This is a genomic window from Cytobacillus sp. S13-E01, assembly GCF_029193815.1.
In the GTDB taxonomy this organism is placed as follows: domain Bacteria; phylum Bacillota; class Bacilli; order Bacillales; family Bacillaceae_L; genus Bacillus_BV.
The window spans coordinates 346,027-403,697 of record NZ_JARFVC010000001.1; the positions used below are offsets into that span (position 1 = coordinate 346,027).

At 36.4% G+C, this 57,671-nt stretch carries 53 protein-coding genes and 1 pseudogene (2 of these 54 only partly in view); 11 read left to right on the forward strand and 43 right to left on the reverse strand.

Going from position 1 to position 57,671, the window contains the following annotated elements; genetic code table 11:
- The 18 genes from PY093_RS01675 to PY093_RS01760 all read right to left on the reverse strand — a co-directional run.
- Positions 1 to 714, reverse strand: the 5' portion of a protein-coding gene (locus tag PY093_RS01675; protein WP_275644118.1) for an SDR family NAD(P)-dependent oxidoreductase. Its footprint begins 72 nt before the window's first position; the window shows 714 of its 786 coding nt (coding positions 1-714); it begins with the start codon at positions 712 to 714; the stop codon falls past the left edge of the window.
- Positions 715 to 754: 40 nt separating this feature from the next.
- Positions 755 to 2,527 carry an acyl-CoA dehydrogenase family protein gene (locus PY093_RS01680; RefSeq protein ID WP_275644119.1) on the reverse strand — a complete coding sequence of 591 codons (1,773 nt, stop codon included), beginning with the start codon at positions 2,525 to 2,527 and terminating at the stop codon, positions 755 to 757.
- 13 nt (positions 2,528 to 2,540) lie between these two features.
- Positions 2,541 to 3,266 carry a 2-phosphosulfolactate phosphatase gene (locus PY093_RS01685; RefSeq protein WP_275644120.1) on the reverse strand — a complete coding sequence of 242 codons (726 nt, stop codon included), beginning with the start codon at positions 3,264 to 3,266 and terminating at the stop codon, positions 2,541 to 2,543.
- A 48-nt stretch (positions 3,267 to 3,314) separates the two neighbouring features.
- A complete protein-coding gene (locus tag PY093_RS01690) occupies positions 3,315 to 4,376 on the reverse strand; it encodes a phosphotransferase family protein (protein WP_275644121.1) in 1,062 nt (353 codons plus the stop codon).
- Positions 4,377 to 4,411: 35 nt separating this feature from the next.
- Entirely contained in the window at positions 4,412 to 4,816 is a 405-nt protein-coding gene (locus PY093_RS01695) for an acyl-CoA thioesterase (RefSeq protein WP_275644122.1), read from the reverse strand.
- A 25-nt stretch (positions 4,817 to 4,841) separates the two neighbouring features.
- A complete protein-coding gene (locus PY093_RS01700; RefSeq protein WP_275644123.1) occupies positions 4,842 to 5,621 on the reverse strand; it encodes an enoyl-CoA hydratase in 780 nt (259 codons plus the stop codon).
- Positions 5,621 to 6,505: a 3-hydroxyacyl-CoA dehydrogenase family protein gene (locus PY093_RS01705; protein ID WP_275644124.1), complete on the reverse strand. Its 885-nt coding sequence runs from the start codon at positions 6,503 to 6,505 to the stop codon at positions 5,621 to 5,623. Before PY093_RS01705 ends, PY093_RS01700 begins: the two co-directional genes overlap by 1 nt.
- Before the next feature lie 210 nt (positions 6,506 to 6,715).
- Positions 6,716 to 7,279: a TetR/AcrR family transcriptional regulator gene (locus tag PY093_RS01710; RefSeq protein WP_275644125.1), complete on the reverse strand. Its 564-nt coding sequence runs from the start codon at positions 7,277 to 7,279 to the stop codon at positions 6,716 to 6,718.
- Between the two features lie 137 nt (positions 7,280 to 7,416).
- Entirely contained in the window at positions 7,417 to 9,036 is a 1,620-nt protein-coding gene (locus tag PY093_RS01715) for a long-chain-fatty-acid--CoA ligase (protein WP_275644126.1), read from the reverse strand.
- Between the two features lie 102 nt (positions 9,037 to 9,138).
- Entirely contained in the window at positions 9,139 to 9,891 is a 753-nt protein-coding gene (locus PY093_RS01720) for an SDR family NAD(P)-dependent oxidoreductase (RefSeq protein ID WP_275644127.1), read from the reverse strand.
- Positions 9,892 to 9,895: 4 nt separating this feature from the next.
- Positions 9,896 to 11,065, reverse strand: a complete 1,170-nt coding sequence (locus PY093_RS01725) for a thiolase family protein (protein ID WP_275644128.1) — start codon at positions 11,063 to 11,065, stop codon at positions 9,896 to 9,898.
- A 34-nt stretch (positions 11,066 to 11,099) separates the two neighbouring features.
- Complete coding sequence (locus PY093_RS01730; protein WP_275644129.1) at positions 11,100 to 11,873, reverse strand: SDR family oxidoreductase; 774 nt, start codon at positions 11,871 to 11,873, stop codon at positions 11,100 to 11,102.
- A 40-nt stretch (positions 11,874 to 11,913) separates the two neighbouring features.
- Entirely contained in the window at positions 11,914 to 13,125 is a 1,212-nt protein-coding gene (locus tag PY093_RS01735; RefSeq protein WP_275644130.1) for an acyl-CoA dehydrogenase, read from the reverse strand.
- 195 nt (positions 13,126 to 13,320) lie between these two features.
- Positions 13,321 to 13,503 (reverse strand): hypothetical protein, encoded by a 183-nt coding sequence (locus PY093_RS01740; protein WP_275644131.1) that lies wholly within the window; start codon positions 13,501 to 13,503, stop codon positions 13,321 to 13,323.
- A gap of 66 nt (positions 13,504 to 13,569) precedes the next feature.
- A complete protein-coding gene (locus tag PY093_RS01745; RefSeq protein WP_275644132.1) occupies positions 13,570 to 14,445 on the reverse strand; it encodes an NAD(P)-dependent oxidoreductase in 876 nt (291 codons plus the stop codon).
- 63 nt (positions 14,446 to 14,508) lie between these two features.
- Positions 14,509 to 15,294 carry an SDR family oxidoreductase gene (locus tag PY093_RS01750; RefSeq protein WP_275644133.1) on the reverse strand — a complete coding sequence of 262 codons (786 nt, stop codon included), beginning with the start codon at positions 15,292 to 15,294 and terminating at the stop codon, positions 14,509 to 14,511.
- Between the two features lie 112 nt (positions 15,295 to 15,406).
- Positions 15,407 to 15,634: a hypothetical protein gene (locus tag PY093_RS01755; protein WP_275644134.1), complete on the reverse strand. Its 228-nt coding sequence runs from the start codon at positions 15,632 to 15,634 to the stop codon at positions 15,407 to 15,409.
- A 545-nt stretch (positions 15,635 to 16,179) separates the two neighbouring features.
- The gene (locus tag PY093_RS01760; RefSeq protein ID WP_275644135.1) at positions 16,180 to 17,226 is read right to left on the reverse strand and encodes a class I SAM-dependent methyltransferase; all 1,047 of its coding nucleotides are present in this window, start codon (positions 17,224 to 17,226) and stop codon (positions 16,180 to 16,182) included.
- A 161-nt stretch (positions 17,227 to 17,387) separates the two neighbouring features.
- Here PY093_RS01760 and PY093_RS01765 point away from each other — a divergent pair, with 161 nt between their 5' ends.
- Positions 17,388 to 17,570, forward strand: coding sequence for a DUF5370 family protein (locus tag PY093_RS01765; protein WP_275644136.1), 183 nt, complete (start codon positions 17,388 to 17,390; stop codon positions 17,568 to 17,570).
- 114 nt (positions 17,571 to 17,684) lie between these two features.
- Here PY093_RS01765 and PY093_RS01770 read toward each other — a convergent pair whose 3' ends face one another.
- Positions 17,685 to 18,485, reverse strand: coding sequence for a S1C family serine protease (locus PY093_RS01770; RefSeq protein WP_275644137.1), 801 nt, complete (start codon positions 18,483 to 18,485; stop codon positions 17,685 to 17,687).
- 634 nt (positions 18,486 to 19,119) lie between these two features.
- Here PY093_RS01770 and PY093_RS21335 point away from each other — a divergent pair.
- Positions 19,120 to 19,469, forward strand: a pseudogene (locus PY093_RS21335) (IS4 family transposase); the annotation flags it as partial.
- A gap of 305 nt (positions 19,470 to 19,774) precedes the next feature.
- On the opposite strand, the gene ptsP reads toward PY093_RS21335, so the two are convergent.
- The 4 genes from ptsP to glcT all read right to left on the reverse strand — a co-directional run bounded on the left by ptsP (position 19,775) and on the right by glcT (position 24,881).
- Complete coding sequence (gene ptsP, locus PY093_RS01775) at positions 19,775 to 21,487, reverse strand: phosphoenolpyruvate--protein phosphotransferase (protein WP_275644138.1); 1,713 nt, start codon at positions 21,485 to 21,487, stop codon at positions 19,775 to 19,777.
- On the reverse strand, positions 21,487 to 21,753 hold the full coding sequence (locus PY093_RS01780) for a phosphocarrier protein HPr (protein WP_275644139.1): 267 nt from the start codon (positions 21,751 to 21,753) through the stop codon (positions 21,487 to 21,489). The genes ptsP and PY093_RS01780 overlap by 1 nt, the downstream gene beginning before the upstream one ends.
- Before the next feature lie 17 nt (positions 21,754 to 21,770).
- Entirely contained in the window at positions 21,771 to 23,831 is a 2,061-nt protein-coding gene (gene ptsG, locus PY093_RS01785; protein WP_275644140.1) for a glucose-specific PTS transporter subunit IIBC, read from the reverse strand.
- A 207-nt stretch (positions 23,832 to 24,038) separates the two neighbouring features.
- Positions 24,039 to 24,881, reverse strand: coding sequence for a glucose PTS transporter transcription antiterminator GlcT (gene glcT, locus PY093_RS01790; RefSeq protein ID WP_275644141.1), 843 nt, complete (start codon positions 24,879 to 24,881; stop codon positions 24,039 to 24,041).
- A 343-nt stretch (positions 24,882 to 25,224) separates the two neighbouring features.
- On the opposite strand from glcT, the gene PY093_RS01795 reads away from it, so the two are divergent.
- A complete protein-coding gene (locus tag PY093_RS01795; RefSeq protein ID WP_275644142.1) occupies positions 25,225 to 26,025 on the forward strand; it encodes an HAD family hydrolase in 801 nt (266 codons plus the stop codon).
- A 236-nt stretch (positions 26,026 to 26,261) separates the two neighbouring features.
- Positions 26,262 to 26,390: a hypothetical protein gene (locus PY093_RS01800; protein ID WP_275644143.1), complete on the forward strand. Its 129-nt coding sequence runs from the start codon at positions 26,262 to 26,264 to the stop codon at positions 26,388 to 26,390.
- 55 nt (positions 26,391 to 26,445) lie between these two features.
- Here PY093_RS01800 and PY093_RS01805 read toward each other — a convergent pair whose 3' ends face one another.
- The 7 genes from PY093_RS01805 to PY093_RS01835 all read right to left on the reverse strand — a co-directional run bounded on the left by PY093_RS01805 (position 26,446) and on the right by PY093_RS01835 (position 35,433).
- Positions 26,446 to 27,669: a DUF4129 domain-containing protein gene (locus tag PY093_RS01805; RefSeq protein ID WP_275644144.1), complete on the reverse strand. Its 1,224-nt coding sequence runs from the start codon at positions 27,667 to 27,669 to the stop codon at positions 26,446 to 26,448.
- On the reverse strand, positions 27,659 to 28,852 hold the full coding sequence (locus PY093_RS01810; protein WP_275644145.1) for a DUF58 domain-containing protein: 1,194 nt from the start codon (positions 28,850 to 28,852) through the stop codon (positions 27,659 to 27,661). The genes PY093_RS01805 and PY093_RS01810 overlap by 11 nt, the downstream gene beginning before the upstream one ends.
- Complete coding sequence (locus PY093_RS01815) at positions 28,852 to 29,802, reverse strand: AAA family ATPase (protein ID WP_275644146.1); 951 nt, start codon at positions 29,800 to 29,802, stop codon at positions 28,852 to 28,854. Before PY093_RS01815 ends, PY093_RS01810 begins: the two co-directional genes overlap by 1 nt.
- A 293-nt stretch (positions 29,803 to 30,095) precedes the next feature.
- Positions 30,096 to 31,397: a M20 family metallo-hydrolase gene (locus PY093_RS01820; RefSeq protein ID WP_275644147.1), complete on the reverse strand. Its 1,302-nt coding sequence runs from the start codon at positions 31,395 to 31,397 to the stop codon at positions 30,096 to 30,098.
- Between the two features lie 153 nt (positions 31,398 to 31,550).
- Entirely contained in the window at positions 31,551 to 32,822 is a 1,272-nt protein-coding gene (locus tag PY093_RS01825) for an ATP-binding protein (RefSeq protein WP_275644148.1), read from the reverse strand.
- Positions 32,823 to 33,552: 730 nt separating this feature from the next.
- The gene (locus tag PY093_RS01830; RefSeq protein ID WP_275644149.1) at positions 33,553 to 33,753 is read right to left on the reverse strand and encodes a hypothetical protein; all 201 of its coding nucleotides are present in this window, start codon (positions 33,751 to 33,753) and stop codon (positions 33,553 to 33,555) included.
- A 159-nt stretch (positions 33,754 to 33,912) separates the two neighbouring features.
- Positions 33,913 to 35,433, reverse strand: a complete 1,521-nt coding sequence (locus tag PY093_RS01835; RefSeq protein WP_275644150.1) for a sensor domain-containing diguanylate cyclase — start codon at positions 35,431 to 35,433, stop codon at positions 33,913 to 33,915.
- A 421-nt stretch (positions 35,434 to 35,854) separates the two neighbouring features.
- Here PY093_RS01835 and PY093_RS01840 point away from each other — a divergent pair, with 421 nt between their 5' ends.
- Positions 35,855 to 36,160, forward strand: coding sequence for a hypothetical protein (locus PY093_RS01840; protein WP_275644151.1), 306 nt, complete (start codon positions 35,855 to 35,857; stop codon positions 36,158 to 36,160).
- A 114-nt stretch (positions 36,161 to 36,274) separates the two neighbouring features.
- Here the strand turns inward: PY093_RS01840 and ligD are convergent, their stop codons facing one another.
- From ligD to PY093_RS01875, 7 genes are all read right to left on the reverse strand, one after another.
- On the reverse strand, positions 36,275 to 37,225 hold the full coding sequence (gene ligD / locus PY093_RS01845; RefSeq protein ID WP_275644152.1) for a non-homologous end-joining DNA ligase: 951 nt from the start codon (positions 37,223 to 37,225) through the stop codon (positions 36,275 to 36,277).
- Positions 37,226 to 37,487: 262 nt separating this feature from the next.
- A complete protein-coding gene (locus PY093_RS01850) occupies positions 37,488 to 38,042 on the reverse strand; it encodes a glycerol-3-phosphate responsive antiterminator (protein WP_275644153.1) in 555 nt (184 codons plus the stop codon).
- Positions 38,043 to 38,072: 30 nt separating this feature from the next.
- Positions 38,073 to 38,801 (reverse strand): glycerophosphodiester phosphodiesterase, encoded by a 729-nt coding sequence (locus PY093_RS01855; RefSeq protein ID WP_275644154.1) that lies wholly within the window; start codon positions 38,799 to 38,801, stop codon positions 38,073 to 38,075.
- Between the two features lie 83 nt (positions 38,802 to 38,884).
- Positions 38,885 to 40,228, reverse strand: a complete 1,344-nt coding sequence (locus PY093_RS01860; RefSeq protein ID WP_481769262.1) for an ABC transporter substrate-binding protein — start codon at positions 40,226 to 40,228, stop codon at positions 38,885 to 38,887.
- A gap of 64 nt (positions 40,229 to 40,292) precedes the next feature.
- Entirely contained in the window at positions 40,293 to 41,105 is an 813-nt protein-coding gene (locus tag PY093_RS01865) for a carbohydrate ABC transporter permease (protein WP_275644156.1), read from the reverse strand.
- Complete coding sequence (locus tag PY093_RS01870; protein WP_275644157.1) at positions 41,102 to 42,037, reverse strand: carbohydrate ABC transporter permease; 936 nt, start codon at positions 42,035 to 42,037, stop codon at positions 41,102 to 41,104. The genes PY093_RS01865 and PY093_RS01870 overlap by 4 nt, the downstream gene beginning before the upstream one ends.
- A complete protein-coding gene (locus tag PY093_RS01875) occupies positions 42,034 to 43,167 on the reverse strand; it encodes an ABC transporter ATP-binding protein (protein ID WP_275644158.1) in 1,134 nt (377 codons plus the stop codon). The genes PY093_RS01870 and PY093_RS01875 overlap by 4 nt, the downstream gene beginning before the upstream one ends.
- Positions 43,168 to 43,691: 524 nt before the next feature.
- On the opposite strand from PY093_RS01875, the gene PY093_RS01880 reads away from it, so the two are divergent.
- Positions 43,692 to 45,461 (forward strand): methyl-accepting chemotaxis protein, encoded by a 1,770-nt coding sequence (locus tag PY093_RS01880; RefSeq protein ID WP_275644159.1) that lies wholly within the window; start codon positions 43,692 to 43,694, stop codon positions 45,459 to 45,461.
- A 114-nt stretch (positions 45,462 to 45,575) separates the two neighbouring features.
- On the opposite strand, the gene recQ is transcribed toward PY093_RS01880, so the two are convergent.
- Both recQ and PY093_RS01890 read right to left on the reverse strand, forming a co-directional pair.
- Positions 45,576 to 47,714, reverse strand: a complete 2,139-nt coding sequence (recQ, locus tag PY093_RS01885) for a DNA helicase RecQ (RefSeq protein WP_275644160.1) — start codon at positions 47,712 to 47,714, stop codon at positions 45,576 to 45,578.
- A 200-nt stretch (positions 47,715 to 47,914) separates the two neighbouring features.
- Positions 47,915 to 48,748: a DMT family transporter gene (locus PY093_RS01890; RefSeq protein ID WP_275644161.1), complete on the reverse strand. Its 834-nt coding sequence runs from the start codon at positions 48,746 to 48,748 to the stop codon at positions 47,915 to 47,917.
- A 144-nt stretch (positions 48,749 to 48,892) separates the two neighbouring features.
- Between PY093_RS01890 and PY093_RS01895 the strand changes: the two genes are divergently transcribed.
- On the forward strand, positions 48,893 to 49,807 hold the full coding sequence (locus PY093_RS01895; protein WP_275644162.1) for a DMT family transporter: 915 nt from the start codon (positions 48,893 to 48,895) through the stop codon (positions 49,805 to 49,807).
- A gap of 59 nt (positions 49,808 to 49,866) precedes the next feature.
- Positions 49,867 to 50,949, forward strand: coding sequence for an AbrB family transcriptional regulator (locus PY093_RS01900; RefSeq protein ID WP_275644163.1), 1,083 nt, complete (start codon positions 49,867 to 49,869; stop codon positions 50,947 to 50,949).
- A 373-nt stretch (positions 50,950 to 51,322) separates the two neighbouring features.
- Here the strand turns inward: PY093_RS01900 and PY093_RS01905 are convergent, their stop codons facing one another.
- The 3 genes from PY093_RS01905 to PY093_RS01915 form a co-directional block, all read right to left on the reverse strand.
- On the reverse strand, positions 51,323 to 51,904 hold the full coding sequence (locus PY093_RS01905; protein WP_275644164.1) for a class D sortase: 582 nt from the start codon (positions 51,902 to 51,904) through the stop codon (positions 51,323 to 51,325).
- A gap of 3 nt (positions 51,905 to 51,907) precedes the next feature.
- The gene (locus tag PY093_RS01910) at positions 51,908 to 52,873 is read right to left on the reverse strand and encodes a processed acidic surface protein (RefSeq protein WP_275644165.1); all 966 of its coding nucleotides are present in this window, start codon (positions 52,871 to 52,873) and stop codon (positions 51,908 to 51,910) included.
- A gap of 143 nt (positions 52,874 to 53,016) precedes the next feature.
- A complete protein-coding gene (locus PY093_RS01915; protein WP_275644166.1) occupies positions 53,017 to 53,703 on the reverse strand; it encodes a helix-turn-helix domain-containing protein in 687 nt (228 codons plus the stop codon).
- 280 nt (positions 53,704 to 53,983) lie between these two features.
- Between PY093_RS01915 and PY093_RS01920 the strand changes: the two genes are divergently transcribed.
- The 3 genes from PY093_RS01920 to PY093_RS01930 all read left to right on the forward strand — a co-directional run bounded on the left by PY093_RS01920 (position 53,984) and on the right by PY093_RS01930 (position 57,063).
- Positions 53,984 to 54,193, forward strand: a complete 210-nt coding sequence (locus PY093_RS01920) for a hypothetical protein (RefSeq protein ID WP_275644167.1) — start codon at positions 53,984 to 53,986, stop codon at positions 54,191 to 54,193.
- Positions 54,194 to 54,223: 30 nt separating this feature from the next.
- Positions 54,224 to 55,750 carry an aldehyde dehydrogenase family protein gene (locus PY093_RS01925; protein ID WP_275644168.1) on the forward strand — a complete coding sequence of 509 codons (1,527 nt, stop codon included), beginning with the start codon at positions 54,224 to 54,226 and terminating at the stop codon, positions 55,748 to 55,750.
- A gap of 98 nt (positions 55,751 to 55,848) precedes the next feature.
- Complete coding sequence (locus tag PY093_RS01930; RefSeq protein WP_275644169.1) at positions 55,849 to 57,063, forward strand: iron-containing alcohol dehydrogenase; 1,215 nt, start codon at positions 55,849 to 55,851, stop codon at positions 57,061 to 57,063.
- An 80-nt stretch (positions 57,064 to 57,143) separates the two neighbouring features.
- On the opposite strand, the gene PY093_RS01935 is transcribed toward PY093_RS01930, so the two are convergent.
- Positions 57,144 to 57,671 carry part of the coding region annotated (locus tag PY093_RS01935; protein WP_275644170.1) for a group II intron maturase-specific domain-containing protein on the reverse strand (this coding region is incomplete at its 5' end). 69 nt of the annotated region lie beyond the right edge of the window, so 528 of the 597 annotated nt are shown.

The window sequence follows — 57,671 nt, forward strand, 5'->3', positions numbered from 1 at the left end:
GAATGTAATAATATTTGCAATCTCCTCCGGCCTTCCAACACGTCTTAATGCCGTACTTCTCTTAATCGCTTCTACGAAATGCTCATTTTGCAGACCCTGTTCTGTTAAAGGGGTCTCAACAAATCCCGGTGAAACAGAATTCACCCGAATACCATGTGGTGCTAATTCAAGCGCTAAAGCCCTAGTAAAATTGATAACAGCTGCTTTAGCCGAACTATAGTGTGGTATATGGGATCCCGCTTTATGTCCAGATAACGAAGCAATATTTACGATTGAACGGTCTCTTCGCTCATCATCACTTTCTTTATTACTTGCATCGACCATTACCTTTCCAAGTGCCTTAGAAACAAGAAATACGCTTTTCAGATTGGTTTCTTGAACTAAGTCCCAATCTTGAGAGGTTGTTTCAAGTATTTTTGATTGCAAAGACCCACCAGCATTATTAACAACTATGTGTAAATTCCCATAATTGCCTTCTATAAAGGCGGCTAGTTCATTAACATCCTCTTCACTTGTTACATCAGCAACAAATAGGTCAGCCGTTGGTATTTTACTGGTTTCATTAATTTTATTTGCCACTCTTTCAAGCTTTGATCTTGTTCTGCCAACCAAGATTACCTTAGATCCCTCATTCGCAAGACGAATCGCAGTATATTCGCCAATCCCACTACCTGCTCCAGTTACTACAGAAACGGTTTGTGAAAATCTTGTCATTTTACATCCTCCCTTACATTACGAAAGCTTAAGGTGAACACTAATTGGTATATAGTTCTGTCTGGGCTAATACTTCTGCAATCTCTCGGTTATACTTGGCAGCTCCTTCATTTTGGAAGCGACTTAAATTTTTAATAATAAGTCCTATTGTTTGTTGCAGTTTAACTCCTTCTATTGCAGTTGTTACTAGCTTTCTAGCAGACACTTCAACTTCTAATACCACATCATTAATAAATGCAATCGCCAATTTTTCTTTAAAAACTTCTTTTTCCAGTCCATTTTTATTGATTGCCTTTAGAGAACGAAGTACCACAGATTCGGCAGCAAATAGATTAATTGCGATGTCTGCTAACTTCATTAGAGCTTCTTGTTCGTCTTGAAGACTTGCACCATAGGCCTCATATACAACACCTGCACAAAGTAGGAAAATTCGTCTAATCGACGCTACTGCTTCAAGCTCCCTAGCTAGTGGACCATCAAAGTTTGTTTTTGGTTCTTGTAGTTCGAGCACTGCTTTTTGAACCACTTCCTCTAAATGTATTTCTCCTTTTACCGCTTTTCTAAACAAATGTGTAGGAATTAGTAATCGATTGATTTCGTTTGTTCCCTCAAATATACGATTGATTCTAGAATCCCTGTACATTTGTTCAACTCTGTATTCTTTAATAAAACCTGCCCCACCATGCAGCTGAAGAGCCTCATCTGCAACTTGATCTAACGTTTCTGAGCCATACACTTTACAAATCGCACACTCTGTTGCATATTCCATCATTCTTTTACCTACTAATTCCAGATCAGTAGAATCGTATAAATCACCTAAGGCGTCCTCTATCAAATGAGCAGTACGATATTGGATTGATTCTGCCGCATAAATTCGTGACGCCATTTTCGCTATTTTTTCTTTTGTAGCTCCAAATTCTGCGATAGCCTTCCCAAACTGTATCCGCTCATTTGTGAATTTTAATGCTAAATGAAGGCCATATTTACCTGCACCCATACAAGCTGATCCTAAGTTAAACCGACCAAGGTTAAGAACATTTAATGCTATAACATGACCTTTACCTACCTCTCCAAGTAGGTTATCTACTGGTACTATGCAATCTTCAAAGATCACAGATCTAGTTGAAGAGCCTTTAATGCCCATTTTCTTTTCTTCTGGACCTAGTGACAATCCTGGAAAGTCCTTTTCAACAATAAATGCAGTAAATTTAGTTCCATCTACTTTTGCATATACGATAAAAGTGTCTGAAAAAACTGCATTTGTAATATATAACTTTGTTCCGTTTAATAGATAGTGAGTACCCTCTTCATTCAATCTAGCCGTTGTTTTAGCTGCAAGAGCATCTGAACCTGAGCCAGGCTCGGTTAAACAATACGCTCCTAGATATTCACCAGAAGCAAGCTTGGGTAGATATTTCGCTTTTTGCTCTGGTGTACCAAAGTAAGTAATTGGAAGTGTCGCTATACATGTGTGGTTTGAATGTGCAACCCCATATCCGCCTGCTCTTCCAATTACTTCGCCAACTAAACCTTTGCTTATCTTATCTAATCCCAAACCACCATATGCCTCAGGGATACTATGTGCCAGAAGACCAAGGTCTCCTGCTTTATGAAGTAGCCTAACTACTCTATTAAAATCTTGATTTTCAATCGCTTCATTATAGGGATCTACTTCTTTTTCAATAAATTGCTTTGCCGTAGAAGCAATCATTTTATGTTCATCTGTAAAATCCTCAGGAGTAAACAATTGATCTACTTCTAGTTCTGTGAATAAAAAGGTAGCACCTGCAACATTCGTTCTTGTTTTCTCCACTTCTAATCTCCTCCTATACAACAACTTTGCCTTTAGATAAATAAGGTACGATAGGTAAAAATCCGTGTTTTCCAACAAATTGAACTTCTTCTTCAAACCCATATTTTGAAAGCATTTGCCCAACTCGAGAGGTGAGTAATACTTCATCACTTTTCTGATGGTTTCCCCTATAAAAGAGTAAGGCAGACAATGCTGCGTCGGTTAAATTCCACTGGTTATCAGCGTTATTAAGTAAGCAATCAAGGAAATACCCTGCACCATAGAAATCTTCAATACAAAACTCTCCACCTGAACCCGAGCAAATTACAACAAGCGTTTCATCTTTATGTAGTCTATTGATTGTGTCTGCTACTGCACTTCCATTTAGAAGTGAGCAGATATACACCTTTTTTGCTTCGGATGCTTTATTAATCGCAACTGTTCCATTTGTAGTTGATAGTATCATTGTCTTGTCTTTAATATGTTCTTTAAGCTTTAGTGGGTTTGGGTCAAGAAATCCTTCAATTGTTACACCTTCATACTCGCCTACCAAGGCGTAACTATCTCTGATTCTACCTTCCGCCTCTTTTTTCGCAGCTTCACCATTTAAGACTGGAATGACTTCTTTTGCTCCAAAATATAGCCCAGAGGTTATCGTCGATGTAGCTAGAAGTACATCAAATACGACAGCGATTTTATTATCCTTCATTTTTTCTTCATCAATTTCTTCCTTCTTCATGAGAAGATGGAGTTTTGGCATGGTAAGCACCCTTTCAAACTAGCTATGAGATTGATTCACACCACACCCTTAATAAGATGCCTGCAATGCATATTGAATTAAACTTTTAACAGTGTGATTAAAATGAGCAAACCGTTTATCATTTGTTTGGCCTTTTTTATATCGATAGTAAATTTGCTGACAAATTACAGCTAGCTTAAAGTAAGCAAAGGTTAAATAAAAATTTATTGTTGATACATCTCTGCCACTCTTTTTTGCATATTCTTCGATAAATTCAGTTCGTGTGTAAAATCCATCATTTACTGTTACAGGTGGTTTACCTAAACCGCGTTTTAGCAAGTCTGGGTCATCGGCTTGAATCCAGTAACTCATTGTAGCGCCTAAATCAACAAGTGGATCACCTATTGTTGTCATTTCCCAATCAAATAATCCAACCATTTTCGTTAAGTCCTCTGAAAACATTGCATTATTAAGTTTAAAATCATAATGAATGACCGTTGGGGTAGGAGATGCAGGGATATTATTTACCATCCATTTTTTAAGCTTCTCAACTTCAGGTATCTCATCGGTTATCGAACGTTCATATCTAGAAATCCACCCATGAACTTGTCGTTCCATAAAGCCATTTGGCTGACTGATTTCTTTTAATCCTGTCCTAGAATAATCAATATCATGTAGCTGAACAAGCGTATCAACCATTGTCTTTGAAATTTTTCTACACACTTCATGTGTTGGTTCAATGTGTTCTGGAAAACTTGTATCTAACACAATCCCATTCTTACGCTCCATGATAAAAAACGGACTGCCTACTATATTAGTGTCATCGGAAAAAAGAAAAGGTTTTGGAGCTAGTGAAAAAACAGGGTATAGCTCTGAAATAATTCTAAACTCCCTGTTCATATCATGTGCCTTTGGTGCAACAGGCCCAAGTGGCGGGCGTCTAAGAACAGCTGTCCATTCACCAATCGTTAATTGATAGGTTAAATTAGAATGCCCTGCTCCAAATTGTTCGATCGTAAGGTCCCCTGAAGGCAAATCTACTATTTGTTCTCTTAGGAAATTTTCAAGAATTGCTGTATCTAATTCTTCCCCCTTACGAACAGGAATTGTATCTTTTACATTATTTGTCATCAATACCCCTCCCCTTTCTTATGATTTACAAATAGTTAACTAACTGCGAGATGGCGTTCAAGCTCAACTTTTAATAGCTCTGGTATTACTTCACTCTGCTGTTTTTCAAAGTCAAAATAGACAATGATTGCATTTGCTTGAGCTATTAAGCTTCCAGTATGATCGTCCAAAATATCATGATCCAGTTGAAAGCTCTTGTTTCCAATTCTTGAAACATTCGTTGTGACTTTTAATAGTTGATTAAAGTAACCTTGATCAACAAAATCACATTTTGTTGAAGCAAGTATAAAGTTCCATGTTTTTGTATTCATGTTATACCCGATAGATTCAAAAAATCGGATCCGTGCTTCCTCTAAGTAAATAAAATAACTTGAATTATTTATGTGACCAAGTGCATCCGTTTCACCAAATCGAACCGTTATCTTTGATATATGCTTCATGAGATCATCTCCCTAGATTACTATTCTATCTATTCGAGAACGTAGGTCTTCTTTTTTCGATAAATGCCTGCACACCTTCTTTAATGTCTTCTGTTTGAAATACTTCTTCAAACAACTCTGCTTCTCGTTCAATACTTTTCTCAAGTGATAAATCCGCTCCCTCATCCACGGCTCTTTTAATACGAGAAAGAGCTTGTAGTGAGTGTCTACTTATCTTTTTTGCTAAATCTTTTGCTGTTTGTAACCCCTCACCTGTTGGAACGACTGAATTCACTAGGCCAATTTTTTCAGCGGTTTGCGCTGTAATGGCATCCCCAGTGAACATAAGCTCTTTTGCTTTTGACTCACCTACTAGTCTAGGTAGGCGTTGTGTACCACCACCACCAGGGAACAAACCAAGCTTAATTTCAGGTAAACCTAACTGAGCATGCTCTTCAGCAATTCGAATATCACAGGTTAGCGCTAATTCACAGCCACCCCCCAGTGTTAAACCGTTTAAAACGGCAATGGTCGGCTTTGGAAAATTGTCTATTCGATTTAATACTGCATGTGATTCCATAAACGTTGGCTTTAAGTTTGCCTTACCTATTAATTGAGGAAATTCTTTTATGTCAGCACCTGCCATGAAAGCTTTGTTACCATAACCTGTAATAATTACTGCTACAACTTCATCGTCATATTCAAAACCTGAAAAAACTTCATTAAGCTCTTGCACAACTAACGTGTTCATGACATTTAGAGGGGGATTATTTATAGTAACAATGGCTACTTTTTCGGCTTTTTCAACTTGAACAAACAGTGTCATTAACTCTTCACTCCTTCTTTTGGATAATCATAAAAGCCTTTACCCGTTTTACGACCAAGGTGGCCAGCTTTTATTTTTTCCTCGATACACACAGGTGGTTTATCAGCTAAATCACCTGTTTCAGCAAAGCGTTGTTCCATTACATAATATCCAACGTCTATTCCTGACAAATCCATCAGTTCAAAGGGACCAATTGGATGATTTAAAGCCTTCCTACAAATAATATCGATATCTTTATAATCACAGATACCTTGCTCAAATAAACTTACTGCCTCACGCTGTAAAGCTCCTAGAATCCGATTAGCTACAAATCCGGAAATTTCTTTTCGAAGTAAGACTCCCGTGCGATTTAATTGCTTACAAACATCCATTGTAAGCATGGCAGTTTCTTCCGATGTCTTTTCACTCATAACAACCTCAACACAATCCATAACCAGTGGTGGGAAAAAGAAGTGCATATTACAAATTTTATCTGCTCGATTTGTTTTTTCTGCAATCAATGAATTTACAATTGTTGAACTGTTAGATGCTAAAATTGCATGTTTCGGTGTAATTTCATCGAGTTTTTTAAAGACTTCTCTTTTTATATCAAGCTTTTCTACAATAGCTTCAATTACGAAGTCAGCTTGTTTTGCTGCATTCTCTAAACTAGTTGTAAAAGATAAACGGCTGAATGCTGCTAGCTTTTGATCTTCTGAAATTTTTCCTTTTAGGATCCATTTACTCATAATAGATTCTAATTTATCTTTCGCATTTTGCAGGGCTGCTTCATTAAGATCTTGAATGGTTGTTTCATATCCCCCAAGCGCGCTAAGCATTCCAATTTGGTGACCCATTTGTCCTGCACCTAGAACGGTTATATTTTTTATTTCTATAGTGTTCAAATTAATTCCTCCTATCTTTTTACTAACCAGTCAGTATGTTCACTGTAAAAAAAATTTTGACTATAGTAATTTATTCTATATGTAATTAGGAACCCCTTCCTAACATTCGGGATTCCCTACAGTTTATTTTAGCTAATCAGAATTTATTTCCAAAAATTGAATGTAAAAGTGCAACTACGAAACTGTCTTTACCGTACGTTTTCTTTAAGTTTAATCCTCAATTCCATTTAAAATCATCTCAACAAAAATTCTTGCTACTTCTTTGTCTTTGAGTTTTCCTTTCGGGTTAAACCAATTATAACTCCAGTTGGTAATACCGAGTATACCAAACGTTACGATTTCAACTGAGAGGTCACCCCTAAACTCTCCATCTTTCACACCCTGTTCCAGTAAGGTTTGGAGATTCAATCTAAATTGATCACGCTTAGGCAATATTTGCGAAAGGTGCTCTTCATTTAAATTTCTCAGTTCTCGAAAAAATACACGTGCACTCGCACCTTGTTCTTCAATAATATGAATTAACATGTAGACAATTTCATAAAGTTTTGTTTTGCAATCCTTTGATGTATCTGCCAAGATCTTAGCTTGTAAGTGCAATAAGTTTTCGATGTAACGAATATGAATATCCATTAACAGTTCTTCTTTACTAGAAAAATAATAATAAAATGTTCCTTTTGTTACCCCAAGAGAATCAACAATATCTTGTATTGATGTTTCCGTAAATCCCTTTTTTTCAAATAACGCTTTACTTTGCTCTGTAATTCTTTCCTTCATGACATAGCCTCACAATTCTGTATTTTTCCAAACAAAATTATAACATACTTTTCATCTCCTCTTGATTCTTACGAAAACATATTTATTATGAATTTGGCTACCTAAAGGTAGCCATTATTCTATAGAAACCGATTTATTTAATTTGATGCGTTGACATTAACCTCATCTCTTAGAGCCCTACGTAATATTTTCCCAACACTAGTTTTTGGCAGTTGATCTCTGAATTCAACTATAGTCGGTACTCGGTAAGCAGCCATGTTTTCTTTACAAAATGCTTTTACTTCTTCTTCAGTCGCACTCTTTCCAGACTTTAAGACAACAACAGCTTTTACTGTTTCACCACGATATTTGTCTGGTACGCCAATTACTACAGCTTCTTGAACTGCAGGATGCTCATACAAAACTTCTTCAACATCACGAGGGTAAATATTATAACCACCAGCGATAATCATATCCTTTTTCCGATCAACAATATAAAGAAACCCATCTTCATCGACACGTGCAATATCGCCAGTGAATAACCAGCCGTCTCGTAATGTGTTAGCTGTTTCTTCAGGCATATTCCAATAACCCTTCATTACCTGAGGACCCTTAATGACTACCTCTCCTAGTTCACCAACTTCAACTTCGGTAGTACCAGTAGCCAAGTCTACTATTTTATATTCTGTAGAAGGGAATCCGATTCCAACACTTCCTGGTTTTCTTGCAGCAAACATCGGATTACAGTGAGTTGTTGGTGCTGCCTCTGATAATCCATATCCTTCAAGGATTTTCGCTCCTGTTTTGCCTTCAAATTCACGTAATAGTTCCACAGGCATAGGAGCACTGCCACTGTTGCAAACTCTAATACTATCTATCCCATATTCTTCAGCTTTTGGATGGTTTGTAATAGCTACATACATTGTTGGTACTCCTGGGAACGAAGTTGGTTGCTCCCTTTTAATAGTTTGCAACAATTCCTCTAAATCAAAACGTGGCAATAATACGTTACTAGCACCACAATATATTGATAGGTTCATCCCTGAAGTCATTCCAAAAACGTGGAATAAAGGAATAACTGTTAAGCATTTATCCTTACCCGGCTCAAATGACTCTTTAAAAAATTCATAGGATTGTAAAACGTTAGCAACTAAATTACGATGTGTTAGCATTGCTCCTTTTGAACGGCCTGTCGTACCACCTGTATATTGAAGAACTGCAAGATCATGTGCAGGGTCAATATCAACTGGTGTAACGTTACCAGTTGCCGAGCGCATGAACTCCTCAAATGATCTGTCAGGAGCGAACCTAGTTTCTGTCGGCTGTAAACTAACCACAATTACATTTTTCACGTTCGTTTGATCTTGTATTGATTTTAGGCGTGGGTATAGTGCATCAAGAATAACAATTGTTTCTGCTCCTGAATCTTCCAGAATATATTGTAATTCTCTTTCAACAAGCATCGGATTGACTTGAGTAATAATACCACCAGCCATTAAAGTTCCGAAATATGAAATTACATATTGTGGGCAATTAGGTAACATGACAGCGACACGGTCACCTTTTTGGACGCCATTTGCTTGCAATGCTGATGTAAATGCCTGTGATAAGCCAGTTACTTCAGCATATGTCATTCGTTTGTGATAAAAGATGATTGCTTCATTTTGAGGATACTTAGCAGTAGAATCTAGGAGCATTTGTTGTACAGAGATATTTGGAATTTCTAATTCCTTTTGAACAGTTTCAGGATAATGCTCTAGCCAATTTTTTTCAGACATGTAAACGCCTCCATTTTTTAGTTTGTTAAAAGGATGAAAGGTGAATCTACTACTTTATCTATATTACTTTTGCCTCAAGTAAAGAACAATCGTCCATCAATATTAAAAGGTAAGTCCCCCACCGTCCACGTGAATAGTTGTTCCCGTGATAAAAGATGCATCATCAGAGGCTAAAAATAATACAGCAGCTGCAACTTCTTCAGGTAAACCAATTCTTCCTAGCGCATTTGCTTTTGAGATATAAGGCCATTTGCGTTCGTCATTTTTCCACCCGTCGATAATCGCTGTATCGATAATTCCTGGTGCAACTGCATTCACTCTAATATTATTCTTTCCATATTCTAGTGCTGCGTTTTGTGTAAGTAAAACGACACCACCCTTAGAAGCATTGTAAGGAGCCATATATTTTTTCCCTTTGAATCCCAAGAGGCTAGAAGTATTGATAATCGATCCTCCCCCGCGCTTTTCAATATGCGGAATTGCATATTTAATTCCTAGAAATACAGCTTTAAGATTTATATCGATAACACTATCCCATTCTTCAATCGACAGGTCTGCGATACGCACTTCGGAATTACCAATACCAGCATTGTTAAATAATATATCGATTCCACCAAATTCAGAAACAGTAAAGTTTACTAGTTCTTCAACTTCCTTCGGTTGTGCAACATTCGCTTTTATAAATGCGGCCTTACCACCTTCTTCTAAAATCCGATTAACCGTTTCATATCCTTTTTCTTCGTTTATGTCGGAAACTACTATTTGTGCTCCTTCTTTTGCAAATAGGAGTGCGGTGGCACGGCCGATTCCACCGCCACCACCAGTTACAATTGCAACTTTCTCCTTCAGTTTCATGAGTCTACCCCCGCTCAATAATTGTAGCAATTCCTTGGCCTCCGCCAATACAAGCTGTAATTAACGCATACTTACCTTTTCTTCTTTTGAGTTCGTATACAACTTTCGTCATCAGGATCGCACCAGTTGCTCCAAGCGGATGTCCATGGGCAATCGCGCCACCATTAACATTTAGTTTACTAGAATCAAATTTCAACTCACGGTCACAAGCAATTACTTGTGCAGCAAAGGCTTCGTTTAATTCAATTAAATCCATTTGATCAAGGGTCAGTCCTGCTTTTTCTAATACCTTTTTAATCGCTGGTACTGGGCCTATTCCCATGATTGAAGGGTCAACACCTGCAACTGCATAATTTCTGATTGTAGCTAAAGGCTCTAGTCCTAATTCTTCAGCCTTCTCTCTTGACATAATCACGAGAGCAGCTGCCGCATCATTTAAACCTGAACTACTTCCTGCAGTTATCGTTCCATCTTGTAAAAAGGCCGGTCGAAGCTTCGCCAGTCCCTCCAATGTCGTTTCAGGACGAGGATGCTCATCTGTATCAATTATAATTGGATCGCCTTTACGAACAGGTATCGTAACCGGGACAATTTGCTCTTCAAAGAAATTTTCTTTCATTGCATTTGCCATCTTCTGTTGGCTATTAAATGCAAATTCATCTTGTTCTTTGCGTGATATATTGTATTTTTTCACTAGATTTTCTGCTGTAATTCCCATTGGTGGATCACCGATTTCTTTAGGTGAGAGTCTTGATTTTTTAAAAGTAGGTGGCATCACACTGTATGGTTTGCTAGGTTTATCCATTAAATATGGTGCGCGTGACATGCTTTCTGTTCCACCGGCGATGAAGACATCACCATCCCCTGCACGAATAGCCTGGGCCGCTAAATTAACAGCATTAATACCTGACCCACATTGGCGATCAATGGTTATACCAGGTATTTCTATAGAAAGTCCTGTTTGTAATGCTGTTAGACGGGCAATATTGCCTCCACCACTTAACACATTGCCTAGGATTACATCGTCAACCATTTCAGCTGTTACATTTGCGCGTTCCATTGCCTCTTTAATAACAATTGCCCCAAATTGATGAGCTTCTAGTTCAGCTAGCAATCCACCTTGTCTCCCAATTGGTGTTCTAACAGCTGATACAATAACAGCATCTCGTTTCATCAGTAATTCCTCCTTTTTCTAGCAAACTACGAAGTTACATCGCGTGTGTTCCGCCGTCAACAATCAATGTATCACCAGTCACAAAATCTGAAGCCTTCGATGCTAAAAACAACGCCGCACCCTTTAGGTCTGTGTCAGAACCAAATTTGTTTAATGGAGTTGTTGCTAAAATATGATCTTTGCCTCTTTCGATCAGTACCTTTGACATTTTCGTTGGGAAAAACCCTGGGGCAATTGCATTAACATTGATATTATGTTTACCCCACTTAACCGCCAGGTCCTTTGTAAAAGTAATGACTGCCCCTTTACTTGTGTTATAGGCAATTGTATCCATGAATCTAGGATCTGTTCCGCCTAAACCAGCAACAGATGCAATGTTAATGATTTTCCCACTGTTTTGTTCAATCATTACCTTTCCAACCGCTTGACTCATTAAAAACGCCCCCGTTACATTAACCTCCATTACTTTATGCCACGCCTCTAGTGGCATTTCAGTTACTGGTGATGACCACGTTGCACCACTGTTATTTACTAAAACATCTATCCTTCCAAACTCATTTACAGTTTCTTCTACAACCATTTTAACATTTTCTGGATTTGTAACATCACACTTTAAAGCAAGTGATTTTACACCCAATTCCAGTAATCTATTACTTACTTCTTGGCAGGCTTCTAGTTTTCTAGAACAAACAACAACATTTGCACCTGCTTCTGCAAAACCTACTGCGATTTGTTCTCCTAATCCTCTTCCACCACCTGTTACAATTGCGGTTTTCCCTTTTAAACTAAATAACTCAAGTACATGCATATTGAAAGGTCTCCTTTTAATCGTATTTTTAGTAGATTCTCTACTTTCTATATTTACGAAGCTCTAGCTTTGCCACTTGCGCTTTATGAACCTCATCTGGACCATCCGCAATACGTAATGTACGTGCATTCGCCCATTGCGCTGCTAATGTAAAGTCATTGCTTACACCTGCTCCACCAAAAGCTTGAATCGATCTGTCAATAACACGTAAAGCCATGCTCGGAGCAACAACTTTTATCATCGCAATTTCAGCTTTTGCTTCTTTGTTTCCAACTGTATCCATCATATATGCAGCTTTTAATGTTAATAACCGTGCCTGCTCTATTTCTATTCGAGATTCAGCTATCCACTCTTGAATAACACCCTGACTTGCTAACGGCTTTCCAAATGCGACACGCGTCTGGACACGTTCACACATTTCTTCAAGAGCTCGTTCAGCCGCACCGATCAATCTCATGCAATGATGAATTCTTCCCGGACCAAGTCTTCCTTGAGCAATTGCAAAGCCTTTACCTTCTCCCCAAAGAATATTGTCTGCTGGTACTCTAACATTGTCATATGTAATTTCTGCATGACCGTGGGGAGCATGATCATAACCGAACACTGGTAATATGCGTTCAATTTTTACACCTGGTGTGTCAAGTGGAACTAATATCATTGCTTGCTGCTCATGCTTTGGCGCTTCTGGGTCGGTCTTACCCATTACAATCGCGATTTTACAACGAGGATCTCCAGCACCAGATGACCACCATTTGCGTCCGTTTACGACATATTCATCTCCATCCCGGATGATACTTGATTCAATATTTGTTGCATCAGCTGAAGCTACATCAGGCTCAGTCATTGAAAAGCAAGACCTAATCTCACCAGCCAAAAGTGGTTTTAGCCACTTGTCTTTTTGTTGCTCTGTTCCGTAGCGTACAAGCACTTCCATATTCCCAGTGTCAGGTGCATTGCAATTAAATACTTCTGGACCGATTAATGAACGTCCCATGATTTCACATAGCGGAGCATACTCAGTATTAGTCAAACCTGCACCTAGCTCACTTTCAGGTAAAAACAAATTCCATAGACCTTGAGCCTTCGCTTTCTCTTTAAGCTCTTCCATGATTGGTGGAACTTCTGACCACCGATTTTCTTGCTTATTTAATTGTTCTTCATATAATCGTTCATTTGGATAAACGTACTCGTTCATGAAAGCGTTTACTCTTTGTTGTAGCGTGGCAACCTTTTCTGAATATGAAAAGTTCATATCTTCATCCCCCATTCAGTTACGCCAACCTAACTAACCGGTCGGTATGTATCCCTATTACTATAATACAACTGTTAGCAGGATATATTCAAGTTTTATTCTAAAAATTCTTATTAATTAATCAATTACACAGGACTTCTGTTCAATATAAATTTTGATATTATTAAAAGTGAGGATTTCTCCCCACTTTTGGACTTACAATCCGCCTTCGTATTTACCATCATTTTTTGGTGCTTTTTCTTTTTTGGCTTTTTTCTTATGCTTTTGGTTTGCAGCATGACTTCCTAATTCATGACTGAATTCAGAATCAGTTGTTGCCGAATCAAAGCCCTGCTTATTCTTTTGATCTGCGTCATTTTTTTTATTACGTTTTGCCATCTCCAAACACTCCTTTAGATTATCATGCATAAATAGTATCTACAGAGTGAATAGGAAATATTATTATTACTTATAAAGCTTATACAAAGCTTGAGTTCCGCTATTTTCTTCACCTTTTTCAGCTAATTGATCATATAGGCTTTTTGCAAGTTGTAAACCAGGTGTGTCCATACCCATTGCTTCTGCTTCTTCCAAGGCAATACCCATGTCCTTAATAAAATGTTTAATATAAAAGCCAGGTTCAAAATTATCAGCAATCATCCTCGGAGCTAGATTACTTAAAGACCAACTACCAGCTGCGCCTGCAGAGATACTTTTTAAGACATTTTCGGGATCAAGTCCCGCTCTTTTTGCATATGCAATGGCTTCACTGACACCCATCATATTTGATGCAATCGCAATCTGATTACACATTTTAGTATGTTGACCAGCTCCTGCCCCGCCTTGAAGCACTATATTCGCACCCATCATTTCAAAGACTGGTTTACACTCTTCAAAAACAGCCTTATCTCCCCCAACCATAATCGTTAATTTTGCTTCTCTAGCCCCTACATCACCACCAGAAACAGGTGCATCAAGTGCATAAATGCTGCGAGTCTTTGCTTCTTCGTAAATCCTTTGTGCTAAAGAAGGCTTCGATGTAGTCATATCAATTACATAGGTACCTGTTGCTGCATGTGCAAGTATTCCGTTTTTTCCTAAATACACTTCTTCAACATCGTTTGGATAACCAACCATAGTGATGATGACATTTGCTGCCTTTGCTACATCTGTAACAGTATCTTTCCAGCTAGCGCCCTTCTTAATCAATTCCATAGCTTTTTCTTTTGTTCTCGTATATACAACAACAGGGTAGCCTTGACCTAATAGATGACCCGCCATGCTATTCCCCATAACACCAGTACCTATGAAACCAATCACTGTATTTTCTTTTGATATCATAATAATTACACCTCCTGTACTCCTAATTTTTAAAATAAGCTTTTCTATCAGGGTTTTCACTTACTATATCGACTTAACCATACCACCATCTACTAAATATGAGTTACCAGTCATATATGTATTTGCACCAGACAGGAAGAATGTTACCACCTTAGCAAATTCCTCAGGTTCACCATAACGGCCTAGCGGAATATTTTGTTTCATTTTTACTTCTATATCTGCTTTTGTCACACCTTGCTTGTCAGCATTAACTTGATCTAAGAAAGCCACTCTGTCTGTTGCAATGCGTCCCGGTGCAACTGTATTGATCAGAATATTATCTGGTCCAAGTTCAGAGGCTAATGTTTTGGTTAAACCGACAATACCTAAGCGAAATGTATTAGATAATAACAATCCAGGTATTGGTTCTTTTATCGACGAAGATGCTATGTTTACAATCTTGCCACCTTGTTTACGTAAATATGGTAAGGTTTCGCGGATTACTCTTATATAACTTAGCAAGTTCAACTCAAATGCTTGCTGCCATTGTTCATCTGATAATGAATCAAATGTTCCCGCTTGAGGACCACCTGCATTATTTACTAAGACATCAATTCCTCCGAATTCTACTACAGTCTTATCGACTACATTCTTAATATCTTCTAATTTTGTAATATCAGCTTGAAAAAAGGATACCTTTCCTTTTCCAATTTGTAAAAGCTCTTGCTGAACACTTTCTAGCTTTTCAGCATTACGGCTAGTGAGCATGACATTTGTACCCTCTTCTACTAATTGTTTTGCAATTGCTTTACCTAGACCTTGACTAGATGCAATAACAAGTGCAGTCTTACCATTTAATTGTAAGTCCATCTAAATCACCCCATAAATAATAATATAATACCAACTATCATTATACTGATAATTGTGAAATATATCATTAAATTTGAAAAGGGTATCAGATAATTTCCTGACACCCTTTTCCTTATTTTTCTTCCCCTTCAAAAATTTTAATGAATTTGTCCATTTCCTTATTAACTTTCGGCTTTATATGAAAAGGATTTTGTGGTTGAACTAAGTTTTCCGGATTTGCGTCTATTTTGACCCCCATTTCATTACCAGCTGATGCTGTTGTGTCATTAATAATACTTTCATAACGTTCATCAACATTGAAATCATGCTCATGAAAGTTGTTATTACTTCTTCTTGGCATTTCTTTATCCCTCCTTTTTCTTAAATTTTGCTAATTCATTCAGTTGTATGTATGTAAACGTAAGAAGAAAAGATGCTTACACTTTTTGGGTGTAGTTACTATTGTAAGCTTAACTATGGGAATAATAAGGATTATTTGTTCTTACATTAGACTTTATTGTGCTTAGGCAAGTTTTTTGTGGCTTTGATGATTTTTTTTGCTAAAAATAATAATAAAAGCGCAGGGCGCCCGCCTACCTGAGCGTCGATTAAAACCCGCCACGTCCTGTGGCGAACATCGACATCGGCACATCCTGTGCAAGTCAAGCATAAGACGAGCCGGCTGGAAGGTTGTTCTTTGACCTTCCAGACGGATTGGCTTATACCATAGAGCCGATGGCGCCCGGAGCTAGACGTAGATAGACAAAGACACGAAGTTATACACAACCTTACAATTTTATAAATTCCTAAACAACAAAAAAATAGAGTTACTAAATCTTATCAATTTAATACTCTATTTAACATATCCATTCCGAGTTCGACCTTGATAAAAGTGCCCATCATTTTTTATCGAACTTTTGCTATAATCCCATTGTGAACTTTGATATAACCATGCCTCACTATGTCAAAGCCAGCCTCATACACGTACAATCCCATTTGACGAATATCCATTAGCTCACGATAGGTGTGATTCATAACGTCCGCCATTACTTTGTAATAAAGTCGTGATTTTCGTTGGTCACGTGGTGTTGTCATAATTACATATCCACCTGGTTTTACAAATCTACGGTGAAAGTCGAGAATTTCCGGTTTATGCTCATCAGGAACATGCTCCAGTAAACCTACACTAATTACGATGTCAAATTCGCGTCCATATTTAAGATTACGAATATCTTCTACCACATAATTTATGTTCATTTGTTCCTTATACCAAACCTTTGGACTACCGGTTGCCGGATTTTCTCCTAAAAACGGATAGCTTGCTGGAAAATTGCCAAATCGTTCGATTTTACAAAAGGCATCATAGTCAACCATCACCACCTCACCATCTGGGTACATGGCAGATAGCTGCATGGCTTCATACCCTTCGGCTGCACCTAGAAATAGTATCCTCGGCTTTGATACATCTAACCCCTGAAAAAGAGCACGCTTGCCACGTGGATCCCAAATACCATCTTCAATTCTGTGGGCATAGTTCCATAATGATAATCTTGTTAAATCTCCTAAGGCTTCCAACACTTCTGAAAATTTAAAATGCGCCATACTTTTTGTTAACGCTTTCTTTTTATTTGATAACTCAGCTGGCACGTCCTTAACAAACCACTCGTGAAATGATTTATTAAAATATTCCCATGATGTTTTGACTGGCATTGTTGAAGAATGTTCCTTTTCCCACTGGGTCCTCGATTTGGCGACCGTTTTAACCTTGTAAGGAGAACCGACATCCTTCCATGACAGCTGTGACCAATCACTAACAACATTCGCATTAATAAATTTATCTAGTTCATTGTTTGTAGAGTTTCTCAGTTCAACCCTATAGCTAGGTGTTATTAATGTTGTATCAAAATCTTTTTCACTATAAGGATATTGGTTTGGTTCATGTGCAAGAGCCATATACTAACCTCCAAAAAGTTTATTTAGTCATTATACTAATAATGTATTACTTGAAGACTAATAGTCAACAAAAACGATTGATTATTCAGAATATTACTAGTGTATAACCGTTCTACCTTTTGAAAAGACTAGAAGCAGATAATGGTAAAGGAGAGTAAAATATGGGTGCAATTGACCGTGATGGTTACCGATTTGAAACGGAGTATAGTGTCATACATCAAGACGGGGCTTTACATGTTTATAAAGACGGTGATTTTATCAAGGAAATTACATTTAGTTTTCCTGGTGAAAAACCAAGTAGAGAACAAATCGAAAAGCTAGTCGATGAGTTTTTTGAAGAATAATTGAGAATCAAACCGTTCCCTGAAACGAACGGTTTGTTTGATGTTACACTTAACATGATCTTAATTCAACGTAAGAAAAAATCCAATGTGATGAAATACCCAAATGTATTCACTTCACCTTGGCAAATCAGAAATCTGATCTATCGGTACGGCAAGACCAACCGATTCTTCCCCTGATCCGATTGTGGGAATGGTCTTTGCATAAACGACTCCTATCACTTTTCCATCACTATCGATTACAGGACTACCGCTATTGCCTTTATGTATTGGAGCAGATATTCTCATCGTATTGGTAACTCCAAGAATGTTTCCTTCCATTACAATCTGACTATAGGCGAGTGGATTTCCTATAACATAAATATGATCATTTTTGGACCAATTATCATTCTTCTGAAGTTCTAAATAGGGAAGATTAGTACCTTCAATTTCTAGTAAAGCAATATCGATGTCTGGGTATGTTTTTTTAACTTTAGCTGTAAAAAATTCTCCCTTTGGAAAAATAACCAGAATCGATGATAAGTCCTCAATTACATGATGATTTGTGACAATGAACCCGTCAGCGGAAATATTAAAGCCGGTGCCCTTCACATTATTACCTTCAATTGTGACTACTGCTTCTTTATAATTTTGAATGTTCTCAATCTGAGAGAGTTCATTTGATTTTTTAATAAAAGCTAGAGAAGGTAGGTTGAATACTTGAACCCAAACGCCTAATCCACTTAACAAAAGTGCGATAACCAGGCCAAAAACGACCAGTTTGCCAATTGTTGCACGCTGTTTTTTCTTTTTTACTACCTTCTCATCATCTTCTTCAGCAAATAAAAAGTCTTCTAATGAAGGCTCCTCATCCCAAGCATCCACTGGATGTTCAACGAATTCATCTTGATCATTGTGATTCTCCTCATTATCCTTCATACCAATACCCCTTTTTAACAAGAGTTCATATGTATATAGTACCACGGGAAGCGATTTTTGACTCTAAGGATTATTGATATACAAGATGAAGAAAGAGGGAAAAAAAAAACGCTGTCGCAAAAGAATAAATGGTTCCGTTTTGAGGTACATAACGGAAAATTGACATTAGAAATGGCATACAAATCGACGTATGCCATTTTTCTTTTATATAGGGATTTATAATACCGCTTATAGTAAAATAAAACCATTAATGACATAATAAATTTAAAGGACAATGCTTATTGGACACTCAAAATTATATGTCAATTGGGATGTCAATTCTTACGATATTTCTAAATACATCAGAACTCATCCTATATTTAGTAACCAGTGATAATTAAAATAAGAGGAGATTTTCCGGTTAAACTGCGTAATAATGCTTGGTTCGGGATAAATAAGCGGAGGTTTTCCGCTTAAGCAATGCAAAATGATCCATTTTGACGTTTTTTGTGTAAATAGTCGGAATTCTTCCGTCTATTTAAGCTATTTTAAGTGCTATTTCGTAATTAAGAGAAATTTCTCCGCTTATTTATTAAATCATGCTGATTCCCTTATCTCTTGGTCCTTGAGGGTTCGCTCTGAGGTCAACCAATATCTGAAGTTTGGAAAGTGTCAATCCCAGGATTTTGACGCCCAAATTAGCCATGTGACCACCACCTATATCCTCTATGTGTTTCTTGCCTATTTTCGCAGGGTCAATGATTACGAGACACTTGGAGGCCTCTTTGAACATGTCAAAGACGAGATGATTGAAAAAAATTTAGCCGAAAGGTTATGGGATATGTTCGAGGAGCTTCTGCAGGTAGTGATCACGGCTGGTAGCAGACTCTGGAACGGTCGACATCAAAGAGTTCAAAAACTCCCCAGAATACCAATTTCTAAAGGGAGCTATTTGAAGACTCATTTTTAGGTAAACAATTATTTCAAGAGGATAAAGCTGCATAGGCAGTTAAAATGGAATAATAGACAAGCCTTATATAACAAGGGGTTAGGCAGGATTATGAGTTAGAAAATCCTGTTTATTAAGGCTGCGAAACTCAAGTTATAAATTCCTAAATAAGAAAAGCGCAGGGCGCCCGCCTATCGGCGACAAGCATAAGACAAGCCGGCTGGAAGGTTGTTCTTTACCTTCCGGACGGATTGGCTTATACCATAGAGTCGATGGCGCCCGGAGCTAGACACTAAAACTTGGTACAAATTTTTATACTTTCTTATCTTTCAAAAAAACAGTAAGGATCATCCCTTACTGCCTAAAAATTTTCTTTAACCAAAGCAACTACTTCTTCAGTAGTGCTCATAGATAAGATTTTGTCCTTGTAGCTTTCGGTTTTGGACTTGGAAAGTTTTTTGATTTGTGATCGTGCTGGTAAAATTGATGTTGCACTCATACTAAATTCATCTAAGCCTAGGCCAAGTAAGAGTGGAATTGCAATTGGATCTCCAGCCATTTCTCCACACATTCCTGCCCATTTGCCTTCTTTATGTGCTGCTTCGATAACCATTGATACTAGTCGTAAGATTGCAGGGTGGTATGGTTGATAAAGATATGCAACTGTTTCATTCATTCTGTCTGCAGCCATTGTGTATTGAATCAAATCATTTGTACCAATGCTGAAGAAATCGACCTCTTTTGCAAATTGATCAGCTAGTACTGCTGTTGATGGGATTTCTACCATGATGCCAATTTCGATTTGATCTGATACAGACTGGCCTTCTGAAACTAGTTTATCTTTTTCCTCAAATAGGATTGCTTTTGCTTGTCTAAATTCGTCAAGAGTAGCAATCATCGGAAACATGATTTTTAAATTCCCATAGATACTTGCCCGTAATAGTGCACGTAATTGACTTCTAAATATGTCTTGTTCCTCCAGGCAAAGTCGAATGGCACGAAAACCTAAAAACGGGTTCATTTCTTTTGGTAGATCTAAATATGGTAGCTCCTTATCCCCACCAATATCTAATGTACGGACAACGACTGGTTTGCCTGCCATTTTTTCTAAAACAGTTTTATAAGCAATATATTGCTCTTCTTCAGTAGGTAGTTGATCACGGCCCATGTATAAAAATTCAGTACGATACAGACCAACGCCTTCCCCACCATTTTTGAGGACACCTTCAACATCCTCAGGTGTACCAATATTTGCAGCTAATTCTACGTGATGATCATCACTAGATATTGTTTTTTCATTTACTAGCTTTGCCCACACTGCTCTTTGTGCATCATAATCTCGCTTTTTTTGTTGATATTGCGCAATTTGTTCATCAGTAGGATTAACAATAACATCTCCGTCTAATCCATCAACAATGACGATTACACCATTTTCAATATCAGTTGTTACTGTTTTAGCTCCAACGATTGCTGGGATTTCCATTGATCGTGCCATAATGGCTGAGTGGGAAGTACGCCCACCAATGTTTGTTGTAAAGCCTTTTACATACTTTCGATTAAGCTGAGCTGTGTCAGATGGAGTTAAATCCTCTGCGACAATGATTACTTCTTCTGTTATCATACTTGGGTCGGGAATGCTCACCCCAAGTAAATGTGAGATTACACGCTTCGTTACATCGCGAATATCAGCTGCTCTTTCCTTCATATATTCATTTTCCATTGATTCAAACATTTGAATAAACATATTTGCTACTTCCTGTAGAGCGAACTCAGCATTTACACTGTCCGACTTGATCTTATCTTGAACAGGATTTATGAGTTCAGGGTCACTTAATACAAGAAGATGAGCAGCAAAAATTGCTGCTTTATCTTCTCCTAGTTCTTCATTCGTTTTTGCCTTAATTTTTTCTAACTCTTCCTTTGCAGTTGCAATTGCAGAGGTAAAGCGATTTATTTCAGAGTCATGATCAGCAATACTTTTTTTAGTAACCGTTAAATCTGGCTCCTGCATTCGGTAAGACTTTGCAATTGCAATACCTGAGGATGCTGCAATTCCTTTAATTATAGTAGACATTATTCTCCTAACCCTTCTTTAACCATAGTATCTGTAAGTGTTGCGATTGCTTCTTCTTCATCACTGCCTTCAGCTATAATTTTAATTTCTGCACCTTGTTGAATGGCTAATGACATAACACCCATAATTGATTTTAAATTAACCTTTTTACCATTGAATTCAAGATTAATATCTGAGTTGAATTTACCTGCTGCTTGTACCAAAACAGTTGCTGGACGTGCATGAATTCCCGATTCACTAGTAACTTTAAATGTTTTTTCTGCCATTTTATTCTATCCCCTTTTTATTTAGATATTGATATAATTCCCTCTTCTTTTAATTCTATTTCCCCATGTTTTTCAATTTTAACCGTTTCTCCAGCTTTTAAATTTGTAAAAACAATTGGGGTAATAATCGATGGAACATTCTTTTTGACATATGCTAAGTCAACCTTAAGTAGTTGTTGTCCTTTTGTTACTTTATCACCTTGGGCAACAAATGCTTCAAAGCCTTCCCCTTTTAGGTTTACTGTGTCGATACCAAAGTGAATTAATACTTCACGGCCGCCATCGGTTTCTAGTCCAACCGCATGTTTTGTAGGGAAGATGTGTACCACTTTGCCATCGACTGGCGAAACAACCGTTCCATCAACTGGTAAGATAGCAAAGCCATCGCCCATCATTTTTCCTGAGAACACTTGGTCTGGTACGTCTGTTATCGGCATGATTTTACCTTTAAGTGGTGATATAAACATATTCTCATTGTTATCTAAGTCATTTTTAAGTTCCTTAGGAATTACCTCTTCTATTTGTTCTTGGTTTTCTTTCCCAGTTGAAACCTGAGCTGGCCTTGGCGTTTTACCATCGATAATATCTTTGATTTGCGTCTTTAAACTATCTGACCTTGGCCCAAAAATCGCTTGAATATTATTACCGACTTCCAGTACACCCGCAGCCCCAAGCTTCTTTAATCGATCTTTATTTACTTGTTTATTATCATTAACTGAAACTCGAAGTCTTGTTATACACGCATCTAAATGAGCGATATTATCACTTCCACCCATTGCTTCCAATATGTTAAAAGGAAGGTCACCTACCTGTTTGGCATCCTGTTCATCTTCTGCTGCTTCTTCACGTCCAGGTGTTTTTAGATTGAATTTGCGGATTGCAAAACGAAATCCGAAATAATAAATCAATGCGAAAACCAAGCCAACTGGAATCACAAGCCACCAGTCAGTACGACCAGGAAGCACTCCAAAGAGCATGAAATCAATTACACCACCTGAGAATGTCATCCCAATTTTCACATTTAAAATGTCCATAACCATAAATGACAATCCGGCAAAAACTGTATGTATTGCGAACAATACTGGTGCAACAAATAAGAATGAGAATTCAATAGGTTCTGTTATCCCAGTTAAAAATGAAGTGAGTGCAGCAGAACCCATAATACCCGCTACTAATTTTTTCTGGTCAGATCTAGCTTCATGATAGATAGCAAGTGCTGCTGCTGGTAAACCAAACATCATAAATGGAAATTTCCCTGTCATAAACGTTCCAGCAGTTAATTCAGCCCCTTCACGAATTTGTTCAAAGAAGATCTTTTGATCTCCCCGGATAATATCTCCTGCCTGGTTTGTGTATTGTCCAAATTCAAACCAAAACGGAGCATAGAAAATATGATGAAGACCAAAAGGAATTAATGCTCTTTCAATAACTCCAAAAATAAATGCAGCTAATGTGCGATTGGTATCAAGCATATTTGTTGAGAATGTGTTTAAGCCAGTTTGAATTGGTGGCCAAATGAAGATCATAATAATTCCTAGGATTAATGCTGATACAGCGGTTGCAATTGGGACGAAGCGCTTGCCAGCGAAAAAGCCTAAGTATGATGGTAATTCGATATTAAAGTATCTGTTATACATGGTAGCAGCTAGTATCCCTACAATAATACCGCCGAATACCCCCGTCTGTAAGGTTGGAATTCCTAGGACATTTGCAAATGCAGGATCAGCACCCACACTTTCACTAGTAACTCCAAGTGAAACACCCATTGTTACATTCATAACTAAAAAACCGATTATCGCAGCTAATCCGGCTACTCCTTCACCCCCAGCAAGTCCAATTGCAACTCCTACCGCAAAAAGCAATGCTAGATTATCAAAAACGATTCCACCAGAACGTTCCATTACTTCTGCTACAAGTTGGAGCCAACCAGTTTCTAAAGCTGGAATTCTTCTTACCAAATCAGGATTTTGTAATGCATTACCAAAAGCAAGTAAGATACCAGCCGCCGGCAGAATCGCCACAGGTAGCATTAAGGCTTTTCCAACCTTTTGAAGTGTTCCAAATATCTTATGAAACATGCTCTACCTACCTCCTTATATGTATTGACGTTGACGAAACAAACCTACATTTTTTCGAATAAAAACGTTTACAAGTATTGTAAATATAAAAAGGCATGAGTAATAACGTGCCATTTATATCTTTAAAGGTTAAATTACCCCAATAAGATTAAATAAACACATCAAATTCACTCATGCCTGATCGGATCAGTAACACGTAAATGTTAATTATTCAGTTTTATTTACCAATCGTTGGAGATGCATCGTTAGATAAACTACTTCTGCATCATTGACTGGCGTTTTTAGTGTCTGTTGCATCACTTTGATGGCTTTCCATGAAAGATTATAGCATATAGGATATTCTTGCTTCAAGAGATTAGCTAACTCTTTTTGTTCTTTCACAATATCTCCACATTTAACCCTTTTTATCGTGTGTTGTATGTGACGCGCCAATCGCAGGTAAGCTATACTTTCACGGTCTAATTTTATTTTTAATGAATCTTCTACTAAGGAAACTAGTGTATTTATTAAATGCGAATCATGATTTATTTCAGATATTGAATTTTTCGAGATTGCACTATGAATATGGAGTGCTATAAACCCGATTTCGCCTTCAGGTAAATGAACATCGATGGTTTTATTTAGAAGACGCACTACTTTTTCTGCTACTTTGTATTCTAATGGGTATAATGTTTTTGTTTCCATCAGAAACGGATTTTTTAAGTCTATACCTTGTTTTAACCGTTTTATCGCAAATGATATATGATCCGTTAAAGCTATGTGAATATGTTCATCAACGGAAACATTTACATTTTCCTTTATTAAATAGATAACATCATTCATGATTTCAACAAATTCTTCCTCAATAAATGGTAATAATTTTTTATATTGTTCCTGCTCTATTTCCCTCTTTAGAACAAACATTTTTTCATATGAATTTGATTTTATAAGATCACCATGCTTTTTTCCAAATCCAAGCCCTTTTCCAATTAATACAACCTCACCATACAGAGCATGTACTGCAATTAATACATTATTGTTTAATAGCTTTTTTATAGTAAAGGAATCCATATTGAGATCCATCCTTAATTAAATTTTTTATTACTCGGCTGTTTCATCTTACTAACAGGAAGTGTTTTTCGTCAATTGTTATGACTATTTCGGGAAATGTCAGCATATTCAGTTCATATTTTCTAATTAAAAGATTTTCAATCATATATGTGTGGATTTATAAAAACTAAGCATGGGTTAGACATGTCTTAGGAAAAACAGTACATGTCTTAGTTTTTTGTTTTATATAAATCTTGATGTTCCCTTTACAATTCGAAATGCTTGCATTACTAGATAAATAAACATATTATCGTATTTGCTAACCAAGAATAATACAATCTACAATTATCAGGAGGAGAAATTGATGATAAAGCTACTTGTTAGTGACCTTGACGGAACATTATTACCTTTCGATAAAAAAGTAACAGAAAAAGATATATCGGCATTAGAACGAGCAAAAAAGAGTGGGATTGATATCTGCTTCGCTTCTGGGAGAATGGATATTGAGATTAACGAGGTACTAAAATCCATTAATGAAAAATTTCACCGTATTAGTCAAAATGGCGCCTTTATTTCAACAAATCAAGATGTTCAGCTTCTTGCGACAACATTTGAGTCGGAACTGGCAAAACAAATTTTTAATGAAGTTCGATCCTTAGAGTTTATAACGCTTGTATGTAGCTATGATACAAACTTTACTGAACAAAAAAACGAGCATGTGTTAAATATTGAAAAGAGAATGTTTCATCCGATCACAGAGAGTCCTTTTCTTCTAGATGAAATTCCAACAATTAAACCTTCTAAGATTACGGTTCTAGGTGAAGAAAAAGCGATTATACAATTCCAACAAAGACTTCTCAGTCAATATCCAAACCAAATAGATACGTATATTTCTGAAAAACAATGTTTAGATATTATGCCAAAGAATATTAGTAAAGGAAATGCAGTAACAGCGTTAATCAATCAACTTGGATATGAACCAAGTGAAGTAGCTACAATTGGAGATTCATATAACGATATCCCTATGTTTCGCTTAACCGAGAACAGTTTTGTCATGTCACATAGTCATAAAGACGTTCAAAAAGAAGCAATGCATGTTGTTAACTCTGTTAGCGATGCAATAGATATCATTCTTGAAAAGAATCGTCAACTGAGTAAAAAATAACTTTTTTCTTAATCTCTTCATAAATAGAGTATCACTATTCTGAAGTTAGTCAGAAAATAGTTCTATATAGTGAAACTCAAATCTTGGAGGTTTTCTTTATCCCCCTCCTAAACTTCCTATAAATTACAAGAGGAATAAGTCTTAAGCGCGGGATAAAAATTCTGTGTTTAAATTATTGCATCATAGCACAAAATAAGCTTGCTTTAGGCATTCATCTAAAAAGGAGGGGTTATCATATGGCGAAAAAAGGAAGACAAACTAAAATTAGTCAAGAGGTTGCAAACCCAAGCGTTTCTGCTCAAGATGCTGAATTCGCTGGTGAAATCGCGGGTACTCCTAAAAAAGAAAAAAAGAAGCGAAGATAAATTACATAAGAAGGGCTCTTCGCCCTTCTTTTTACTAGTGGTTCCTAAGATTAAATTAGTTTTGCTGCTTTAAATCACGCATTTTGCTTTTTAATTGTTTTACAATTTCGTCACATTGTTTATTTTCTTGTTCGGATAATAACTCTTCACCATAACGAACTTTTTCATAGGCTAATACCAATTTTGAATCCAAGAATTTCTCTCTGGCTAACCATTCCTGTGCAGTCTCGTGACCATATCTACCTCGACCTTTTCGTGCTGCATGCATTTCAAGATCGTAAAGGAGTTTACGGACTTTTTCAGCTGGAGCATTATTTTTCTTAAACCATGTCCGCTCTGCCTGTTCACTACTTTCAACGGTCACCGTATAAGGACTCCCAGCCATTACTGCTTCATGGTTTTTCACCATTTTCTTACGACCTAAGATGAAAGCAAGAATCGCAATAATCATTATTCCGAGGATGGAGAGAACTGTCCATAAATTAAGCCATGATAAACCATCAAGAAAATCATAAATTGACTTGTTATCTTCAAGGGAATTATCCCATCCACGACCGTCCGCACCTGCTCCTTGGGGATTACGTTCGAAGTCTGCATTATCTACAGCATTAAATAACGGAATTGACAGTGTATAAAGCCCTTTCCCTACTATACTCATTATTAAAGAAAGTAAGCCATTAAAGAAGAGTGGAAAACCCACTGCAACTACAATTGCTGCACCAAATAACCCGCTGAACAGAATAAGCATAGAACTGGATTGCTTTTTTGCTTCTGTATTTTTGTCGTTTATCTTACTAATAAACAACCCATTAAGAATTTTTCCTAACATCAGAAAAAGCAGTTGGGTAATCATTAAATATAGCGTTATATTTTTATGTGGGTAAACTTGTACAACAGATCCTAAATAGATAAGAAAACCACCACATAATGTTATGATTAGGATTGTCGATTCTGATAGAATCATACCTTGATTATAATAGGCGATAATGCGCCAACAAATAAATGCCGATAAGGTTATACTTAGTCCAAAACCTAAACCAAAAAGACTACTAATATAGGCTACTAAAGGAATAAGAATCATAACAACAAAGTAAGGTGTACGCTCCTTTAGCTTTAACAATAAATAAAGATAAGCTAATCCCCCTAAGCCAACGATCATTAAAAATGGTAATATTGGTGGTAGAATTGGTGTATGGAAATAAAATAAGACTAGAACGATATAAAGAAATATAATTTCCATTATATATTGGTACACTTTTTGGAAAACATTATCCTGCATGGAAGTCAGCCTTCCTTTCTAAAAAGGAGGTGAGAGTTAAAAAGGTTGAACTATCGTGTTCTGTCAATTTATATACATCGATTCCACGTTTTTTCATACTTTTAAGAACAATGTACTCGTTTTGTTCAAATTCCCCGCAGATAATAACAAAAGGTGAGAGTTGATTCTGTCTTTCAACAGAATAAACCATACTATGAAAAGGAATCGTAACACTATGCTTACTCAAACGTGCGACGAGTTCCAACACTTTTTGTAAATGCTCTTTACCACTTCCCATAGGTATATGTAAGAAAGGTGTTTTACCAGCTCTTCTTACATTGACAAAGATCTCGTAGGAAATAGTACGTTTCGTTGCATATTCAAGTAAATAGGTTAAACCACTTAATAGTTCTTCTAATTTTCTTTCCCTTACATTAACAAAGAGTGACCAGGAAAAGAGTGCCGTACGCTCATATTGTTTGGTTTGTAATCCCTGGGCCGTTCGTGCTGATGCTTTCCAATGAATACGATTAAACGGATCTGTTGCGACATAATTCCTCGCTCCAACAATAGCAGACATATCTTCAAAAAATGACTGCCTAATTGGATAATCACCTTGATTTTTAGGAATGATTTGTTCAATTCCACCAACAGCAACCGGAGATGTATAGATGATTGTTTCAAACGTCAGTGGAACATTCCGTTTTATATAAACTTCACCAAAGCCAAATAAATGTGGGATTCTCATTTCAACAGTCCTAATTTTTGCAATCCCCCGCCTTTTGCCGACGAAAGGTAAATTAACTTCCAGTGTCTGTTTACTAAGAAGAGATACAGGTATGACTAACTCGATTTGTTCTCCGTCAATAATATCTCTACTATTCTCGAATTCTATTACATTATCAATCGTAATTCTAAGTGATGCATTCAAGATTGGAAAAAGACCCTTTTGACTCAAAGATAGCGTGAATTGATCACTCTCTCCCTGAAAAAGTTTAATCAATGACTTGTCGTGAGTGACGACTAAATGAGTAGCAACACGCTTTAGGTAAACTTGATTTATATAAATGAAGAGTAGAAAAAAAGAACCTAAAAAAAGCAGTAAAAAAGATTTTCCGATAATACCGGAAAACAAGATCACTAAGGAAATAACCCCTAATAATGATAACTCATTTCCTAATGAAATTTGCTTTTGCCATTCCATTAATTTACCGCTCCTGCTTCTACTGGAACAGCAACTGTTGATAGAACCTCATTAATTAATTGACGATTCGTCTTTTTAAGAGAGCCTTCCATCGTTAATACAAGACGATGAGCGATAACATATGGTGCCATATATTTAATATCTTCGGGAGTTACAAACGTTCGACCTTCAATATAAGCTTTTCCTTGTGCACCTCTCATTAGTGCAAGTGTGCCACGCGGACTTACCCCTACCTCAATATCTGTATGTTTTCTAGTAGCATGAACAATTCGTAATAAATAATCTTCAACGTCATCCGAAAGCTTTACAGCCTGAACTGCTCTTTGCATTTTTTCAATTTCTTCTTTAGAAAACACTTCTAGTAGCTCATCAATTGGGTTATGTTGTCTATATGCTTTCATAATTTGTTTTTCTTCAGCAAAACTTGGATAGCCAAGGTCAATTTGAACGAAGAATCGGTCCATCTGTGCTTCTGGTAATGAGAAGGTTCCTTGCTGTGATTCAATTGGATTTTGTGTAGCAATAACGACAAATGGAGATGGTAGCTTTAATGTTTCACCATCAATGGTCACTTGGCGCTCTTCCATGACCTCTAATAAACTAGATTGCGTTCTTGGTGTAGCACGGTTAATTTCATCTGCTAGTAATATATTCGTCATTACCGGTCCTGGACGAAGCTGAAATTCTTGTTCTTTCGGATTAAAAAATTGGATACCTGTCACATCACTTGGCAGTACGTCTGGTGTAAACTGAATTCGTTTGAATGTACCACTAATTGTCTTTGAAAAACTTTTAGCAAGCATAGTTTTCCCAGTACCTGGTACACTTTCTAGTAATATATGACCTTTATTTAAAAGCGCAACTAATAATAGTTCCACAACATCATCTTTACCGATGATCACTTTACCAATGCTTTCTTTCAATAATCCTACATTTTCTCTAATATCCATGATTTCCTCCAATAAAATAATGAAATTTTACTAATTATATCAATTTTCCTAAAATTTGAGCTATTAGTCAACTATCTTTGTAAATTATAGTTTCATTATTAGAATCTTGGCTTACCTTTTCTCCATTAGTTATACTCCTAGTCTATTTATTAATCTTATATTCATGGTAAAGTCCCCTTTACGAAAAAAGATATCTTTCAACTAAATTAACCAAAAACTCACTATATTTACCAATTTTTTATCCTAATCTACTTAACGAAAAAAAGAGCCAATTCGACTCTTTTATCTGACCGTTATACCTCTGAAACTAAGTTTTCCAAGCAGTGTTTTAAAAGATGAACCGAATGTACACAATCATCCAGAGATGTCCATTCCCTTGGATTGTGGCTAATCCCGTTTTCACTTCGGACAAATAACATTGCAACTGGAATTTTTTCTCCTAACACCATGGCATCATGTCCGGCTCCGCTTGGTAAGTATTGTTGTTTAATATTATGTGCTTCAAAAGCTTTTGAAAGTATTTCCTGCATTTTATCTTGAATGGGTACTGGTTTTACTCTTGTCGTCTCTTGCCATTTAAAACCAACGTTATGTGATCTGGCAATCATTTTCGCTTCATCTAAAATAACCTCTACGAGTTTGTCTCGTGTCGACTCATAGATATCTCGTATATCAACGTATAGTTGTACCTCTCCAGGTATAACGTTTACACCATTCGGCTTTACAGACATTTTTCCAACTGTAGCAACAGCCGTTTCACTAACCACTCTTGGAAGAGTATGAATTTTATGTATAAACCCGCTTGCTGCAACAAGTGCATCTTTTCGATCGTTCATTGGAGTATTTCCAGCATGTCCTGCCTCACCAGTAAAGGTAATTTCTAACCAACAGGGTCCAGCAATTCCAGTTACGATTCCACAAGGAATATTTGCTTTTTCAAGACGTTTTCCTTGTTCAATATGAACTTCTACATAGGCCGCAATTTCATCTAGATCCCTACCAGCTTTTTCGTACGAATCCAAGGAAAGGCCATCTTCTTCAAGAACTTGTTGAAATGTCATGCCATCACTATCTTTTAGTAACAGCTTTTTATCTAACTCAAATGCTCCCATCATCGCTTCACTACCTGTTAAACCTCCATTAAACCTGGCACCTTCCTCATCTGTGAAGATCACAACCTCAAATGGTCTAACTGGATTATAGCCAAGCTCCTTCCAAGCTTCGACTACCTCTAACGCTGCAAGTACACCTAATGTACCATCAAAATGCCCACCATTAGGCACAGTATCTACATGTGATCCAGAAAGTATTGCTGGAAGATCATTATTTAGACCCTCAAATCGTGCAAATACATTTCCTGCACCATCTTCTCGAACCTGTAATCCAGCATCCCTCATCCATTTTTTCACAAGCTCCTTTGCCTGTCGTTCTTCTTTTGAAAAGCCTACTCGATTAGATCCACCTGATTCTGATAAGCCAAGTTTTGATAGTTCACCTAATCGCTGCGCTAAACGGGTCCCATTAATCCCCCCATGGTCTAATGACCTATCATATTCTCTTACTAATTTCTTTGTTAGATTGAATTCTTGTTTCATTATTTCCTATCCCCCATTACTATTTTAAGTTAATACTAGTATATAGCATTTCTTCATTCAATAGAGAATTTTCCCCTAATCGATGGGTGCTTTGTACTAAAAGGGAAGTTACATCAATCAACGGCAAATAATGAAACCAAATTCACTTTCTAACTATTCCTTATTTACCGGGATTTTAATCGTAACGGTTGTGCCTTTCCCAATTTCACTATCAATTGTTAATGTCCCTTTATGTTCATGAACAATTTTATTGCTAACTGTTAACCCAAGTCCCATGCCTTTTTCTTTTAAAGTAAAGAAAGGTTCTCCTATTTTTTCAAGTCTTTCTTTAGGAATTCCAACACCCGTATCTTTAATAGTAAAGACAATGTAATCATCCTTTTGCTTTACTTTCAATGTTATGATCCCACCATTTGGCATAGCATCAATTGAATTTTTAAATACATTGATGAATACTTGAATCATTTGATTTATATCACCCTTTACGCCAAGATTATCGACGTAATTTCCGACTTGAAAATCAACATTATGTAAAACAGCCTCGTGGGACGTTAGATTGACCACATATTCAACTAGTTCTTTTACCTCGAATCGTTTATGTGAGACACTTTGTGGTTTTGAAAGAACAAGAAGTTCCCCAACAATTTGGTTAATTCTTGCTAACTCAGATAGAATAAGATCATAGCGACTAGTTGATGAGGTGTCCGTTTCTTTCATTAATTGGATAAAACCTTTTATGGATGTAAGTGGATTACGTATTTCATGCGCAATACCCGCTGCCAGTTCACCAAGCACTGACAACTTTTCCTTTCTCAGTAACATTTCTTCTGCAATCTTCAACTGGGTAACATCTCTACCGATTGTGACAAGTCCTCGTTTTTTGCCAGTATCATAAAAAAGTGGCACTTTAATGACATCGAATGTTTTTAACTCCCCACTAGGAATATAAAAGGACTCCTCACACCTTGAAAGTTGTCCACCTTCCCATGCTTCTTGATCACTTTGAACGCAATATAAAAAAGCATCTTTAAAGAAGGGCGAAAGTTCAGCCAACTCAGCATCTGTTTTACCTTCATAATCAACTGAATTAAGATGGTATAGGTCTTTACCAAACTGATTTACCCTCATCCACCTGCCTTCCCCATCTTTAAAGCAAACGAAATCAGGCATAGAGTTGATAAGTGATAAAAGTTCGTGTTCCTTTTCTTCTGCCCTCTTATATGCTTCATGTTTTTTTAAAATGATGTAAATCAAAATAGTAGTTACAATAATATAAAATAGTCCTTTTCCCATCTGCAACATTTCATAAAGCCTTGTTTCATAGTCAAGACTATTAATATAAATTTCTGATAACATAATCCATCCCAAGCTAAAAACAAAATAGAGCAATGGAATATTTTTATTAAAAAAGCCAAGTTTCTTCATATTTCACACCCACTTATCACTCATACTGTAAATTATCATCATTATTATGTTAGCATAACCTAGGTTAACTAAAGTTACTATATCATCGAACAGATAAGTTTGTATTATCATTCTAAAATATCCAAATATGGATTTTAATTGACATTAACAAGTGAATAGTGTATTGTTATTAAATGTTGTCTCCATATTTTCGTAACTATTATAAACTAATGATAAAATTAACATAAATAAGATAAATTGGCTAGTCCCACCTTTAACAAAAGGTGATGGCTTTTAACAAGTACCTTCTTGGTACATGATTTGGCAATTTCCTAATTTTGAAGAATGACTTATTCACACTGGATCGGCTAAGGAGCCGTTAGGACGAAAGAGAGGTAGGGCTTTCGTTGTTTAAGATATCAAAAACACCAGGAATAATTACCGCGGCTATGGTAATTAGGGATATAGTTACGTTAATGATTTGGACGTATTTTATAGTACGTCATACAAAATAGAGAAACTTTTTAAAAACGAATCGATGTAATCGATTCGTTTTTTGTATTTAAACAAGGCTCATGGTTTTAAAAGCTAGTAAAAAAAGCAATAAAATACTGTCACACTAAGTGGAGGAAAGAAAAAAAAGCCACTATACAACTGGTCGTAGATAGACAAAGACACGAAGTTATACACAACCTTACAATTTTATAAATTCCTTACCAACAAAAAAACGTCTACATTTTACGTAGACATTTTAACTGTTGTCTGCTGTAGTTAGAAATTCGATTGCTTTAACACTTTGTTTCAAATTTGATTTAATCTTAAATACTTCGGCTTCGTTTTTTGGTAGTCGATTTGATTCATATATTAGGTTGGCTAAAGTATCAATATCTTTATAAACTGACGAAAAAGCGTAATCCAATTGATTCTCCAACCTGACCCTTTTACCTTGCATTTTTCTCCCCCACCTTTCTCTTATAGTTAATTAGACGCATAACCATATGAAAAGGTTTCATATTTTGGAAAAAAAGAATAGATCTTTTGTAGCAGATTCTTTTTTCTGCACCATTTTTTAAAAGCAAACAAACCCTATTTTCTTAATTGGGATTTTGTTTTATGCTGTTATTACGTTTTCAATGTATTCGACTACACGATTTTTACCTAGTCTTTTTGCATGATAAAGGGCCTTATCTGCATAGTCTACAACATCATTAGGATCCGCCTCCACTGGAATTTGATCTGTTGACACTACACCTACGCTAACTGTTACTACGTTTGAAATAGTTGATGTAATATGTGGTATACTTTGTTTTTTAACGCCTATTACGATTTCCTTTCCAAGCTGGAAAGCTTCCGCAATTGAGGCATTTGGAAATAATACAATAAATTCTTCTCCCCCATACCTAAACAATTCAGCATTATTCCGTTTTACAATTCGGTCTACCGTACTTGCTACTGCTTTCAAACAAGAATCACCAGATACATGACCATATGTATCATTAAATTCTTTGAAGCAGTCAATATCAAACATTAAAACAGATAATGGGTTATTTTCGTGATTTTTCTTATTCCACTTTACCATCAATGTTTTATCAAATTTACGTCTATTCCCTACTTCAGTTAATCCATCCATAAATGATAAATACTCTAATTTTTCATTTGCTCTCATAAGTTCAATTTCTAATTCTTGTCGCACTGTTATGTCACGAGTAATACAAATTAGTTCGACTCTATTATCATCGGTTATAATCCTTTTCCCTGTTGATTCAAGCCATATCTCCTTATGGTCAGTACGAAAAGCTCTAAATTTAAATGTTACGATCTCATCATTCGATAGCATTTTTTGATGTGCTAGATAACAGTGGTCATGGTCTAATGGATTTATAAAGTCATACGAGTTTTTCGAATACAGTATATCTTTAGGCTTAACACCAAGTATCTTCTCAATAATCGGTGATACATAAAGAAAGGAAGAATCCGCCGATAATTTCATAATAATATCAGTTGCATTATCAGTAATAAATTGAAAATGATTTTCCGTTTCCTTTAACATTTCCGCTGCTTGTTTTCTAGCAGAAACGAATTTTGAAATAACAACAAGTGAAACAGTATCTTCGTTCTCATGTCTAATTGGATGAATCGTCGTTTCTATATCTTTTACGCCTTGAGGAAATGATACGGAAGATGTAAATTCTACCTCACCTTTTTTTTTGATAGCTTTTTTACAATTTTCTACTAGTATTCCTCCAAATATTTCACTAGCATTTGTCCCAATTACTTTCTGTTTTGGAATTCCTGTAACTCGTAAAAATCTCCGATTAACAGACGAGATCATCATATTATGCCCTTTGACCTCTACTAAATAGACGAGATCAAGAACAGAATCGAACATACTAGTCACTGAATTTTCTTCTTCTCTTTTCCTTAGATACTCGTTTTCACCTTCTAGCTTTAAAACCCTTAATCTGCTTTTATCAAGCAAGTAAGCAATATACAAGGTAATCATAATAAAAACAAGCATAATAGTTAATACCACAGTATGATACTCACTGCTAACATATGATATAGAAAAGTAAAATACTATCCCAATGATTAATGCTAAAAAAGGAAAAACGATAGCTGCTTTAAGTCTCATTGATTTCTCCTTCTAAATAAACTTCTAAATATTTTATCAATACGCAATAAGAAGTACGACAAGAGTCTAATAAGAATTGATATTTTAAGCTGATAAAATCAATTTTACAATAATTTGAACAACTTATCGGGATTTTCTATGTATAATTCTAAAAAAACATTTCGATTATTTTCGACAAGGCGCTATATCGCCTTTTGCGTGTCCGTTGTCGTTCATAGTAAATTGATAGTCTCATCATCATTATAAGGTACCTTGTTGGTTTTTGTTATCGCTTGTTTTAAAAGGCATATCTGACCGTATATCATCCTATAAACCTGGCAATAATGGGTTTATAAAGTGAACTTTCAATCCGTAGGGGTTGTCTTCATCCCCACTGATTATTAGTTGCACTTATAACGGAGGATAAAGGTGGTGCTGGAATGTGTTGCTTATAAATCTATCATTAAAAGTGCAATCCTCTACATTAGAGGATAGAATACTGAAACTAGAATTTACAAATGCTAGTGAACCTGACTATTGCCGTGATTTTAGGATACTCGCAAAATATGATACCAATTCAGAGAGATGGGCGTGTGATCAGTTTTGCGTATATAACAAAAGGGAAGACAGATTTGAGGATGTACTATCTATGTTTACAGATGAATATACAAATTGGATAATAGCACAAATCATAACACGTGAATCCAACCAGTTAACTCTTAGCGAAAGCACTGCAGAGGCGATGTGAAGGGGAACCGTAGCGGTATATAGTAAGTAAAAAGTTTCAATCGGTATAAGGCAAATAAAGCGTCGTTAGGTATATTCCTAACAACACTTTTTTTCTGTTTAATTCTTAAATCTTTTATTCTACACGGTCTTGCTCTTGTGTTAATGTACATTCATGAATTGGTACATCTACAAAAGCTTGAATGCTTGGCTGCCTTAAACTTCCATTGTTAGTCCATTCTGCAAACATTATTTTTGTTGTGATTTTTGGTTCAACCCAATATGTATCGGCCTGATTAGATAAATTGGTAAACGGTGATTGGACTACCTCTAATTTGCGCAAGAGGGTAGTTAAGTCCTTCCAATCTTGATTTGATAACTTTCCTGTTCCCGTGTGACCGATGTAAGTGAATTTATCATCGTCAAAAACACCCAATAGAACTGCATTTACAACACCGTTCCTTAATGTAAAACCACCAATAACAGCAAAAATATCGCGGTAGTTTTTCACTTTAAGCCAATAGTCCTTTTTTGAGCCTAGAATATATGGAGAATTTGTTTGCTTCATTACAATTCCTTCCATGCCATAATCTTTAATGGCATCAAACAAAGCCTGCCCATCCTCTATACTAGGCACTAACTGTATTGTTTCATTAGGTGTAATGATTTCAGATAATATTTTCATACGCTCATTCCAAGGTTTATTATTTATCCATTCACCATTATATAATAATATGTCAAACACCATATAAGTTATCGGCGTTTCTGATTGGGCATCAGCTAAACGATCAAGTCTTCGGATTCCATCACGTTTCATTACCTTTTGGAAGGATGGTGTTCCTCCGTCATCTAATGCAATAACTTCTCCATCTAAAATGACGGATTCTGCATTACAGTAAGTTGAGATAGCAGTAATTTCAGGAAAATGTTTCGTTCTTTCGTTTAACTTACGATTAAATAAACGTACCTCCTGACCATCAAAGTAGGTAATAATCCGAACGCCATCCCATTTAATTTGTGCGATCCAGCCTTCTCCCTTTGGTACTTCATTACTTCGCTTTGGCTCCATTGGAACAATTGGCTTCATTATTAATTCACCTCATTGTGATAGTCGATTTACTTAGTTTATACTTCAATGACAAATTATATAAAAGGAAAGCCAATTCTCCCTAGAAATCCTTATACCAACATATCGATCATATTCAAATAATTTAAAAGATGTTTCATTACATAAGGTACCCTTGTTAGTGAAAGTATACAAAATGAGCATCCTAAAACAAGGAGAGTGATAAAAATGAAAATGAAAGAAGTGATCCTACATAGTGAGTCATATCATTCCTGTAAAACTATCAACTATTCATTTTCCATAATTTTCGATTTGATGTAGTAACAGCAACAGCTCCTGCATTAATTGCATTTTCTACATCATCAATCGAGCGAATTAAACCTCCTGCAAATACAGGAATACCAGTTGTCTCATTAACTTCTTTAATCATATGTGGAATAACACCAGGAAGTACCTCTATATAGTCAGGTTTGACCTTATTTATTAAGGCATAGCTTTTCGCTAAAGCATGTGTATCTAATAAAAACAAGCGTTGAATTGCCACCACACCATTTTGCTTTGCCTTGGTAATCGCACCTACCCTTGTTGAAATCAGACCTGCGGGTTTGTATTCCTGGCATAAATATTCGACCGCATACTCATCGTTTTTAAGACCCTGAATCAAGTCTGCATGTAATATCATTTTCTTATTATGTTTACGAGCCAAACTAAAGACAGCTTTTAGTCTAGAAACATGCATTTCCAAAAAGACACCGTATTTATATGGACTATCAAGCATTCTCTCAAAATCTTGCATCTCCCGTATGGCAGGAATAATCTTTTGGCCATTAAATGTCAAACAATCACCTCCAGACGTAAGTTAAAAACACTACAGTTTCTTCCTAATGTTTAGTGCCTTTTCCGGAAAATCCGTAAAAATGGCATCTATCTTATTTCGAATCAGAAACTCCAACTTTTCGTCGTCATTTACTGTAAATGGTCTTATTGGAATTTTATTTGTTTGTTCTTTCTTTATGTAATACAAAGCTACAGGCTCATAAACATGAATTGCTTTTGCTCCTACTAAGTTTGCGTAGTTCCATGGTTCATACAAAACTTCTATAAATAGTAAAGCAGTATTGATTCCTGGATTAATGTCTACACACTTTTTAATACTATAATGATTGAAAGAGGATAGGATTACGTTTTGATGGTATGAGAATTTATCCACTTCTTGAATTACCTTGTTTTCAATTCCATCATAATCAAAGACATCATTTTTCAATTCAATATTAAGTGTTATCTTTGTATCTTTAAGTAGTTCAAATACTTCCTCTAATGTCGGTATTTTCTCACCCTTATACTCATCTGAAAACCAAGACCCTGCGTCTAGTTTTTTTAATTCTTGTAATGATAAATCCTTTATATACCCACTACTATTTGTCGTCCGATCAACTGTTTCATCATGAATGACGACTAACTCATTGTCACTAGTCATATGTACGTCCAATTCAATTCCATCAACACCTAAAGAAATCGCTTCGCGAAATGCTGCTAATGTGTTTTCAGGTCTATTTCCTTTACTTCCTCGATGTGCAAAAATGGCAGTTCCTTTCAAAGAATACTCCCCCTTGGTCCTTTTATAAGTATGAGTAGCATCACCCATTTGAGTGATGCTACCGAAAAATTACTTAATGAAGATTAGTTACCACTTGTTCGATTGGCAATTTCAATCGCTCTATCAGTCCCTGCTGCTGCTTGGTCTAATGCTTCTTGTGGATCCATTCCTTGGTATAAATTCTCAAGAGCTGTTACAACCTGTTGTCTTGATTCCGGGAATACAGATATCAATGCCCCTTGTGTTGCAACAGATGGTTTTGTTGCTTGTAGCTGTTCTACTGTCACTTTTAATTGTGGATACACTTCATAGCGTTCTTGTACAATTGGTTGGTCATAGGCAGCTGGGTTAATAGCAAAGTAGCCTGTTTTTACATGCCATTTTGCTTGAGCTTCAGGAGTAGCCATGTATTTCATAAATTCAAAAGCAGCATCCTGTTTTTCTTTTTCAATCCCTTTTGACATCCATAATGATGCCCCACCAATAACTACACCTTGAGAATCAACTTCATCAGCGTATGGAATATATGCAACACCTACTTCAAATGGTGAGTTTTCAATGATTGCTCCAACACCAGCCGAAGAGTCCATATACATTGCTACTTTTTCTGTTTGGAAAGCAGCACGAATATCATCCCAATTTGATCCAAAGTTACCGAATGTCCCTGCTGTATTCATTTCATCTAAAAAGTTAAATACTCTAAGTCCTTCTTCACCATTAAATACAGCCTTAGTTGCCGTATCTGCACGACCATTTTCTTCGTTTACATATAACCCGCCTTGTGTTGCAACTAATTGTTCAAAGAACCAACCATATGTTAACATTGAGAAACCATAACGTTCTGTCGTACCGCCATTTTTCTTTGTTAGCTTTTGCGCTGCAGCTATTACCTCACTAAATTTTCGTGGAGCATTTTCTGGATCCAATCCAACTTCAGCAAACGCATCTTTGTTATAAATTAAAACAGGTGTAGATGAGTTGAAAGGCATTGAATATAATTGATTATCAATAGTGTAGTAGTTTAAGATATTTTTTTCTAATTGTGATAAATCGTAATTGTCGTTATCAATAAATGATTGAACTGGTTCAATAAATCCGCTATCAATCATGTATTTAGAACCAACCTCAAATACTTGAATGATCGCTGGAGCATCTTTTGTTCCACCAACACTTCTAAACTTTGTTAATGATTCTTCATATGTCCCTTGAAACTCTGCCTTTACTTCAACTTTATCTTGAGATGAATTGAAATCAGCTACGATTTCATCAAGTGCCTCTTGACCAACACCACTCATCGCATGCCAAAATACAATTTCAGTTTTGCCTTCTGCTGGTTTTTCTTCCGTAGTTCCTTCATTGGTAGTACCCTTAGTTTCATCATCAGTTTCATTACTAGCTGAATTCGAACATGCTGTTATCACTACCATACTAAAAATTAAAGTAAAGATAAAAAGACCTTTTAGATACTTTTTCACAACAAATCACTCCCTTTTATTTAAGTGCACCTTGGGTTAAGCCTTTTTGCAATTGTTTCTGTCCAATAAACAACAACATTAAAGTAGGTATAATTACAACAATTACACCTGCCATTACCACCCCCCATTCTGTAGCAACTTCTTGAGATTGTAGTTGTTTTAGTCCAATTTGTACTGTTCTAGAGGTATCATTATTGGTTACTAATAATGGCCATAAATACATGTTCCAAGTTGTTAAAAACCCGTATGCACCTAACGTTACTAAACTTGTTTTCGATACAGGCAATACTACTCTTAGAAAGAACTGAAACCGATTAAGTCCAGCCACTTGGGATGCTTCATATAATTCATTTGGAATCGTTTTAAAATGCTGCCTAAGTAAAAATGTTCCAAAGGCTAGTGCAAAAAATGGAATAGTCAATCCAAAATATGTATTAATCCAGCCTAGCTTTTGAATAGTAATAAAGTTCGGGATCATTGTCGCCTCCCACGGTATCATCATCGTTGAAATAAATAAAAAGAAAATAACATTTCGACCCTTAAAAGGAATAAAAACAAATGCATATGCAGCCATACTGCTAACTATTAACTGCCCAAGCATGACTAACGTCGATACTATAAAACTATTTAATAAATAATGAGCAAGAGGTAGCCGTTCAAATACAGTAATGTAATTTTGAAAATTAAAGGCACTTGGGAAAAACTTCCCCTGTAATATTTCGCCACCTGTCATAAAACTGATCATAAACGCATACAAAATTGGAAAAAATAGGAGGAAGGCTGAAAACACTAACAAGATATAAAACAAAATTTTCGATGAAAACCTCATTGGTAATGCACCTTCTTTTCTCCGAATTTAAACTGTAATATTGTCACAACTAAGATGCATAAAAACAAGACAACCGCTTGGGCACTTGCTGTACCAAATTGGTAATTTATAAATGCTTCCCGGTAGATTGAATAAACAATTAAATTTGTAGATTCAGAAGGGCCACCCTTTGTTAATATATCGACCTGACCAAATGTTTGAAACGCATTGATCAAAGAGATGGTTATGATAAAGAACAGTGTTGGCGATAGCATTGGAATAGTAATCCTCCGTAATTGATACCAATAGCCAGCACCATCGATCTTGGCACTCTCATACAAATATCCATCAATATTTTGTAGGCCACCAAGGATGATTAAAAAGCTAAAACCAGTATTCATCCAAATTGTTGAAATAGCAACTGATATTAGCGCCCAAGTTGGATCTAATAACCACTGTATTTCCGCTAATTGAAATAAACCTAAAACTCTATTAAACATCCCAATACTTGGATGAAATAAGAAAAGCCAAACAACAGATGATGCAGCAACTGAAATACCCATCGTCGATGAAAAAATCGTTCGAAAGAAACCAATTCCTTTTAACTTTTCATTCGCTAAGAGAGCTAAAAATAAGGAGATAACAACTCCTGTTGGCACTGTATATAAAACAAATAGAATGGTGGCTTTTGTACTCTTCCTAAAGCTTTCAGATTCAAATAAATATAGATAATTTTCTAAACCCACAAAGATCGCAGGTGTTCCCTGTTGATCTGTTAGGAAAAAACTTAAATATATTGTCTTAAACATCGGGTAGAATAGAAAGACAGCAAATAATAAAATGGAAGGAAACAAATAGAGTAACGCAGTTCGCACATTTAGAGAATTTTTCCAAAAGCTTGGTTTGTATTTTACCTCTACTCTCCTATTTACGGTGTTAACTTCGGGCTTCATAATAACACCTCTTTATCAATTACATGCCTCTCTATGTTTGATGGAATCTTCAAGATTTCTTCTGTCTCCACATCAAAAATACAGATAGAGTCATAGTCAATCATTAACGGAATAACATCCCCTACTTGAATACTCCATTGGCCATTTAACTTGGCAAGCCATTCTGATTGATTCACTTTAAAAGATAGAATGGTTTCATTCCCTAACACTTCAACATTTATCACTTCAACTGCGATCATATTATCATCAGGCTGACTTTTAGCAGAGACTTTAAAATGTTCCGGTCGAACACCGACAATAATATTTGTTGATTTCATCATAGATAAATCTTTGACTGCAAGTTTAATTGCCAACATATCACCAAATTGAATTTCTCCTTTTTCTTTATCCCAAATCCCATTTGTAAGATTCATTGGTGGTGAGCCAATAAAGGTTGCTACAAAAGGATTTGCTGGGCTATTATATATTTCTAATGGTTTACCTATTTGCTGAACGATTCCATCATGTAAAATCATAATTCGATCACCCATCGTCATTGCTTCGACCTGATCATGTGTTACATAAATCATCGTTAACCCTAATTTTCTTTGAATCTGTCTTATTTCAGATCTCATATGTGCTCTTAGCTTTGCATCTAGATTTGACAATGGTTCATCCATTAAACATATCGGTGCCTGATTTACGATTGCCCTAGCCAAGGCTACCCGTTGACGCTGTCCACCAGAAAGCTCTCTAGGCTTTCTAGTTAGGTATTCTGATAAACCTAATAACTCAGCAACATCCTTACAGCGTGTCTTCCTCTCTTCCTTTGGCACTTTTTTTACATCTAAACCGAATACAATATTCTCTTCGACATTTAAATGTGGATACAAGGCATAATTTTGAAATACCATTGAAATTTCTCTCTGGCTAGGAGGTAGGTGATTTGCTTCTTTCTCTCCAATTTTTAGAGTTCCACTTGTAATGTCTTCTAAGCCTGCAATCATTCTTAGCATCGTACTTTTCCCACAACCAGAGGGTCCAACTAGGACAAAAAATTCTCCTGGCTCTATCGTTACGTTTATATCAGAAATTACTGTTGTTTTACTATCATAGGATTTAGACACACTCTGTAGTTCAACCCTTTTCAAATTATTCAACCCTTTCATTGTCTATATTTGTATATTCTACTAAATAAATGAAAATGCAATATTAATAGAGTGTAAAGAAATCATTAACTTTTCTTTCGCTGAAGGTAATGAAAACACTTATACATAACCTTACAATTTTATAAATTCATAAACAGTAGAAAAAAGCCCACAAAAAGTGCCTAAAAATATCTAAGCAATTCGTGTGAGCCTCCTTATCTCCTTCACATAATATCAACTTATTTACAATATAACACAATTAGAGTAATATTTGTAAAGTAATTTTCTTAATTTTAAAAATATTTTTCTCAAAGCCGCAATCAAATGTAGCTGCAGTGTATGGTAATTAAATCGAACAAAAGCTGTGTGCAAAAGAGAAATCTCTCATTAAAACATTGGCGTGAGAACATTCAGGCGATGGACGAAGGCATATATTAATATTATTTTTTAAACGCCTTCAAAATAGGTCGAAATTTGACGATATATAACATAGTAATTTCTTTCATCAACTAAAAAGGAGCAATTCTATGAAATTCAACAAGATTTCTACAAAATTATTATTGGGGATCACAGCTTTAATTTTACTTGCCACGACCACTCTCGGCTTGCTAAGCTATAATTTCGCTAAAAATGAACTAGTCAGTAGCGGAAAACTTGATCTTCAACATTTGGTAAACAACTCGATCTCTACGCTGGAACTATTAAACGAGCAAGTAGAAGCAAGAAATATGACCTTAGAGGAAGCGAAGGAAAAAGCGCGTGAAGTATTAGTCGGACCACCTGTTACAAAGGACGGAACAACTACATATGATTTCTCACTATCTTCGTTTGTTTACAAAAAAGAAGGCTATTTAATGGCCTATGACTCCAATCATATTGCACAACTACATCCAAGTATTCAAATTGGAGAAGACAAAAAAGATGTTAAAAACTCAAATGGACAATTTGTTGTTCAAGATATTGTAAAGGCTGCAAAAGCAACTGATGTCGAAGATAGATTTTATGAGTATGCTTGGCAAAATCCTGGCGAGACAGTAGAGAGAAATAAAATTGTCTATATGTCTTATTTTGAGCCATGGGATTGGAATATTGGAATCGGGGCTTATGAGCATGAGTTTTATGATTCATTAAACACATTGTTATATTTGATATTAGGAATTTCAGTGTTGATCACAATTATTGGCTTACTACTATTTTACTTCCTTAGTAGAAATAAGCTTAAACTTATGGAGAAAATTACCCACTCTTCCCTTCTTATCTCAGAAGGTAAATTAGATGTTCCAACATTACCTGAGTCAGAGGATGAAATTGGCCAATTAGGAAAAGCATTTAATAAAATGACTGAGCAATTAAAATCAATCCTAACAAATATCCAAACAACAAGCATGAAAGTTTCTCAGTCAGCACTAGAGCTTTCGGCCTTAACAGAGGAAACGAATGCAACTAGTGAAGAAATGGGTCGGGCAATGAATGAGATTACAAAGGGCTCAGTTTCACAAGCTACAGATATTGAATCGACAAGTCAAAAAACAGAAGAACTCAGTAGTGCTATTGCTAAAATGAATCAACAGAATAAGTTAATGCTTACACTGACTGGAGATTCTACTAAGGCAATTGAACTTGGGAAGGAAAAGGTAAGCTTCCTTCAAGACTCAAATGAAGCATCTATGAAAGCATCTGACCAAATCAGTGTTGGAATTAATCACTTATATAATAGTATTAAAGATATTTCAAATATCGTAACAACGATTGATTCAATTTCAAAACAAACAAATTTACTTGCACTAAATGCGAGCATTGAAGCAGCCAGAGCTGGTGAATATGGAAAAGGGTTTGCAGTTGTCGCTGACGAAGTTCGAAAGTTGGCTGAAGAAACAAACCATGCAACAAATGAAATTCAACATATGATCAATAGCATTGCGAAAGAGACTGAAACTACTGTAAAAGCAATGGCTAATAATACGGATATCTCATCTAAACTAAACCATTCAGTAAAAGATACAGAAACACAATTTAATCATATTTCTGAATCAATGAATCAAATTATTGGAGCCATAAAACTTCTGAACTCTGAAATTGTGGTTGTTACAGATCATAGTAGTAGTATTTTAGAATCTGTTCAAAATATTTCAGCGGTTGCAGAAGAAACTGCAGCATCCTCTGAAGAAGTGCTCGCTTCTGTTGACGAGCAAATCGGCGTGATTGGTACAATTGCAACTTCTGCTGAGGATCTTAATGCATTAAGTGAAGAATTACAGAAGATTATCGATCAATTTTCGATTGAAACGAAAGAATAGCTTTAAAGAGCTACATCTGTTCAATAAGCTCACCGAAATTTACAAAACGCAAAAAGGCTTGGAACATTTCCACGCCTTTTTGCATAGTAAATTATAAGACCTGCATTCATCGTTTTAAGTTGCTTTAATCTTTAACATCTTCTTACAAATCACACCCTTTATCGCAAAATAGTCTACTTCGCTTGGTAGTGCATCCTTTAGTGGTTTAAGTTTTTCTGCACCGAGCTCGTCTATTTTTTGAGAAATAATATCTTCGTATTGCTCCGGAATAATTCGTTCCCAATCTACCTCATGCCCTTCAGTTATCGCACGAATAATATGATTTTGGATCGTAACCCCAGACATTGCACGATCTTTTGAAATTTCATTAATATCTTTACCTGAACTAAATAATTTAAACGATTGAATAAAGCTTGGGCTCTCATCCACTTCATTTGATTTACTTTCCTGGTGGACGACTATAGTTTTCACATTTTCACCATGCTCCGCTAGATACTTTCTGATAACCTCTAGGAAATCTTGACCATAGCGCTCGAACTTTACTTGTGCCACCCCTTTTACATTAAACATAGCCTTTTCATCAGTTGGGCATAGCTGACTCATTTCTCTTAATGTGCTATCAGAGAAAACGAGATATGGTGGTACTCCATCTCGACTTGCAATACTTTTTCTCGTTTCTCTTAGAATCTCAAATAACGCATTATCAACGACAATTTGCTTTGTTTTCATTTGTTCTTTTTTGTACACTTTTTGTTGTCCCTTTAAGACGGACATCGCTTTTTCATTTAGCATCAGAACTGGGTATTGGCCATTGGATAAAGACGCATACCCTTCGGCAACTAGGAAGTCAATTAGACTTACAATGTCTTTTTCTGAATACTGTTTCATTAATCCATATGTTGAAAGACCATCAAAACGAAGTTCCTTAATTCGCTTATTTTTAGAACCTTTTAAAACTTGCGCAACGAGAGTTTTTCCGAATTGTTGGTTCATTCTCGTAATACAAGAAAGGATTTTCATCGCATCTGTAGTGATATCAACTCTTTCTCTTGTATCCTTACAGTGTAAACAACGCCCACAGCCTGCTCCACTATGCTCTTCACCAAAGTATTCGAGGATATACACCTGTAGACATTTTTCTGTATGACAGTAATCAATCATTTGTTGGAGCTTTTCGTATTCGTTTACCTTTTTAACAGGATCTAATCCTGTTTGCTCTATTAGAAACTTTTGGAGTTGAATGTCTTGTGCTCCATATAAAATATGACATTCACTCGGCTCACCGTCACGCCCAGCTCGTCCTGCTTCTTGGTAATAGGCTTCAATATTTTTTGGCAAATTGTAATGTAAGACATACCTTACGTTTGATTTGTTAATTCCCATTCCAAACGCATTTGTCGCAACCATGATTGAAAGGTCATCATGTAAAAATTGCTCTTGACTTTGGTTTCTCTGGGTTTCTGATAAACCAGCATGATATTTTCCCGCTGCAAAACCGCTTTTTAGTAGAAAAGCATGTAAATCATTGACTTCTCTTCTTGTAGCGGCATAAATTATTCCTGCTTGGCTTTTATTTTCTTTTACATAACGGGTTACAAAATCCCTTTTATTCTCACCTTTAATAACCGAGAAGAGGAGATTCTCTCGCTTAAAGCCTGTCACAAACACACTAGACTCTTGAATAGACAATAAATGACTTATATCTGCTGTTACTTCTTTAGTTGCCGTCGCTGTTAATGCAATCACAACGGGTTTTGTTGGTAATTCTTTACTCATGTATTGGATCGAACGGTAGCTTGGCCTGAAATCATGGCCCCACTGTGAAATACAATGTGCCTCATCAATTGCTAAAATAGATACATTCAATGTAGACAATAAGGAACGAAAGGAAGCAGATTCAAGTCTTTCAGGTGCGATGTAGATTAATTTATAAACACCATGTCTAGCATCATAAATCCTATTTTCAATCTCGCCATTATCTAAACTACTGTTTATAAAAGTTGCTGGAATGCCTGCCTGATGAAGTGCATCTACTTGATCTTTCATTAATGAAATTAACGGTGAAATGACAATCGTAACACCTTCTGCCATTAGTGCTGGGATTTGATAACAAATTGACTTTCCCCCACCGGTAGGCATTATCCCTAAAGTGTCTTGCTTGTTAAGTATATTTAAGATAATCTCCTCTTGGCCTTTTCGAAAAGTAGTATAACCGAAATAAGTGTGTAATAGCTTTTTAGCTTGTTCTAGCATAAATTATCACCTGAATTTTTATATATTTTAACGTAGTAGAACCTATTGTATCACTTAGGAACTTTTATGAAAATGAGGATAAAGGATTTGAAATTTTTTCAAATTGATAAAAAATTACTCGTAGACTGGGAGTTAGGGAGGTTAAAATTTTGTGGAAGAGGATAATTAACTTGCCCCCAAGATTGAGGGCAAGTGTTAAGTTAGTATGATTTTACCACAGGTTCTCTTCTTTGGCTAATTTTATTGTCAAACAAACCACTACCAAGAAGTACACCGGAAATGATAAACACAAAGCCCATAAGCTGAAAATAAGTAATTTTTTCACCTAAAAATAGCACCGAGCCTGTGAGCGCAAAAAATGGCGTTAAATTAATAAATATTGCCGTTTCTCCTGCACCTAAATGATGAATAGCATTGTTGTAAATGATATGACCTAATCCGGTAGCGACTACTGCGGAGACAATGAAAATAATCCATACATAGAAAGGTCCCTCTGGTAAACTATTTAATCCAGATGGTTCCATTAGTAAACTTGTAATGAATAAAAATAGCGATCCAAGTATGAGCATATAACCAGTCATTACTTTAGTATCTAGTGTTTGTGATGCCTTTTTAATTGCAACAAAGCTAATTGCCTGGGCAATGACTGACATGAAAACAAAAAAGTTGCCGATTGTGAATGTAGATTTTAAAAACCACACAGCAAAGATCGATGTCATTAATGGAATTAAACCTAAAATAAGTGAAGCATTTGAAGCTGTCGTCGTAGTTAACCCGAGTGCAAGGAAAATATGATGTCCAAGGACACCTGTGAACGCTCCAATCGCAACATACATCGCTTCAACTTTATTAATCTTTTTCATTTCTTTTTGAAAAATAAGGATTAATAAAACGACGGTACCTGCTAATAGAATGCGGAATGACGTGATGGTTACAGGTGCAAAGTTTTCAACAATTATCTTTACGGCAATTACATTGAATCCCCATACGACCATTACGAATAATAGCAATCCATATAGTATTGGCTTTCTCATTTTGCTCATCCCACTCCCCTAAGATGTCTATTCATTTTACCATTATAAAGGATTTATTTCGAGTTACAAAATAAAACTTTCGTATTTTACTAAAATCTTTAATATAATAGGTTTAGAGTATTGTTAAAAGGAGTGGTATTGTTATTGAATTCATACGTTTTATTACTACTAGTCGCTATGATCTATGCAGGCAATTTGTTAGTTGGTAAAGCTGTAACAGATACAATTCCACCCATCACACTTGCTTTTTTACGGTTGAGCATCGCCTTTTTAGCTATCTTACCGTTTGGTTGGAAGGAATGGAAAGAAAATATAACACTGTGGAAAAATGAATGGAAAGCTATCTTTTCTTTAGCTTTCACTGGAATTGCGGCATTTAATGCACTTGTCTATTATTCATTACATTTTACCTCTCCTGTAAATGCAGGTATTGTTGAATCAGCGACCCCGATTTTTTCAGTTATCATCGGATTTATACTTTTACGTGAAAAGCTTGCTAAGCTCCAACTGATTGGTGTGCTAATTTCAACTGTTGGAGTCCTATGGGTTATTGCGAAAGGGTCAATTTTAGTATTAGTGACACTATCGTTCAATTTTGGGGACATTTTAATGTTGATCGCAGTAATATGCTGGGTCTTTTATTCATTCTTCGTTAAGAAGCATAGTGGTAAATTTCCCCTATATGGTGGATTACTTTCAATTCTTTTTACGGCCATCATAGTTATGATACCTTTTACTGCTTTGGAATGGAATAAAATCATTGAGATTAATTGGAACATAGGCGCAGTGTTCGCCCTGCTATATTTAGGTATATTTCCTTCTGTACTTGCATTGATGTGGTGGAATAAAGCTGTTGAAGATATTGGCCCTTCACAGGCATCTGTCTTTTTAAACCTTGTACCTGTATTCGCCGCGCTTGGTTCTTATGTATTTTTACAAGAAGTGATTACATGGCATCAAGTAGTGGGTGGCATCATCGTATTAGTTGGAGTTATCTTGACCACTAGAGAAAAATCGTCCTTACCAAAACAAACAACTATTTTAACAAAAGAGATATAATTTTTTACGGTGCCAGGCACGTTCCTGGCACCGTAGAGTTTTTAGTGAGGTTATTCGAAATGACAAAGATACGTTGGAAAAAAATTCTAGAGACTTATAGTGTAGCGGCGGGTGCTGGAGTCATATTCCACCTACTCAATCTCCCAATTCCATGGATTTTAGGACCAATGACTGCAATGATTTTGTGGAAAACATTTACCCATCGTGAAATGGTAGCTCCAAGGCCGATTTATAATGGTGGTTTAATGCTACTAGGAATCTTTTTCGGGATGTCTTTTACTGCTGCAACATTTACAACTGTTTTTCCTTACATTATTCCTTTTATTTTAACTACCGTCCTTTTATTAACTGTTAGTGTTTTAAATGCCATACTGGTAACACGTTTTATCAAGATAGACCCAATCACTAGTGTGTTTGGATCGATTCCAGGTGGTTTATCAGAAATGGTAGCCTCATGTGAATCCTTACATGCAAATACAGCTATGGTGACCATTTTTCAAACAGTCCGACTATTGACGGTTGTATTTACTGTTCCATTTTTAGTTGTTCATATGTTTACGGGTAATAATGTTAGTCCATTACTTAATGCGACAGAGAATTTGTCAACTCCAACATTTTTTTCTTATGCATGGTTTTTAATACCAATTGCTGTTGGTTGGCTTTTACGAAATCGCCTACCTGCTGCATATGTTATCGGTCCCTTAGCGGCAACTGCTCTTTTAAAAGTAATCGGGATTGAAATACCGAGTCTCTCACAATCCTTGCTAATCTTCGCGCAAATTTCAGTTGGAATGAGCATGGGGAATAAAATATCGATCCAAGATTTAAAGCTTGGTGGGAAGTATTGTGGTATCTATTTCTTGTTATCTATTATTATTATTGCTACAGCTTTTGGACTAGGATATTTGTTTTATCTTTACACTAATTTATCCCTATCAACTGCCGTTCTAAGCCTAGCACCAGGTGGTCTAGTTGAGATGGTGCTAACAGCAAAATCGGTAGGCGCAGATCCAGCTGTAGTTAGTTCCTTACAATTTATACGGTTGCTGTTTATCATCATATTTGTCCCTAGCATCTTGAAATGGGGATTCACAAAACAGAAGCCTACAAATCTTCAAACAAGTAGAGAACACTCTTTATAAAAGATAAATGTACAATTTCTCCATATGATAAAGCAGACACAAAAATGGCGGTCGACCTTTACCGACCGCCTAAGTTTTTTTAATGTATAGCAACTGGTTATTTCCTTATAGTTAGGCGGGATTTACGCTGAATTCGGCGTGATTTCCACTGAGGTTGGCGGGATTAACTAATAATTCGGCGGAATTTCCAAGTATTTTTGATCCCAATTTCATTCATCCGTATGCCAGCTTTTCACCGTATCAATACCACAACACCCCTCCTTAGCTTTTACACATCATATTTTCGGATAGTAGGATTTATTACAGGGCAATTAATCCTATTCAAAAAAAAGAAACCCTGCTAGAACAAGGCTTCAAATCACCGCACACATTTTTATGGATTTATTAAATCCGCAACAATAATATATCTTTGCGGGGCATCACCTAGAAAGTAAAATGGATAGCATGTAGTTACTGTTAACGTGCCTCTTGGTTTAGGAGTCAATACCGTTTTATCATCTGCCTCAACGATCCTAATTTTCTTTATTTTATAAAGGAACTCTCCTGCATCTGTTGTTACAATTAATTGATCTCGTTGTTTTAAATCCTTGAGTCCCCTAAACACTGTGTCTCTATGTCCAGAGAGAATGGAGTTATTTTCTTCACCCGGTAGGACACTTTTCGCATAGTGTCCTATCCCTTTTTTCAATATTCCCTTACTTGTTCCTTGATAAATAGGGAAAGACTGTTTCAACCGGGGAATAGTTAAGGTCCCAATTTTTTCACCCATTTCTGGAATATCTGAATACAACTCAGTGTTCATCTTTTTAGGAGTTATTTTACTTAAATCCTTCGTTGATGTTAAAGACCGTGCATCCTCCCAACTTGAAGCAGTATAACCAATCCAAAAAGAATAAAAATTCCAACTAAAGAAAACGATTCCGCATCCAATCAGGATGATGGATAATTTTTTCATGATTTATACTAGTTCTCTGTTTCGAGTTTTACTTAGAACGAATACCCCGAAAAACATTGTTAGTAACCCAAGTAACATGTTTAATCCATATGGTGAGGCTGTGTTGGGAAGAGTGTCATGCTTAACAATAGTTAATTCGCCCGCTAAATCCCCAACATCTACTAGTTCATTTGCCGTTTCAAAAATATAATTTGATGAAAGCATATCCTCTGAAAGCTGCATATCTAATAGAAGGTTTCCAGCTTTATCATAAAGTTCAACAACAAGACTCTTACCTCCTAAATCATCTTCCATTGCCATTAAATCTTGAATGGAAACAGGTGTTGCCACTCCATTGGCATCTACTAAATAATAACTTGGATTTAATTGAAGTAAGCCCATTATTTCTGCCCATGCCGCCGCTAGTTCATTCATTTGAGCTTCAGTTAGCTCTGCTTCAGGATCCATTGTTGCAAAAGGCTCTAACTTTGCAGCGACCTCCTCCATTCTCTGTTCGAGTTCAGTTTCATCAAGTGTCATGAAATGGGTGAAAAGTTGATCCACTTCTTCTTCAGTTAGTCCAACAGTTGCTAGGAAGTCTTCAGCTTCCATCATGTAATCCTCATGATTGAGGTAAAAATCAATTGAAGCATCTAATTCCTCATAAATTAAATAATCCCCCACTGATTCTCCAAAGCCTGCTAACAATTCATTTAATTCATCTTCTGACATGCCATAAGTAGTTAGAAGTTCAGCTAAATTTTCCTCAGTTAGTGGTGTACCAAGTTCCGCCATTAGTTCTTCAATTGTTGCGTAGTCTTCTAATGGCATTTCAAAATACTCTAAGTAATCTTGTAAATCCTCATTCGTCCAACCAATTTGTGTAAGGTATTGGTCTAACTCATCTTGTGAAATTGCTGCATAGGTTGGTTGTGAGTAGATAACAAATAGAATAAACGCGAGTAAGACTGCAGTTATAATTTTCTTCATCAAAACCCCTCCTGTAATTAGTGATAATGGTATTATGTGAAATAACAGGAAGAAAATTCATGAGAAAATAATTTTAATCTAACAAAATAGAACATCAAAAAATCTGATGTTCTATCTATGACCGCCATTCTAATCCTTAATAGTTATAGTATGATGCCCCTCCGTAATGCCACTGCAACAGCCTCTGTTCGATGGTTTACACCTAATTTTCTAATCGAGGATGTTAAATAGTCTCGTACAGTGAATTCGCTTATTTTTAAATGTTGGGCTATTTCTTTCAAACCATGTCCATTTGCAAGATATTGAAGGGATTCGATTTCTCGTTTGCTTAGTGACGATAAGTTTGGCGTATCATTGTTTACGGTCTCAATCGCATGCTTTAAATAGTTATATAACCCATTGATAACATGTTCATCTGGTTGATATTCGCCAATATAACGATCAATCAGTACACATCCTACTACTGTCTTTAAATAACTTATTGGAATGATAAACAATGAAGTTAAATCATATTCATGTATATATTTATTCGGCCAGATTCCTAGTTGATTTTCTAGATTTATAAAGTGGGGCTTGTTTTTTGAAACAGCAAGGTATATTGGTGGGAATGATCTGACATCTTCCTTAATCGACTGCATGGAACGCACTTCACCATTATCGACCTGTAGGATCCCTTCACCGATGTAATTTAACGGAGAGTATGTAAAAATGGATGCCCGTTGAAAAGGAAAAAATTGTACACAGCCTCTAATCATCATCTCTACCCTTTTCATAGGATCACGTAAATCAGATAAGCCTTGAACATAACTAGAAATTGTAGTTTCAATCATTCGACATTTTGCACCCCTACATTTTCAGATATATTAATAAAGTCAATTGTATCGTAAAGTTAATATGAAAGCCCTTACATCTAAATTCGACAGAATATTCAAATTAAAATACAGTTGTATTCCTATTATACAATTTGTCCATTTGCAATTCAATTGTTTAGGAGGGGAAAAATGAGTGAAAGAACGATTTTATCCACAAGTAAAAGAGGAATATTAATAGACTCTTTTCCTCTTCGTCTTTTGTGAAAACCCTCACCTCTTTGATCTTGTTGTAGCTAAAATGAAGGAATTAACTTTAGCTGTCAAGATTAATCAAGAAGGTTTTAATAATAACGTAGAAGATCAGAGTACGTTTGGGGGTTCATTCGATGAAAACATGAATTTTACGATGAATCAGCTAGCGGTACGCATGGATATTCTTGCAAGAGCAATAGGAAAAAGACTTGAAGAGATTTATAGGTTATTAGAATCTGATGTCGGTGTTGTCTAAATAGCTAAGTATATAAATGAGGAATTATACATGTCTGTAGATGTTGAAGTAAAAACATTTCCCTTGTTTATAAACGGAAAATGGGAGTCTTCAAGTAGTCGTGAAACCTTTGATGTTATTAACCCCGCTACTGGAGAGTTAGTTGCAAAAGTAGCAAAAGGAACGAAAGAAGATGTAGATAAAGCCGTTCAGGCTGCAAGTGCTGCGTTTGAAAATACTGCTTGGCGTGAAATGAAACCCAAGGACAGAGCAAAAGTATTATATGCTATTTCACATCAAATTATTACACACGCTGAGGAACTTGTCTATTTAGAAGTCATAAGCTCGGGAGGAACACTTCGCCGGATTTCTTCTAATGATATCCTGCAAATGGCAGATTTATTTCAAACACTAGCAAAATTCACGCTTGAATATCCATTTTCGGAAAACTTACCATCCCCTCCGTTTCCTGGACCAGCTCATAATTTTATTTGGAGAGAGCCAATTGGAGTTTGCGCTGCAATAACACCTTGGAATATGCCAATGTTAATCGCGACTTGGAAAATTGCTCCCGCGCTTGCGATGGGAAATACAATTGTCATTAAACCAGCTAGCTTTACACCTCTTACAACACTTAAACTTGCTGAGATCATTTCAGAGGTTGTTCCACCAGGGGTAATTAACGTTGTAACTGGCTCTGGTACTGAGGTTGGCGAACCACTTGCCACACACCCGAAAGTTGAGAAAATAGCTTTTACCGGTTCAACAGAGATTGGCAGAAAAATTATGACCTTAGCCGCTGGCACAGTTAAAAATACCACTTTAGAATTAGGCGGAAAATCACCTAATATTTTATTAGAGGATGCTGACTTAAGTATTGCCTTACCTGGAAGTTTATTTGGTGTATTTTTACACTCTGGTCAACTATGCGAATCTGGTACTCGATTGTTTGTTCCTGATAAATTACATGATCAAGTTGTTGAAGGTCTCGTCAAACTAACGAGTACATTAAAGCTTGGCAATCCTCTGTTAGAAGGTACTGATATTGGTCCTGTTATTTCTAAGCAGCAAAGAGATACTGTTCTATCTTATATTGAAGCTGGAATTGAAGAAGGTGCAACTGTTGTTTGCGGTGGGAAAGAGGTTGCAGTACCTGGCTGTGAAGGCGGATATTTCATTGAGCCGACTATTTTCATAAATGTTAAAAACGATATGAAGATTGCACAAGAAGAAATTTTCGGTCCTGTCCTAACAGTCATTCGTTATTCTGAAATTGAAGAAGTGATTGAAATGGCAAATGATACGATATATGGGCTGGCTGCTGGTGTTTGGACGAAGGATGTAAATAAAGCATATGACGTTGCAAGAAAGCTTCGTGCTGGTGTTGTGTGGATTAATGATTGGCATATGCTACGAAACGATGCTCCGTTTGGAGGCTATAAGCAAAGCGGGATCGGACGAGAGATGGGTAAACATTCACTTGATGCGTATACTCAGCTAAAACATGTTCATACATCGATGGTTCCTGAGCTTCATAAACGAAATTGGTATCAACTGCTTTTTTCAGAGACGGAATAATATGAAAAATGCAGGGTGCCTTGAACTAGACATTAAAACGAGTTCAAATTTATGCATGTGATCAATTCCATCTTAAAAAATAGAATGAGGTGAAGGATATGATAACAACAACTTTTTCATCATTTATGCTTCGGACGGGTATTTATAGTGGTTCAAACAGTCGTGCCATGATTCCTGATTTATTCAAAGGTCTTGGAGCAAAACGGGTTGTGTTATTTAGTGACCGAGGACTAGAAAAAGCAGGCATTGTTGAAAAGATTGCACAAATGTTTGAGCTTACTTCACATGGTACTGGTCCTGAGCTTGTAGGGATCTATCTTGATATTGCCCAGGATGCTGAGAGTGAGTGTGTAAATGCAGCAACCAAGTATGCAAGAGAGGTTGGTGCTGATGGGCTATTAGCAGTTGGTGGAGGAAGTGTTTTAGATGCCGTTAAAGGTGTAAAATATTCTCTCTTTAAAGGCTTAACCGACATAAAAGAAGCGATTCCTGGTGGATTCCTTTTTGAATCATTCCCACAAGCGAATTATATGGCGATTCCACATATTTCAGTCCCAACAACTGCTGGTACTGGTTCTGAAGTATCGCCTATTGCCGTTATATATAATGAAGAAGCCAAAATGAAAACAAATATTATCAATCCATTTATAAGTTCAGATATGGCCGTACTAGACCCTGATTTAACAGTTGGGCTTCCTCCATATATTACAGCATTTACTGGTTTTGATGCCTTAACACATGCGATTGAGGCACTAGCATCACCAAATGCAACCGCACTTACAGATGCCCATGCACTACATGCAATAAGATTAATAGAGAAAAACCTACCTCTTGCAGTAGCAGATGGAGAAAATCTAGGTGCAAGAATGGAGCTTTTGCAAGCTAGTCTAATGGGAATTTCCGCATTTAGCTTTTCCTTAAATGCTATTCCTGTTCATAACTTTGCACATGCGTACGGTGCGTTATTCCGTATTCCACATGGACTCGCGAATGCGGTATTCCTGCCGGTAGTGATGGAAAGTATACCTGATCTATATCTACCTAAAATTAAAGAGCTTGCAGATGCTGTACGTGTAGACGTAGCTAGTGATGACCCAAGTGCCATTTTAGCTGCAACTGTAGAAAAAATTCGACTGCTTCAATATAAAGTGGGGCTTCCTAGTGATTTTGGTGAATTCAATATCTCAGAAGAACACTTGGAACATACTATTCTAGCAGTTAGCATGGACCCTGCAGCCATTTCGTTCCCAATGCCAAAGGAACTAATTCGTGCCGTTGGCCAAAGGGTTGTTCCAGTTGTTGTCGAAAAGTAATCGAGTAGAGTGAACGAATCAGAAGATTGATTCGTTCGACCCTCTCACACCACCGTACGTACGGACCCGTATACGGCGGTTCAATAATTTGAGTGTACAAACTGGTATTTTGCGGATATATCCATATATCCGAGTTGTACCAGTTTTCTATCTGTTAAAGACCTATGAAGGATATAACTGGCAGAAATCCTCCAGTAACCCTTTCGGGTATTTGACCATTCATAGGCTTTTTGCTTTTCGATACCTAGTTGAATGAGATTCCTACGTTTGGTTCGTGGGTTTTTCCACTGTTTCCAAATGTATTGTCTGATTCGTCGTTTCAACCAACCATTCAAATCATTCATAAAGCTTTTCATTTCACCAATGCCGTAGTAGTTTATCCACCCTGTCATTAGCTGCTTGATTTGTTTGAAGAGGACTTCAATGCTCTTCCCTCTGCTCCGCTTTGTTATTTTCTTCAACTTTTGCTTCACGGTAGACTTAGCCTTATGATGTGGTCGGATTTTGACACCGTTTCTAGTTGCCAGTAGGCAAAAACCCAGGAACTTTCGTTTCAGTGGACTTCCTACCGCACTTTTCTCACGATTCACGGTTAATTTCAGTTCACC

Coding starts and splice junctions, on each gene's coding strand:
- PY093_RS01920 (WP_275644167.1), top strand. CDS start 53,984: ATGAAGGAATTAACTTTAGCTGTCAAGATTAATCAAGAAGGTTTTAAT.
- PY093_RS01745 (WP_275644132.1), bottom strand. CDS start 14,445: ATGATATCAAAAGAAAATACAGTGATTGGTTTCATAGGTACTGGTGTT.
- PY093_RS01800 (WP_275644143.1), top strand. CDS start 26,262: ATGGCGAAAAAAGGAAGACAAACTAAAATTAGTCAAGAGGTTGCAAAC.
- PY093_RS01870 (WP_275644157.1), bottom strand. CDS start 42,037: ATGAAGCCCGAAGTTAACACCGTAAATAGGAGAGTAGAGGTAAAATAC.
- PY093_RS01715 (WP_275644126.1), bottom strand. CDS start 9,036: ATGTCTGAAAAAAATTGGCTAGAGCATTATCCTGAAACTGTTCAAAAG.
- PY093_RS01825 (WP_275644148.1), bottom strand. CDS start 32,822: ATGAAGAAACTTGGCTTTTTTAATAAAAATATTCCATTGCTCTATTTT.
- PY093_RS01750 (WP_275644133.1), bottom strand. CDS start 15,294: ATGGACTTACAATTAAATGGTAAGACTGCACTTGTTATTGCATCTAGT.
- PY093_RS01925 (WP_275644168.1), top strand. CDS start 54,224: ATGTCTGTAGATGTTGAAGTAAAAACATTTCCCTTGTTTATAAACGGA.
- PY093_RS01860 (WP_481769262.1), bottom strand. CDS start 40,228: ATGGTAGTGATAACAGCATGTTCGAATTCAGCTAGTAATGAAACTGAT.
- glcT (WP_275644141.1), bottom strand. CDS start 24,881: ATGGATTCCTTTACTATAAAAAAGCTATTAAACAATAATGTATTAATT.
- PY093_RS01765 (WP_275644136.1), top strand. CDS start 17,388: ATGGGTGCAATTGACCGTGATGGTTACCGATTTGAAACGGAGTATAGT.
- PY093_RS01725 (WP_275644128.1), bottom strand. CDS start 11,065: ATGAAACGAGATGCTGTTATTGTATCAGCTGTTAGAACACCAATTGGG.
- PY093_RS01770 (WP_275644137.1), bottom strand. CDS start 18,485: ATGAAGGATAATGAGGAGAATCACAATGATCAAGATGAATTCGTTGAA.
- recQ (WP_275644160.1), bottom strand. CDS start 47,714: ATGCTAGAACAAGCTAAAAAGCTATTACACACTTATTTCGGTTATACT.
- PY093_RS01755 (WP_275644134.1), bottom strand. CDS start 15,634: ATGCCAAGAAGAAGTAATAACAACTTTCATGAGCATGATTTCAATGTT.
- PY093_RS01830 (WP_275644149.1), bottom strand. CDS start 33,753: ATGCAAGGTAAAAGGGTCAGGTTGGAGAATCAATTGGATTACGCTTTT.
- PY093_RS01820 (WP_275644147.1), bottom strand. CDS start 31,397: ATGAAACAAGAATTCAATCTAACAAAGAAATTAGTAAGAGAATATGAT.
- PY093_RS01685 (WP_275644120.1), bottom strand. CDS start 3,266: ATGCCAAAACTCCATCTTCTCATGAAGAAGGAAGAAATTGATGAAGAA.
- PY093_RS01700 (WP_275644123.1), bottom strand. CDS start 5,621: ATGACACTGTTTGTTCAAGTTGAAAAAGCCGAAAAAGTAGCCATTGTT.
- PY093_RS01695 (WP_275644122.1), bottom strand. CDS start 4,816: ATGAAGCATATATCAAAGATAACGGTTCGATTTGGTGAAACGGATGCA.
- PY093_RS01930 (WP_275644169.1), top strand. CDS start 55,849: ATGATAACAACAACTTTTTCATCATTTATGCTTCGGACGGGTATTTAT.
- PY093_RS01880 (WP_275644159.1), top strand. CDS start 43,692: ATGAAATTCAACAAGATTTCTACAAAATTATTATTGGGGATCACAGCT.
- PY093_RS01890 (WP_275644161.1), bottom strand. CDS start 48,748: ATGAGAAAGCCAATACTATATGGATTGCTATTATTCGTAATGGTCGTA.
- PY093_RS01915 (WP_275644166.1), bottom strand. CDS start 53,703: ATGATTGAAACTACAATTTCTAGTTATGTTCAAGGCTTATCTGATTTA.
- ptsG (WP_275644140.1), bottom strand. CDS start 23,831: ATGTTTCATAAGATATTTGGAACACTTCAAAAGGTTGGAAAAGCCTTA.
- PY093_RS01805 (WP_275644144.1), bottom strand. CDS start 27,669: ATGCAGGATAATGTTTTCCAAAAAGTGTACCAATATATAATGGAAATT.
- PY093_RS01735 (WP_275644130.1), bottom strand. CDS start 13,125: ATGAACTTTTCATATTCAGAAAAGGTTGCCACGCTACAACAAAGAGTA.
- PY093_RS01810 (WP_275644145.1), bottom strand. CDS start 28,852: ATGGAATGGCAAAAGCAAATTTCATTAGGAAATGAGTTATCATTATTA.
- ptsP (WP_275644138.1), bottom strand. CDS start 21,487: ATGTCTACTATAATTAAAGGAATTGCAGCATCCTCAGGTATTGCAATT.
- PY093_RS01795 (WP_275644142.1), top strand. CDS start 25,225: ATGATAAAGCTACTTGTTAGTGACCTTGACGGAACATTATTACCTTTC.
- PY093_RS01760 (WP_275644135.1), bottom strand. CDS start 17,226: ATGGCTCTTGCACATGAACCAAACCAATATCCTTATAGTGAAAAAGAT.
- PY093_RS01905 (WP_275644164.1), bottom strand. CDS start 51,904: ATGAAAAAATTATCCATCATCCTGATTGGATGCGGAATCGTTTTCTTT.
- PY093_RS01690 (WP_275644121.1), bottom strand. CDS start 4,376: ATGACAAATAATGTAAAAGATACAATTCCTGTTCGTAAGGGGGAAGAA.
- PY093_RS01730 (WP_275644129.1), bottom strand. CDS start 11,873: ATGCATGTACTTGAGTTATTTAGTTTAAAAGGGAAAACCGCAATTGTA.
- PY093_RS01780 (WP_275644139.1), bottom strand. CDS start 21,753: ATGGCAGAAAAAACATTTAAAGTTACTAGTGAATCGGGAATTCATGCA.
- PY093_RS01865 (WP_275644156.1), bottom strand. CDS start 41,105: ATGAGGTTTTCATCGAAAATTTTGTTTTATATCTTGTTAGTGTTTTCA.
- PY093_RS01815 (WP_275644146.1), bottom strand. CDS start 29,802: ATGGATATTAGAGAAAATGTAGGATTATTGAAAGAAAGCATTGGTAAA.
- PY093_RS01835 (WP_275644150.1), bottom strand. CDS start 35,433: ATGAGACTTAAAGCAGCTATCGTTTTTCCTTTTTTAGCATTAATCATT.
- PY093_RS01710 (WP_275644125.1), bottom strand. CDS start 7,279: ATGAAGGAAAGAATTACAGAGCAAAGTAAAGCGTTATTTGAAAAAAAG.
- PY093_RS01740 (WP_275644131.1), bottom strand. CDS start 13,503: ATGGCAAAACGTAATAAAAAAAATGACGCAGATCAAAAGAATAAGCAG.
- PY093_RS01910 (WP_275644165.1), bottom strand. CDS start 52,873: ATGAAGAAAATTATAACTGCAGTCTTACTCGCGTTTATTCTATTTGTT.
- PY093_RS01720 (WP_275644127.1), bottom strand. CDS start 9,891: ATGAAACTGAAGGAGAAAGTTGCAATTGTAACTGGTGGTGGCGGTGGA.
- ligD (WP_275644152.1), bottom strand. CDS start 37,225: ATGAAGCCAATTGTTCCAATGGAGCCAAAGCGAAGTAATGAAGTACCA.
- PY093_RS01900 (WP_275644163.1), top strand. CDS start 49,867: ATGACAAAGATACGTTGGAAAAAAATTCTAGAGACTTATAGTGTAGCG.